Source organism: Emergencia sp. 1XD21-10, assembly GCF_009936045.1.
Classification (GTDB): Bacteria; Bacillota; Clostridia; order Peptostreptococcales; family Anaerovoracaceae; genus Senimuribacter; species Senimuribacter intestinalis.
Genome location: NZ_QWEQ01000011.1, coordinates 1 through 57,671, shown reverse-complemented (window position 1 = coordinate 57,671; position 57,671 = coordinate 1). Strand labels below are relative to the sequence as shown.

General features: G+C 44.9%; 58 protein-coding genes, 1 tRNA gene and 1 pseudogene (1 of these 60 running past the window's edge). 53 read left to right on the top strand and 7 right to left on the bottom strand.

The features are described 5' to 3' along the window. From D1151_RS08210 to D1151_RS08140, 15 genes are all read left to right on the top strand, one after another. Positions 1-270, top strand: the end of a protein-coding gene (locus D1151_RS08210; RefSeq protein WP_243151011.1) for a sodium:alanine symporter family protein. 1,137 nt of this gene lie to the left of the window's left edge; the window shows 270 of its 1,407 coding nt (coding positions 1,138-1,407); its start codon lies off the left edge, out of view; the stop codon is at positions 268-270. A 125-nt stretch (positions 271-395) separates the two neighbouring features. Then, on the top strand, positions 396-1,379 hold the full coding sequence (locus D1151_RS08205) for a DMT family transporter (RefSeq protein WP_161908569.1): 984 nt from the start codon (positions 396-398) through the stop codon (positions 1,377-1,379). Next, positions 1,363-1,926: a cysteine hydrolase family protein gene (locus D1151_RS08200; RefSeq protein ID WP_160202505.1), complete on the top strand. Its 564-nt coding sequence runs from the start codon at positions 1,363-1,365 to the stop codon at positions 1,924-1,926. Before D1151_RS08205 ends, D1151_RS08200 begins: the two co-directional genes overlap by 17 nt. Positions 1,927-2,047: 121 nt before the next feature. Then, a complete protein-coding gene (gene thiE / locus D1151_RS08195) occupies positions 2,048-2,692 on the top strand; it encodes a thiamine phosphate synthase (RefSeq protein WP_161908568.1) in 645 nt (214 codons plus the stop codon). Then, positions 2,689-3,363, top strand: a complete 675-nt coding sequence (locus D1151_RS08190) for an HAD family phosphatase (protein ID WP_161908567.1) — start codon at positions 2,689-2,691, stop codon at positions 3,361-3,363. Before thiE ends, D1151_RS08190 begins: the two co-directional genes overlap by 4 nt. A gap of 3 nt (positions 3,364-3,366) precedes the next feature. Further along, positions 3,367-4,152, top strand: a complete 786-nt coding sequence (gene thiD, locus D1151_RS08185) for a bifunctional hydroxymethylpyrimidine kinase/phosphomethylpyrimidine kinase (RefSeq protein WP_161908566.1) — start codon at positions 3,367-3,369, stop codon at positions 4,150-4,152. Between the two features lie 16 nt (positions 4,153-4,168). Then, positions 4,169-5,386, top strand: coding sequence for an MFS transporter (locus D1151_RS08180; protein ID WP_161908565.1), 1,218 nt, complete (start codon positions 4,169-4,171; stop codon positions 5,384-5,386). 13 nt (positions 5,387-5,399) lie between these two features. Further along, entirely contained in the window at positions 5,400-6,005 is a 606-nt protein-coding gene (locus tag D1151_RS08175; protein ID WP_161908564.1) for a lactate utilization protein, read from the top strand. A gap of 15 nt (positions 6,006-6,020) precedes the next feature. Continuing rightward, positions 6,021-6,980: a signal peptide peptidase SppA gene (gene sppA / locus D1151_RS08170; RefSeq protein ID WP_161908563.1), complete on the top strand. Its 960-nt coding sequence runs from the start codon at positions 6,021-6,023 to the stop codon at positions 6,978-6,980. Continuing rightward, on the top strand, positions 6,970-7,632 hold the full coding sequence (locus D1151_RS08165; RefSeq protein ID WP_161908562.1) for an RDD family protein: 663 nt from the start codon (positions 6,970-6,972) through the stop codon (positions 7,630-7,632). The genes sppA and D1151_RS08165 overlap by 11 nt, the downstream gene beginning before the upstream one ends. 568 nt (positions 7,633-8,200) lie before the next feature. After that, positions 8,201-8,572: a GntR family transcriptional regulator gene (locus D1151_RS08160; RefSeq protein WP_161908561.1), complete on the top strand. Its 372-nt coding sequence runs from the start codon at positions 8,201-8,203 to the stop codon at positions 8,570-8,572. Between the two features lie 4 nt (positions 8,573-8,576). Beyond that, positions 8,577-9,440, top strand: a complete 864-nt coding sequence (locus D1151_RS08155) for an ABC transporter ATP-binding protein (protein ID WP_161908560.1) — start codon at positions 8,577-8,579, stop codon at positions 9,438-9,440. Then, on the top strand, positions 9,434-10,042 hold the full coding sequence (locus tag D1151_RS08150) for an ABC-2 transporter permease (RefSeq protein ID WP_161908559.1): 609 nt from the start codon (positions 9,434-9,436) through the stop codon (positions 10,040-10,042). Before D1151_RS08155 ends, D1151_RS08150 begins: the two co-directional genes overlap by 7 nt. Before the next feature lie 139 nt (positions 10,043-10,181). Further along, positions 10,182-10,880: a response regulator transcription factor gene (locus D1151_RS08145; RefSeq protein ID WP_160202516.1), complete on the top strand. Its 699-nt coding sequence runs from the start codon at positions 10,182-10,184 to the stop codon at positions 10,878-10,880. After that, the gene (locus D1151_RS08140; protein WP_161908558.1) at positions 10,873-12,342 is read left to right on the top strand and encodes a HAMP domain-containing sensor histidine kinase; all 1,470 of its coding nucleotides are present in this window, start codon (positions 10,873-10,875) and stop codon (positions 12,340-12,342) included. Before D1151_RS08145 ends, D1151_RS08140 begins: the two co-directional genes overlap by 8 nt. Positions 12,343-12,427: 85 nt before the next feature. Here the strand turns inward: D1151_RS08140 and D1151_RS08135 are convergent, their stop codons facing one another. Together D1151_RS08135 and D1151_RS08130 are read right to left on the bottom strand one after the other, a co-directional pair. Then, the gene (locus D1151_RS08135; RefSeq protein WP_161908557.1) at positions 12,428-13,603 is read right to left on the bottom strand and encodes a cation diffusion facilitator family transporter; all 1,176 of its coding nucleotides are present in this window, start codon (positions 13,601-13,603) and stop codon (positions 12,428-12,430) included. Between the two features lie 2 nt (positions 13,604-13,605). Beyond that, the gene (locus D1151_RS08130; RefSeq protein WP_161908556.1) at positions 13,606-13,866 is read right to left on the bottom strand and encodes a TIGR03905 family TSCPD domain-containing protein; all 261 of its coding nucleotides are present in this window, start codon (positions 13,864-13,866) and stop codon (positions 13,606-13,608) included. A 139-nt stretch (positions 13,867-14,005) separates the two neighbouring features. Between D1151_RS08130 and D1151_RS08125 the strand changes: the two genes are divergently transcribed. The 7 genes from D1151_RS08125 (at position 14,006) to D1151_RS08095 (ending at position 19,595) form a co-directional block, all read left to right on the top strand. After that, positions 14,006-14,743: a hydrolase gene (locus D1151_RS08125; protein WP_243151183.1), complete on the top strand. Its 738-nt coding sequence runs from the start codon at positions 14,006-14,008 to the stop codon at positions 14,741-14,743. A 415-nt stretch (positions 14,744-15,158) separates the two neighbouring features. Continuing rightward, positions 15,159-15,234 (top strand) — tRNA-Lys (locus D1151_RS08120). A gap of 423 nt (positions 15,235-15,657) precedes the next feature. After that, on the top strand, positions 15,658-15,897 hold the full coding sequence (locus D1151_RS08115; protein WP_161908555.1) for a hypothetical protein: 240 nt from the start codon (positions 15,658-15,660) through the stop codon (positions 15,895-15,897). 16 nt (positions 15,898-15,913) lie between these two features. Beyond that, positions 15,914-16,261 (top strand): hypothetical protein, encoded by a 348-nt coding sequence (locus tag D1151_RS08110; protein WP_160202530.1) that lies wholly within the window; start codon positions 15,914-15,916, stop codon positions 16,259-16,261. 511 nt (positions 16,262-16,772) lie between these two features. Beyond that, positions 16,773-17,756, top strand: a complete 984-nt coding sequence (locus D1151_RS08105; RefSeq protein ID WP_161908554.1) for an aminotransferase class V-fold PLP-dependent enzyme — start codon at positions 16,773-16,775, stop codon at positions 17,754-17,756. A 40-nt stretch (positions 17,757-17,796) separates the two neighbouring features. Further along, the gene (rihC, locus tag D1151_RS08100) at positions 17,797-18,714 is read left to right on the top strand and encodes a ribonucleoside hydrolase RihC (protein WP_201759590.1); all 918 of its coding nucleotides are present in this window, start codon (positions 17,797-17,799) and stop codon (positions 18,712-18,714) included. Further along, a complete protein-coding gene (locus D1151_RS08095) occupies positions 18,711-19,595 on the top strand; it encodes a ribokinase (protein ID WP_160202533.1) in 885 nt (294 codons plus the stop codon). Before rihC ends, D1151_RS08095 begins: the two co-directional genes overlap by 4 nt. On the opposite strand, the gene D1151_RS08090 is transcribed toward D1151_RS08095, so the two are convergent. Then, positions 19,590-20,537 (bottom strand): AEC family transporter, encoded by a 948-nt coding sequence (locus D1151_RS08090; protein ID WP_330588317.1) that lies wholly within the window; start codon positions 20,535-20,537, stop codon positions 19,590-19,592. The two genes, D1151_RS08095 and D1151_RS08090, sit on opposite strands and share 6 nt — an antisense overlap. A gap of 407 nt (positions 20,538-20,944) precedes the next feature. Here D1151_RS08090 and D1151_RS08085 point away from each other — a divergent pair, with 407 nt between their 5' ends. The 8 genes from D1151_RS08085 (at position 20,945) to D1151_RS08050 (ending at position 33,388) form a co-directional block, all read left to right on the top strand. After that, positions 20,945-21,400 carry a hypothetical protein gene (locus D1151_RS08085; protein ID WP_161908553.1) on the top strand — a complete coding sequence of 152 codons (456 nt, stop codon included), beginning with the start codon at positions 20,945-20,947 and terminating at the stop codon, positions 21,398-21,400. 26 nt (positions 21,401-21,426) lie between these two features. Further along, positions 21,427-23,265, top strand: coding sequence for a zinc ribbon domain-containing protein (locus D1151_RS08080; RefSeq protein ID WP_161908552.1), 1,839 nt, complete (start codon positions 21,427-21,429; stop codon positions 23,263-23,265). 11 nt (positions 23,266-23,276) lie between these two features. Continuing rightward, positions 23,277-26,162, top strand: coding sequence for a UPF0182 family protein (locus D1151_RS08075; protein WP_243151182.1), 2,886 nt, complete (start codon positions 23,277-23,279; stop codon positions 26,160-26,162). 102 nt (positions 26,163-26,264) lie between these two features. Beyond that, positions 26,265-28,184, top strand: coding sequence for a glutamine synthetase (locus D1151_RS08070; protein WP_160202536.1), 1,920 nt, complete (start codon positions 26,265-26,267; stop codon positions 28,182-28,184). Positions 28,185-28,207: 23 nt separating this feature from the next. Further along, positions 28,208-29,482, top strand: a complete 1,275-nt coding sequence (gene serS, locus D1151_RS08065) for a serine--tRNA ligase (protein WP_160202537.1) — start codon at positions 28,208-28,210, stop codon at positions 29,480-29,482. Between the two features lie 18 nt (positions 29,483-29,500). Continuing rightward, the gene (locus tag D1151_RS08060) at positions 29,501-30,592 is read left to right on the top strand and encodes a hypothetical protein (RefSeq protein ID WP_161908551.1); all 1,092 of its coding nucleotides are present in this window, start codon (positions 29,501-29,503) and stop codon (positions 30,590-30,592) included. A 96-nt stretch (positions 30,593-30,688) separates the two neighbouring features. Then, complete coding sequence (gene cls, locus D1151_RS08055) at positions 30,689-32,224, top strand: cardiolipin synthase (protein WP_161908550.1); 1,536 nt, start codon at positions 30,689-30,691, stop codon at positions 32,222-32,224. Between the two features lie 297 nt (positions 32,225-32,521). Then, entirely contained in the window at positions 32,522-33,388 is an 867-nt protein-coding gene (locus D1151_RS08050) for a methyltransferase domain-containing protein (RefSeq protein ID WP_160202540.1), read from the top strand. 54 nt (positions 33,389-33,442) lie between these two features. On the opposite strand, the gene D1151_RS08045 is transcribed toward D1151_RS08050, so the two are convergent. Further along, positions 33,443-34,336: a radical SAM protein gene (locus D1151_RS08045; RefSeq protein WP_161908549.1), complete on the bottom strand. Its 894-nt coding sequence runs from the start codon at positions 34,334-34,336 to the stop codon at positions 33,443-33,445. Positions 34,337-34,858: 522 nt separating this feature from the next. Between D1151_RS08045 and D1151_RS08040 the strand changes: the two genes are divergently transcribed. From D1151_RS08040 to D1151_RS08025, 4 genes are all read left to right on the top strand, one after another. Then, complete coding sequence (locus D1151_RS08040; protein WP_161908548.1) at positions 34,859-36,292, top strand: aminotransferase class I/II-fold pyridoxal phosphate-dependent enzyme; 1,434 nt, start codon at positions 34,859-34,861, stop codon at positions 36,290-36,292. A gap of 79 nt (positions 36,293-36,371) precedes the next feature. Then, on the top strand, positions 36,372-37,730 hold the full coding sequence (locus D1151_RS08035) for a sigma-54-dependent Fis family transcriptional regulator (RefSeq protein WP_161908547.1): 1,359 nt from the start codon (positions 36,372-36,374) through the stop codon (positions 37,728-37,730). 137 nt (positions 37,731-37,867) lie between these two features. Beyond that, complete coding sequence (gene speB, locus D1151_RS08030) at positions 37,868-38,800, top strand: agmatinase (protein ID WP_160202545.1); 933 nt, start codon at positions 37,868-37,870, stop codon at positions 38,798-38,800. A 627-nt stretch (positions 38,801-39,427) separates the two neighbouring features. Next, a complete protein-coding gene (locus tag D1151_RS08025) occupies positions 39,428-39,817 on the top strand; it encodes a DUF2500 domain-containing protein (RefSeq protein ID WP_160202546.1) in 390 nt (129 codons plus the stop codon). A gap of 226 nt (positions 39,818-40,043) precedes the next feature. Here the strand turns inward: D1151_RS08025 and D1151_RS17330 are convergent, their stop codons facing one another. Beyond that, the gene (locus D1151_RS17330) at positions 40,044-40,340 is read right to left on the bottom strand and encodes an ATP-binding protein (protein ID WP_160202567.1); all 297 of its coding nucleotides are present in this window, start codon (positions 40,338-40,340) and stop codon (positions 40,044-40,046) included. A gap of 227 nt (positions 40,341-40,567) precedes the next feature. On the opposite strand from D1151_RS17330, the gene D1151_RS08015 reads away from it, so the two are divergent. The 12 genes from D1151_RS08015 to D1151_RS07960 all read left to right on the top strand — a co-directional run bounded on the left by D1151_RS08015 (position 40,568) and on the right by D1151_RS07960 (position 49,292). After that, positions 40,568-41,269: a DUF3990 domain-containing protein gene (locus D1151_RS08015; RefSeq protein ID WP_201759591.1), complete on the top strand. Its 702-nt coding sequence runs from the start codon at positions 40,568-40,570 to the stop codon at positions 41,267-41,269. Next, positions 41,232-41,864 (top strand): helix-turn-helix domain-containing protein, encoded by a 633-nt coding sequence (locus D1151_RS08010; protein WP_207708620.1) that lies wholly within the window; start codon positions 41,232-41,234, stop codon positions 41,862-41,864. Before D1151_RS08015 ends, D1151_RS08010 begins: the two co-directional genes overlap by 38 nt. A 154-nt stretch (positions 41,865-42,018) precedes the next feature. Further along, positions 42,019-42,336 carry a LytTR family DNA-binding domain-containing protein gene (locus D1151_RS08005; protein WP_160202548.1) on the top strand — a complete coding sequence of 106 codons (318 nt, stop codon included), beginning with the start codon at positions 42,019-42,021 and terminating at the stop codon, positions 42,334-42,336. 131 nt (positions 42,337-42,467) lie between these two features. Then, entirely contained in the window at positions 42,468-42,728 is a 261-nt protein-coding gene (locus D1151_RS08000) for a type II toxin-antitoxin system RelE/ParE family toxin (protein WP_161908545.1), read from the top strand. A gap of 11 nt (positions 42,729-42,739) precedes the next feature. Next, positions 42,740-42,952, top strand: a complete 213-nt coding sequence (locus D1151_RS07995) for a hypothetical protein (RefSeq protein ID WP_160202549.1) — start codon at positions 42,740-42,742, stop codon at positions 42,950-42,952. A 339-nt stretch (positions 42,953-43,291) separates the two neighbouring features. Continuing rightward, entirely contained in the window at positions 43,292-44,608 is a 1,317-nt protein-coding gene (rsxC, locus tag D1151_RS07990) for an electron transport complex subunit RsxC (protein WP_160202550.1), read from the top strand. After that, on the top strand, positions 44,608-45,597 hold the full coding sequence (locus tag D1151_RS07985) for an RnfABCDGE type electron transport complex subunit D (protein ID WP_161908544.1): 990 nt from the start codon (positions 44,608-44,610) through the stop codon (positions 45,595-45,597). Before rsxC ends, D1151_RS07985 begins: the two co-directional genes overlap by 1 nt. Then, entirely contained in the window at positions 45,587-46,168 is a 582-nt protein-coding gene (locus D1151_RS07980) for an FMN-binding protein (protein WP_161908543.1), read from the top strand. The genes D1151_RS07985 and D1151_RS07980 overlap by 11 nt, the downstream gene beginning before the upstream one ends. After that, positions 46,168-46,875, top strand: coding sequence for an electron transport complex subunit RsxE (gene rsxE, locus D1151_RS07975; RefSeq protein ID WP_160202553.1), 708 nt, complete (start codon positions 46,168-46,170; stop codon positions 46,873-46,875). The genes D1151_RS07980 and rsxE overlap by 1 nt, the downstream gene beginning before the upstream one ends. Further along, entirely contained in the window at positions 46,869-47,447 is a 579-nt protein-coding gene (locus tag D1151_RS07970; RefSeq protein WP_160202554.1) for an electron transport complex protein RnfA, read from the top strand. The genes rsxE and D1151_RS07970 overlap by 7 nt, the downstream gene beginning before the upstream one ends. Positions 47,448-47,464: 17 nt before the next feature. Next, a complete protein-coding gene (locus tag D1151_RS07965; protein WP_160202555.1) occupies positions 47,465-48,304 on the top strand; it encodes an RnfABCDGE type electron transport complex subunit B in 840 nt (279 codons plus the stop codon). Between the two features lie 205 nt (positions 48,305-48,509). Continuing rightward, the gene (locus D1151_RS07960; RefSeq protein WP_160202556.1) at positions 48,510-49,292 is read left to right on the top strand and encodes a hypothetical protein; all 783 of its coding nucleotides are present in this window, start codon (positions 48,510-48,512) and stop codon (positions 49,290-49,292) included. A gap of 296 nt (positions 49,293-49,588) precedes the next feature. On the opposite strand, the gene D1151_RS07955 is transcribed toward D1151_RS07960, so the two are convergent. Next, positions 49,589-50,389, bottom strand: coding sequence for an IclR family transcriptional regulator (locus D1151_RS07955; RefSeq protein ID WP_161908542.1), 801 nt, complete (start codon positions 50,387-50,389; stop codon positions 49,589-49,591). 203 nt (positions 50,390-50,592) lie between these two features. Here D1151_RS07955 and D1151_RS07950 point away from each other — a divergent pair, with 203 nt between their 5' ends. The 7 genes from D1151_RS07950 (at position 50,593) to D1151_RS07920 (ending at position 57,246) form a co-directional block, all read left to right on the top strand. Beyond that, positions 50,593-51,012, top strand: a complete 420-nt coding sequence (locus D1151_RS07950; protein WP_161908541.1) for an ABC transporter substrate-binding protein — start codon at positions 50,593-50,595, stop codon at positions 51,010-51,012. Then, the gene (locus D1151_RS07945; RefSeq protein ID WP_161908629.1) at positions 50,993-52,126 is read left to right on the top strand and encodes an ABC transporter substrate-binding protein; all 1,134 of its coding nucleotides are present in this window, start codon (positions 50,993-50,995) and stop codon (positions 52,124-52,126) included. Before D1151_RS07950 ends, D1151_RS07945 begins: the two co-directional genes overlap by 20 nt. A gap of 101 nt (positions 52,127-52,227) precedes the next feature. After that, entirely contained in the window at positions 52,228-53,160 is a 933-nt protein-coding gene (locus D1151_RS07940; RefSeq protein WP_161908540.1) for an ABC transporter permease, read from the top strand. Between the two features lie 5 nt (positions 53,161-53,165). Beyond that, a complete protein-coding gene (locus D1151_RS07935) occupies positions 53,166-54,041 on the top strand; it encodes an ABC transporter permease (protein ID WP_330588316.1) in 876 nt (291 codons plus the stop codon). Between the two features lie 3 nt (positions 54,042-54,044). Continuing rightward, a complete protein-coding gene (locus D1151_RS07930; protein WP_334296738.1) occupies positions 54,045-55,043 on the top strand; it encodes an ABC transporter ATP-binding protein in 999 nt (332 codons plus the stop codon). Beyond that, on the top strand, positions 55,036-56,007 hold the full coding sequence (locus D1151_RS07925) for an ABC transporter ATP-binding protein (RefSeq protein ID WP_161908538.1): 972 nt from the start codon (positions 55,036-55,038) through the stop codon (positions 56,005-56,007). Before D1151_RS07930 ends, D1151_RS07925 begins: the two co-directional genes overlap by 8 nt. Continuing rightward, entirely contained in the window at positions 56,008-57,246 is a 1,239-nt protein-coding gene (locus D1151_RS07920; RefSeq protein WP_161908537.1) for an aminopeptidase, read from the top strand. It abuts the gene before it with no gap. Positions 57,247-57,450: 204 nt separating this feature from the next. Here the strand turns inward: D1151_RS07920 and D1151_RS07915 are convergent. After that, positions 57,451-57,671, bottom strand: a pseudogene (locus D1151_RS07915) (transposase); the annotation flags it as partial.

The following is a 57,671-nucleotide window of genomic DNA, read 5'->3' as shown; positions in this document are numbered from 1 at the left end:
ATCAGCGAAAGCAAGGCTTTTATGACCATCTTCCGGCTGCTGGCAGTAGTCATGGTATTTATCGGTGCCAACTCCAATCTGCAGCTGGCGTGGAATCTGGCGGATATCATCATGGGCGGTATGGCTATTGTGAACATTATTGCCATGTTCTGCTTAGGCGGTATCGCAATCCGTGCGCTGAATAATTATGTTAAACAGAGAGAAGAAGGGATAAACCCTGTATTTAAGGCGAAAGATATCGGACTGGACAATACAGACCTTTGGAAATAAACAGAAAGAATCTAAGGAGCTGCTGAGACAGCTCCTTATTTTTGCATCTGCATTCTATTGATTTTCACGCTTCGCAGGACTATAATGGTTCGGGAAGAACATTTTTGCAGGTGAGGGAGGAACCCATGGATAAGAAAAAAGGATATATTTGCATTTTTATAGCGACGATTCTATTCAGCTCTATGGAAATTGTGCTGAAAATGTCAGCGGGAGAGTTTCATCCCATTCAGATTACGATGGGAAGATTTTTTGTCGGCGGCATTGTGCTGCTGCCTTTTGCCATATCAGGACTTCGCAAGAGAAATCAGCGCATTACGGGAGCTGATATCAAATGGTTTGCAGTGCTGGGACTCATCGGTGTGCTAATCAGTATGACATGCTATCAGTTGTCGATTTTACATATTGAAGCCTCAAAGGTAGCGGTGCTGTTTAGCAGCAATCCACTTTTTGTTACTATTTTTGCAGTGATTATTTTAAAAGAAGCATTGCCAGGGCATAAGCTGATTTCAGTCATCGGGGACTTGCTGGGCGTCATCTGTATCGTGCAGCCGTGGCACCCGGGACTCAATGTGGCAGGAGTAATATTTGTTCTGCTTTCTGGGATGACCTTTGCACTTTACGGTGTGCTGGGAAAGAGTGAAAGCAGAAAGCTGGGCGGTATCGCTCTGACCTGCGGCAGTTTTTTCTTTGGAAGCATTGAGATGATGACATTTGCGGCGCTCAGTCATATTGGAGGTGTCGGCGCATTTTTGGAAGGTCACGGACTTGGCAGCTTTGTCAATATTCCATTTCTGGAAGGATATAACATGGGAAACCTGCCGTATTTTCTGTACGTGGCGCTCTTTGTTACCGGCATGGGTTACGCCTCCTATTTCATGGCAATGGAATACGTGTCTGCCCAGGAAGCATCTATGGTATTTTTCTTTAAACCGGTGCTGGCGGCTGCGGCTGCGGCTGTAGTGCTGGGAGATGAAATCCCTCCTACTATGATGGCTGGTATTGGACTAATTCTGGCAAGCTCACTGGTTTCCATGTACGGGGATCACAAAATGCAGCAGAGACAGGAACGTGAAAAATTGGAGGACGAAGGTCATGAGTATATTTCATAAAAAAGCGGCGCTGATTGTCATCGACATGCAGAAGGCATTTGTAGAGCCGGGTGCGGCGCATTGTATTGCCGGCGCAAAAGCAACAGTGCCAGCGTGCGCAAAAGTTATCGCAGAAGCAAGAGCGGCGGGCTCGCCGGTATTTTGGGTGAGACGGCAGTATCGCCCTGACGGAAGCGATGTGGAATTTACCAGAAAAGCAGCGTGGAAAGCCGGCGGCGGTACCATGGCACCAGGCTCAACGGGCATAAATAGTGAAGAATTGGCGGAAGGGCTTATGGCAGAGCCTTCGGATTATCAGATTATTAAACCACGATGGAGCGGATTTTTTCAGACAGAGCTGGATTTAATTCTGCGTCGTCTGCAGATAGAAACAGTGGTGCTCATTGGAACCACCACGCCAAACTGCGTCAGAACCACCTGCTACGACGCTATCGCGCTAGACTACGAAACTATCATTATAGAACAATGCTGTTCTTCCCAGACGGAAGAAATTCAGAGAGCAAATATGGAAGATATGGAGCACATTGGCGCAAAGATTATTTGGTAGTATGGATAATCACATTGACCGGTTTGCTAAAATTGACAAAATCCTGAGAATTTGTCAATGTCCGCCGTGGATTGACTTAGTTATTTGCGAAACACTATACTAGCAAAGAAAGGAACAGATTATGAAACTGACCCGTGAGAACCTGCTGCTGTATGCAGTGACAGACAGATCCTGGCTAGGGGAAGAAAGCCTGTATGAGCAGGTAGAGAAAGCGTTGAAGGGCGGCTCCACTTTTATTCAGCTGCGAGAGAAGAATTTGGAGAGAGATGTTCTCGTCAGTGAGGCGAAAGAAATACAGACCCTTTGCAGAATTTACGGCGTGCCCTTTGTCATCAACGATTATGCGGACATTGCAGCTGAGATTGACGCTGACGGTGTTCACGTAGGTCAGAAGGATTTGGAAGGACAGAATGTGAGAGAAATCATCGGACCTGACAAAATCCTCGGCGTTTCTGCAAAGACAGTGGAACAGGCGAAAGCGGCAGAGGCGATGGGCGCAGATTATTTGGGTGTCGGGGCGGTCTTTCAGACTGGATCAAAAGAAGACGCTGCGGAAATCAGCCACGAAACGGTGGCAGAAATCTGCAAGGCGGTGAATATTCCGGTCATTGGAATCGGCGGCATTACCCGGGAAAATGTAGGAAAGCTTTCCGGCAGGGGTCTTTGCGGGGTGGCAGTCATCAGCGCCATTTTTGGGCAGAAAAATATCGAGGAAGCAGCTAGGGACTTGAAAGAAGAAGTGAAAGTGATGGTGGAAGGAAGATGAGTCTAAAAGGTGTCATTTTTGATGTGGACGGCGTACTTCTTGATACTATGCACGTGTGGACCGACGCAGGGGCAAGGTATTTGCAGTCTTTGGGCGTGAAAGCGGAAGCAGGTCTTGGTGACAAACTGTTTACGATGACCGTGGATATGGGTGCAGTCTACGTAAAGGAGCGGTATGCACTGGCGCAGTCTACGGAGGAAATTACGAGAGGCATTAACGGCGTAGTAGCGGGATATTATGCAGATGAAGCGGCATTTAAGCCGGGCGCGAGGCAGCTTTTGGAGAGGCTGAAGACAGAGGGAATACCCATGACGATTGCCAGCTCTACTACAGAAGAGTATATCCGCACGGCATTTGACAGACTGGGCTATACGGGTTACTTTGCAGAAATTCTCAGCTGCGTCCAGTGGAAAACCAGCAAAGCGGAGCCGAAGATTTTCTTTGAAGCCATGAAAATTATGGGCACAAAGCCATCTGAAACATGGCTTTTCGAAGATGGGCTGTACTCCGTAAAAACCGCTAAAACGGCAGGGCTGAAAACCGTCGGTGTTTATGACCCGGTAAGCGAAAAAGAGCAGGCGGAGCTGTCGCAGAAGGTGGATATTTATGTAAGAACTTTGGAAGAACTTGACTTTGATAGACTTTTGGGAGTGCCTTCCCTAGAGAGGTAGCAGATGAAGAAATTTACAGCATTAACGATTGCAGGAAGCGACTGCAGCGGCGGTGCAGGCATTCAGGCAGACATTAAAACCATGACCATGAACGGGGTTTATGCCATGAGCGCTGTTACCGCGCTGACAGCACAAAATACCACCGGTGTGAGGGATGTCATGGACATAACGCCGGCGTTTTTGGCAGCGCAGCTTGACGCCATTTTCACCGATATTTATCCCGATGGGATAAAAATCGGCATGGTTTCATCAGCCGCGCTGGTGGATGTTATCGCTGAGAAGCTAACCTTATACAAGGCAAAGCATATTGTTTTGGATCCGGTGATGGTTGCGTCCAGTGGTGCAAAACTATTGTCAGACGAGGGGATTAAAGCTCTTTGCGAACAGCTGATGCCCTTGGCGGAACTGGTTACACCCAATATTCCGGAAGCAGAGTTTTTGTGCGGAAGAAAGATCAAGACGCAGAAAGATATGGAAGCAGCAGCTCAGACAATAAAGGAAAAGTTTGGATGCAGCGTTTTATTAAAGGGTGGACATCAGACGGGCGAACCCAATGATTTTCTTTTAGATAAAGATGGCAGCAGGTGGTTTTACGGGGAGCGGATAGACAACCCCAACACCCATGGTACAGGCTGCACTCTGTCCAGCGCCATTGCGGCGGGGCTGGCAAAAGGGCTGGAACTTGAAGTCGCAGTTGAACAGGCAAAAAAATACATTTCCGAAGCGCTTTCCGCTATGCTGGATTTAGGGGCAGGAAGCGGACCGATGGATCACGCCTATTGGGTTTGACAAGGAGCATTAGAAAATGAAATTTAGATTGAATTTTAGTTACGGGTGCATACACGGCACTTACTGGATGATTTACGGAATCGTCAGCAGCTTTGCGTCTGTGTTTTTGCTGGGAAGAGGCTATCTAAACACAGAAATCGGTATTATTTTAGCGGTCGCCAATGTGGTAGCGGTGGTGATTCAGCCACTGGTTGCAGATTTAGCGGATCGATCAAAGAAAATTTCAACCATCGGAATCAGCCAGATCATGACTATTATGATGATGGTGATGACGGTAGGTCTCTTTGCGCTGCAGGGAAAATCCGTGGCGCTTTCTGTGGTCTTCGTCTTGCTCATCGCCTGGCATACGGCGGTGCAGCCTTTGATTAATTCGCTTAGCTTTAAGCTTTCAGAAAGCGGTATCCACATCAATTTCGGAATTGCAAGAAGCGTAGGTTCGCTGTCTTACTCGCTATTGTGTGCAGTGCTGGGGGTGCTGGTTGCGCGCTTTGGTATTGAGGTGCTGCCTATCAGTGCGGAAATTGTCATGGCAATGATGGCGATCAGCCTTCTTATGACCAAGAGGCAGTATGACAAAGCAAAGGCCTGCGGCAAACGGGAGACGGCTGAAGAGACAGCTGCAGAAAACCTAACAGAAATGGTAGAAGTTGCAGAAGACATCAATCTACTGGAATTTATTAGAAGAAATAAGATTTTTTTCATTGCCAATATCGGTGTCATCGGGCTGTATTTCAGTAACTCGGTTATGAACAATTATCTCATGCAGATTGTGACGGAAGTTGGGGGAAACAGTGCGGATATGGGAAGAATTTTGTCGTTGATGGCGTTTTTGGAAATCCCGACTCTGGTATTCTTTGATAAGCTTCGGGCAAAATTTACTTGTCAATTCATGTTGAAAGTTGCGGCAATTGGATTTACAATAAAGATACTGATGTGCCACATCGCTGCATCGGTATCCATGATATTAGCGGCGCAAGTTTTCCAGCTTATTGCCTTTGGATTATTCCTGCCTGCCATGGTGCACTTTATCGATGAAATTATGAGCAAGGGAGAGGCAGTCAAAGGACAGTCGGTTTTTACCATGATGGTGACCATTACTACCATGCTTTCCAGCCTTGCCGGCGGTGCGATTTTGGATATCAGTGGTGCGAAAATGCTGACGCTGGTGTCTTTGATTATTACAGCAGCAGGTGCGGTCATTATTTTAGCGACAGTTGATCGAATTAAAAAATAAAGGAGTTATAGAGATGAACCTCGAAAAAACAGCGGCTTCATTTAAAGAGAAAGGCTATAAGGCGGTCATATTTTCTACAAAGGAAGACGCAGCAGATTATCTGAACAGGGAAATTGACGGGACTTCCGTAGGAATTGGCGGTTCTATGACGATCGAAGAGATGGGGCTTTACGAAATTTTATCCTCCCATAACGATGTTTATTGGCATTGGCGGCCGGCAGGAGGGATGTCCATAGAGGAATTGACTACCCATGCGGCTGGTGCAAAAATCTATCTGACTTCCGCCAATGGAGTCAGTGAAACGGGAGAAATGGTAAATATTGACGGAAAGGGCAATCGTCTTTCAGAAAGTCTTTATGGACATAAAAAAGTATATTTTATTGTCGGCGCCAACAAGATTATGCCGGACCTGCAGCAGGCCATAGACAGAGCCAGAAATATCGCTGCGCCGAAAAATGCCAAACGTCTTTCTTGTAATACGCCATGTGCATTAAAGAGTGACAAGTGCTATGATTGCAGCAGTCCGGAGCGAATCTGCAACGGCATGGTGATTTATTTTGGAAAAATGTTCTCCTGCGAGATGGAGATCATTCTAATAAATGAAGAATTGGGATATTAATAGAAGGGAGAAAGTATGAAAACCAAACAGACGATTGGACTGGTAGTTGCAGTGATTTTGTTCATTGTAACCGGTGTTGCCAGTGTTATGACGAATACGGTTTCAGATAGGATTTTTGACCGTGCAACAGAAAAAATTTTAAACGGTGATGTGGAATTTGTGCCGCCGGCAGGAGAGTATATCGCTATTGTAGATATTGTGGGAACTATTCAGGCGCAAAGCGATGATTTGTACGGCACGGAGGGCTATCGCCATTCTACCAACCTTAATTACATTGACAGTTTAATCGACGATTCCAATAACGAAGGAATCCTGCTCTATGTGGATTCCCCAGGAGGTACTGTCTATGAATCTCAGGAAATGTATGACAAGCTGATGGGGTATAAGAAAGAGACGGGAAGACCAGTCTATGCCTACATGGCGCATACCGGGGCATCCGGTGCCTATATGATTTCCATGGCAGCGGACACTATTTATGCCAACCAGAATACAGTGACCGGCTCTATCGGTGTTATTATGAGCGGCTATGATTTGAGCGGCCTTTACAAAAAGCTGGGTATCAAAAACATCGCCATCACAAGCGGTGCTAATAAGGCGGCAACCTTTAACGATGAGCAGATGAAGATTTATCAGTCCCAGGTGGACGAATATTTCAGCGAATTTGTAAAAATCGTAGCTGATGGAAGAAATATGACAGAAAAAGAAGTGCGCAAGCTGGCTGACGGCAGAACCTATACTGCAAAACAGGCGGCCCAAAATGGTTTGATTGATAAAATCGCCAGCTATGAAGAGGCAAAGGAAATGGTTTCCAATACGCTGGGTGTAGATCAGTACTACCGTCTGGATTCAGCAACAGATTTCTGGACTGCACTCTTTGCAAAGGTTGAAAACCTGCTGCCGAAATCGGACAGTCAGGTACTGAAAGAAACCGCTGAAGAATTTGAAAGCGGGGTGTTTATGTATTATGTGCAGTAATACCAACTGTCAGGTGCAGGTGTACGCAGGATTCTGGGCGCGCCTTGCAGCCTACCTCATTGATATGGTGCTGGTATGGCTGGGTCAGCTGGTGGTGCGTCTGGTACTGTTTCTCAGCTTCGGCATGCTTTTGGAAAACAATCCGCTGGACAGCAGCTTCCTGTTCCAGTACTCCTTTAGAGATGGTATTTTGTACGCAGCAGGCGCTGTCTATTTTGTACTGTGCACCTACTATGCAGGAGCAACCCTTGGAAAAAAAGCGCTGAACTTAAAGGTGGTAAGTGCAGATGCGGAAAAGCTGAGTTTTGTAGATGTACTTTACAGAGAAACTATCGGCAGATTTCTGTCCTCCTTTATTCTCGGTATCGGATATATTCTGGTGGGAATTACTAACGAGAAAAAGGGACTCCACGATATTCTCTGCGACACCAGAGTGGTCTATGAGAAGAAGATACCGACCTATATTAACGGAGATATCAATAAGCGGTATCGGCAGGTTGACTCAGTGGATGTGCCAACGCCGTCTGTGCCTCCGGCATCTTCGATACCGCCGCGCGTGCCGCCAACGCCTCCGACAGGCGACATCTACGAGCGCTACATGCACGTAGATTCGAATCAGGGGCCGAAGGAGCGTAAAGAAGACGAAAAATAAGAAATTTAAAGAGGGCAGCTGTATTGACGGGTAATCACCGTTCATGCAGCGCCCTTTTTTGTTGTGGAAGGATTGGTGTGAGGACCCGCGGCCAATGTCCACTACCCAATAACTAGGGCTGTGCGCCGACAATCCTTGTTTTTTCTGTGTATATGGCGCACTACCTCAGTAAAACGCCATCTTTGGAATATTTTCCTGTATACATGGCGTGCCCCCCCTTTGTGGCACGCCATGTTTTATGGTTATTTAGAGTGGTGATGGCGCGCTACCTCAATAAAACGCCATCTTTGACCTAAATTTAAAAAGAACCGGCGGATTTAGCAGTAGCTGCCCTTAGCTATCGTTCAAATCTTTAGAGTGCGCGCCATTTCGCCCTCTAAAAAGCAAGGAAGATGGCGGATTTCTTCAGGTGTACGCCATGTATACAAAAAAATCCGCCAAAGATGGCGCGCAGTCGGACGAATCTGCTGTCCTCTCATTAAAATTATAAAAAAGCCTTGACAAACTGTTATAACTGTATATACTGTATATATACGGTTAATCATACACCGAATCAAAGGAGGCCACCTTGGATATTATTATTAGCAATGCAAGTCAGCAGCCGATTTATGAACAAATCTATCTGCAGATTAAGAATCAGATTATTGCCGGTATGCTCGCAGAGGGAGACGCACTGCCGTCCATTCGCTCTCTGGCGAAGGATCTTAGAATCAGCGTGATTACTACAAAAAGAGCTTATGATGAGCTGGAGCAGGAGGGGTTTATCTATACCGTAGCGGGTAAGGGCTGTTTTGTAGCAGAGCAGAACACCCAGCTGATTCGAGAAAATCATCTAAAGCAGATTGAAGCCAGGATGATGGAGATTTTAGAACTGGGAAAGGTTTGCGGTCTGACTTGTGGGCAGCTTGCTGAAATGTTGATGTTGCTGGAGGAGGAGTAAAGAGATGAGCTATGAGAATGCCATTGAACTGAAATCTGTGAGCAGAAAGCTGGACGGATTTGCCCTGGAGGATATCACTTTTAATTTGCCAAAGGGCTGTATTCTGGGTCTGATTGGGGAAAATGGCGCAGGAAAAACTACTACCATCAGGCTGATTATGAATACTTTGAAGAGAGACAGCGGAATGGTGCAGGTGCTGGGGATGAGTAACGAGGATGCCGGCTTTGACAGGCTGAAGGAAGAGATTGGCGTAGTTCTGGATGAGGCGACCTTTCCGGGTGTGCTCAATGCCAGTGATGTAAATAGGATTATGAAAGCTACTTATCGAAAGTGGGATGAGGAAACTTATTTTGGATATCTTACCAGACTGGGTCTGCCAAAAGAGAAAGCCTTCAAGGATTTTTCCAGAGGCATGAAGATGAAGCTTTCTATTGCGGCTGCGCTTTCTCACGACCCGAAGCTTTTGGTTTTGGATGAGGCAACCAGCGGATTAGACCCAATCGTGCGAGATGAAATTCTGGAGATTTTCTATGATTTTACCAGAGAGCCGGATCACTCTATTCTGATTTCTTCGCATATATTAAGCGACCTTGAGAAACTTTGCGACTATATTGGGTTTATCCATCAGGGAAAGCTTTTGTTCTGTAAGGAAAAGGATTTGCTTTTGGAGGAATACGGGATTTTGAAGTGCAGCAAAGAACAGTTTGCCGATGTGCCGGCTGAAGCCGTGGCAGGCATGCGCACCGGTCAGTATGGGATTACGTGTCTGGTGAAAAGAGAACTGGTCAGCGATGTTTTTATGCTGGAGAAGGCTACCATCGAGGATATTATGCTGTATATGACGAAAGGAGTGCGGGGGAAATGTTAAGGGGACTTTTAATTAAGGACAGTATGGTGCTTTTTAGACAGTTAAAGCTGTTTTTCATTTTAATGATTGGATTTGCAATAATTCAAAATGAGGCAACCAATGGGTTTGCGCTGATGTATATGACTATGCTACCGATTACGGCACTGGCTTTTGATGAACAGTCGAGATGGGGCACTTATGCGCAGATGATGCCTTATAAGATTAGGGATATCGTAATTTCCAAGTATCTAATCGGCATGATCGGCGCAGCATTAGTTGCTGTCATCGAAATCGTTTCCTCGGCTGTATTCATGCTGGTAAGGGAAGGCAATCTGGAACTCCTCACGGAAAAACTTTTAGTTTTGCTGCTGGTATTCTGCTGCAGTTTGGTTCTAATGTCAATCAACCTGCCGATTATTTTTAAGATGGGTGCTGAAAGGGGAAGAATTTTATATATTTTAATTACGGTGGGGCTGGCATTTTTAACTGTGCACAGCATTGACCTGGAATTCTGGAATTTTAACCCGAGAATCTATCTTGTTGCTGGTGTGTGCATCTCAGCTTTAGCAGTGATTGTTTCCATGGGGATTTCCATGAAGGTGTACAAAAGGAAATATCAATAGGTGGTTACTTACAGGGACTTGCGCTTGCGAGTCTCTTTTCCTTTTCTTAAAAATTCTTAAATTCTATGGGTTTTACTATATTTTTTTGTAATATCGGTATAAAATAGGAGGTGCAGAAGGGGAAGAGAAAGGACAGTTTATGATGCAATATAAGATTTTAGTTGTGGACGATGACCCGAATATCAGAGAGGTTTTAACCGTGCTGCTTGGCAGTGAAGGATACGTTGTCGACCAGGCCGAAAATGGAGAAATTGCACTGGAAAAGATAAAAGAACATAAGCAGGTAGACCTGGTAATATTAGACATCATGATGCCGGGTATGTCCGGTGTGGAAGTATGTGCCAAAATCAGAGAAACCTCATCGGTGCCGGTTCTATTCTTGACGGCAAAGTCTCAGGAGCAGGACAAGGTGGAGGCTTATTCTGAGGGTGGTGACGACTATCTGGTGAAACCGTTCTCTCAGACGGAGCTTTTGATGAAAGTAAAATCCCTGCTTCGCAGATATAAGGAGTATTACAGCAGGTTTCCTCTTACAACGGAAGAAACCCTCGTCGGTGGAATTTCCATTGACAGCAAATCGAGAGCGGCGGTTCGAGGCGACAAAAAGATTCCGCTAACAGATAAAGAATATGATATTTTGCGCTATTTCATAGAGCACCGTGGCGAAATCGTAGAGAACAAAGACCTTTACGAAGGTGTATGGGGAGAAAAGTATCTGCCGTCTGCGGGCAATACTATTATGGTGCATGTTTTGAATCTGCGTAAAAAACTGGAAGAAGACGTAAATAAACCGAAAATCATCAAGACAGTGTGGGGAAAGGGGTACAAGGTTGAGTAAACAGAAAAAATTTGTTTCCCTTAACCTGAAAATGGCAATCGTCACTCTGATGGGGATTTTTCTGGCAATATGTATGTATTTGGTCAGCACTTGGTTTTCAAACTATATGATAAGTGTCAACTTTACCAGCGAACCGGCAATTGAGCGTAATGTCAATGCTGCTTTTGAGGATTTAGAGCAGTATATTGAGGAGCACCACGTGAAGGCGACGGATACGGATGTGCTCCGGGAGTGGGTATCTGATCAGGATTACACCTATCTTTACATATGGGACAACGAAAATGTAATGCTAGATGCAGGCTGGGCAGTGACGTCTAACGAGGATACGGTAGACGAAGGAATTACAGAGGACAGCAATACACAGCTTGAGAATTATCTGCCGCAGCAGAAGGTGGCGCGAATTGAGCCGGAGTCTTTTCAGGAAGATGTAAGAAATCGAATTATTCAGTACGCAGATAAAAAGTATTATACCTATATCGATATATACAAAGAAGAAGGCTGGAGACAAATTACCGAGACTGTCAGTCTGGTTTTGAGTTTTTTGACTTTATTTCTGGTGCTGCTTTTATACCACGGGTATATAGCAAAGCGTATTATGACTCTGGCAACGGAGGTAAATATTGTCAGTGATGGAAAACTGGATCATGAAATCAAAGGTACGCGTAATGATGAAATCGGCATGCTGGCTGACGGTGTGAATGTCATGAGGGACTCCATTTTACAAAAACATCAGAGTGAAAAAGATGCGTGGGAGGCTAATAATCAGCTGATTACTTCCATGTCTCACGATATCAGAACGCCGCTGACATCCATGATAGGATATCTGGATATCATTGAAGGAAGAAAATACGAAAGCCAGGAGGACTTGGAACGATATATTGCTTCTTGCAGGGATAAGGCTTTCCAATTAAAGGATTTATCTGACAAGCTGTTTCAGTATTTTCTGGTCTTCGGAAATAAGGGAACTGACAGGGAATTGGAAGTATTCGATGCGAGTATTTTGTTTCAGCAGCTTTTATCTGAGCACAGTGCGGAGATTATCAGCTATGGATATCAGGTAGAATTCTACTTTAATATACCGGAAGTGCAGATTAGAGCGGATATTTCTGGTTTACGCAGACTATTTGATAATATTTTTTCTAACATTATGAAGTATGCAGACAAGAATGAAGTAGTCTGCATTTATGCAGAGACGGAAGCTGAGAATGTCAAGATTTTGGCGATTAACGGCATGCCTGAGGAAGCGAAGAAAGTGGAAAGCACGCGAATCGGGCTGAAGACCTGCGAAAAAATCTGCAGCGACCTTGGCGGCGATTTTTCTTACGATGAACAGGAACGTATCTTTACGGTGAGAATTCTGATTCCGACTTTGCCGGCAGAAGAGCTGGAGCAGGAAGAAAATACGCAGGCAGACATGGAAAAAGAACAGCAACCTTCAAAAGAAGTGCTGATTGGAGAGTAAAACTGTAACGAAAAAGAGACTGAACTCAGGTACATATCAGGGCGCATGCCTTGTGAGTCAGTCTCTTTTATTGTACTTTATATTGCTACACTTGATTTACATAGTTCTTATCAAAGTTGATGACGACAAAATAGTTTTCGTCGATGGCTTTGATCGCATCTGTAAATGCCTGGTGTATTTCTTTGTTGGAAAGCTTGCAGCTTGGATTTACAACGATATCAAAGATGATGTTGGTGTGAGTCGGTCCAGGAACTACGCGCAGGTCGTGGACGTTGGATACGCCGTCCAGGCTGGCTGTTACTTTTGTTGTCACTTCGTGCATCAAGGTTACGATCGGATCATCGACTTTGATTGGATCCATGTGGGCAGTAAGTACGATGTGAAGCTTTTTAGATAGCTGCCGCTCGATATTGTCCACCATGTCATGGCTTTCCATCAAATCGCCGTTTGCGTCCACCTCAATATGGATGGAGGCAAAAACTTTACCGGGACCGTAATTGTGAACGACCAAATCGTGAATGCCCAGTACGCCGTCAAAGTCTGAAGCCATTTCGCTGATAGCGGCAACCAGATCTGGGTCAGGGGCTTCCCCTAAGAGCGGGCTGGATGTTTCTTTTATGAGTCCAATACCGGACCAGATGATGAACAACGCCACAAGGACGCCCATGTATCCATCAATTTGGATATTTGCCATCTTGCCGATGATGATGCTGAAAAGCACTGCAGTGGTCGAAATTACATCGTTGCGGCTGTCTGTTCCGGTAGCAGTTAAAGCGACAGAATTGATTTTCTTACCGATTTTGATGTTGAACATTGCCTGCCAGACCTTCAAAAGAATTGCAAGGAGCAGCACGATGACCATAGACCAGCTGAACTCCAGCGGCTCCGGGTGCAGAATTTTATCTATGGAGGATTTAATCAGTTCCACACCGACTACAACGATGAGAACTGAAACAATCATACCGGTGATATATTCAATGCGGGCATGACCATAAGGATGTTCCTCATCCTCGGGCAAAGCAGAGAGTTTGAACCCCGCCAAAGTGATGACGGAGGAAGAGGCATCTGCCAGATTGTTGATACCGTCTGCGATGATGGCGATACTTCCGGAAATCAGCCCTACCAGAATTTTTGCAATGCAGAGGATGGCATTGGAAATAATGCCGACTACGCTGGCAAGCTTGCCATACCCTTCTCGAACTTGCGGCTCTTTCGTATTTTCGTGATTTTTCACGAAACGTTTGCACATAAAATCGGTCATATTTAGTTGGCTTCCTCCTGGGCAATAGCGGCTTCCACTGCTTTTACCAGCTGGTCAGGACAGGACGTTGCTTTAAATCCGCAGCGAATGCCAGAAAGTGTTTCTTTCAGTTGGTCGACGGACATGCCGGAAACCAGCTTGCTGATTCCCTGTAGATTACCGTTACAGCCGCCGTGAAAAACGGCCTGTTTCAGAACTCCGTTTTCGACCTCCACATCGATATAACCGGCGCAGGTGCCTTGAGTTTTGTATCTGTAAACCATAGTAAAAAATCTCCTTTCTATATTTTATCGCAAGTATCACCAGTATAACACAATTAGGAAAAAATATGAAGAAAAAATAATTGAACATTGACGTCCTGCTGGTGTATAATTGACGTATCATTCAAGGAGGAGGTTCAGCATGGGAGAAAAAGAAATACCTAGAATTAGTGGAACGCTTAGAGCAAAATATTTACAGATACCGGAAGTCATCTGGCAGGCCAAGGGCATTGTAATCATGGGGAGAAGACTCAAATCGGTTCTGTTTTCTACAGACATAGCTATTATCAGAAACTGTAATGCGGATGCGATTCTTGCCGTTTATCCTTTTACGCCGCAGCAGATTATCTCTGATGCAATTATCAATGCATCATCGGTGCCGGTTCTTGCCGGAATCGGCGGAGGCACAACGCAGGGCTTTCGTGCTGCTATTATGGCAAAGGACGCTGAAGCGCAGGGGGCATATGGCGTAGTTGTCAATGCACCTATGACTAATGATAATGTAGCAATGATAAAAAAAGTAATTGATATTCCAATTGTAGCAACAGTAGTCAGTGATTCAACCGACATTGATGCCAGGCTAAAAGCTGGAGTGGATATTCTCAACGTATCTGCTGCAGCGAAGACGCCGCAGCTGGTGCGCCACATTCGCAAGGATTTTCCGAAGGTGCCGATTATCGCAACAGGCGGACCGACGGATGAAACGATTCTGGAAACCATTCAGGCAGGGGCAAATACAATCAGCTATACGCCGCCGACTTCAGCGGAGATTTTTGCTGAAATGATGGTGAAATATCGCAAAATGGCAGAGGAACATCCCGAAGAGCATAAGTGCCCGGAAGGAGATTTAGAATTTTCTGAGCTGCTGGAACTGCTGTAACTGTTGCAACTGCTGCAGCTTTTGGGGGGCGAACTCGTGGGCTGTCCGGACGGGCGTTGGCTGGACGTGCGTTGGCTGGACGTGCCGGGGCTTGCTGTGCATAGAATCTGTGTTTTTCTCGAAAATATGCAGTTTTTTCCGACAGGTTGTGCATATTTTTGAAGAAAGTAAGAAATATATGCAGATTTATAGGTGGACCGCCGGAAAGTTGACCGGATATTGACTATGAATCTGCATATTTTAAATGGTTTTCACAAATATATGCACGTGCATGTACATATATTTGGAGCTTTTGGTGAATATATGCACTGGGGGAACTACGACAGCCTGAGAAAAAAGAAAAAAAGTCATTGACAAGCTATTGCAAAAGTGTTATTATATCAAATGTGCCAATGAGCACTGAACTGAATAATGTGCATCCATAGCTCAGCTGGTAGAGCACCTGACTCTTAATCAGGGTGTCCAGGGTTCGAGCCCCTGTGGGTGTACCAATACAGAAAAACAGATACCATTTGGTGTCTGTTTTTCTTTGCCTGTAATCAAATCGCAGGGGCTCGAGATGCAAAGGATTACTACAGAGGAAGGAAAAGTCAGGAAGGTATGGCATGCGTATAAATAAAAAAATGATGATTTGGCAGTGATTGTCTAGTATAATGGAAACAAAACGGCAGAATTTTGTCGGGGTATGTGCCGCCCGATATTGTGGACAAAGCGTCTAAATTGGCGTATTTTACAATAAAAGGCCCCGGGAGTATAGATGGCGGTCACTTGAAAGTAAAAGATATGTTACCACTTAAGTCAGATTTGTACTCCAAAATTCTTTGCCGAGCAAGCCGATAGGAAATTCCAGCGCATCATCGCAAGGCGTTAGACAAGATTTGCTAATTCAAAGTAAAATAACAGGAGAAATTTGCATGTTAAAAAAAGTAAACCAAATTACAACCATAGTAATTTATTCATTTCTCGGAGTCTTTGCCGGAAAGACAATCTTTACCTTTTGGCACTACAAAACCCGCCCGGAGCTTTATACTATGCGGTCAGCTCCATGGTACACAGAAATTTTACTTCACGGCGGACTTGTGGGCGTTGTGGTGATTATCGCTGTTTTGACGAAGATTTTTGTCCGATGGAAGATGAAACAGGATAGAAGTTAAGAAAAGGAGGCATACCATGTCATTTACAGAAATTTGCATTTATCAGGTGAAGCCGCAAAAGGTTGAGGAGTTTGAGGAACTCATGGCGAAGGCAGAGGACTTTCTGAAGAAGCAGGAGGGACTGCTTTTTCTTAGATTTGTAAAAAGAAATCATCGTATAGATATGGAACAAATCAGAGAAGGTTTGCCGCCCCTTGAAATCAAACGGGTTGTAAAAAGTGTAAAGTATATGCTTTACTGGGAATTTGACACCAGGGAGAACTATGGAACAGCACAGAAAAAGCTCTACGAGAGCTATTGGAAATCTATTGAGAAATGCCTGATTGCACCTCATGATAAATATTTGGGCGAGACCGTATTTTGATGTTCGGAAGGAAATGGTTACTATAGCGGTATGTATCGGACCAAGCTGAGGCGCTTGAAAAAGACGCAGGGTTTATACGGGAATAATGATTTAACGATTCTTGCACCATTTTGCGAAAAAAATAAGCAAATGGTGCAGTTTTTTCTTTGGAATTAGCTAAATCTGCACCATTTGTGTCAGAATCAAGGGCAATGGTGCGGGACAAGGGGATTGCAGAATTGATTATTTCCAGCATATTACAGGGACTTCCAAAAATGTGATTGGATAGACAGTGAACCTCAGCCGTATAGACGTGAAATTGCTTAACTATGGAGTACGGCAAGTGATTTTCGCACCATGAGAGCGGATTTTTTGAAAAATGGTGCAGCTACGACCGTTTGGCCCTGAAAAAGTGCACCAAGAGAGAAGTTTTGAGGGGAAATGATGCAGAGGCGACGGTGGACGTGACAACAGCGGCAAAATCATATATAATAGTGCTAATAGAAACTGCGCGAACAGAGAGGAAGGCTATATGATTTATTTGAACAACATCGAAAAGACGATTCACAAACCGGCGGCGAGGGATTTGGACCCAGTCAGCGACCAGCGGGCGAAGGAGCTGACGGCAAAGCTGCTTCACTGCAAAAGACCAGAAAATATATATTTGACAAACGACGGAAGTGCTGCCATGGAAACGGTTTTGCGCGCCTTTGTTCCAAGAGGTGGACATGTGATTGTCGGCGCTTTTGAGAAGGCGGATACATTGCAGGTGCTTTCCGATTTGGAGTGCAGAATCAGCAGACTGGAGGCAGACCATTGCGGCAGACTGCAGTATAGTACTCTAGGAGATTTGATTGAAGAGGATACCTGTGCGGTGGTTTGTGCCCATGGATGCAGCCTGACGGGGAATGTGGCTGACCTGGAAAAGATTTCTTCTATTGCAAGAGGGCACAAAGTCCTTGTCATTTCAGATGGCAGACTGACGGCAGGCGCAATCGATGTAAACCTTGAAAATCTAGGCGTAGATGTTTACTGCATTACCAGTGAGAAAATGCTTATGGGACCTTCTGGTGTCGGCGGAATCTGTCTTAGAGACGGAGTGGATGAAACAGCGTTGCAGGCGCTGGCGAGCCAAATAGAAGGTCCACAGCAAAGAGCGCTGAAAACCTTTGCTGAATCAATAGAATTTATTTTGGAAACGGGCATTTACGGCATCGCAATGCTGCCGCATAGACTGGCGAAGAGATTTTTTGAATCTGCTAAAGCTATGAACTCTGTCAAAGTCCACGGTGACTACGGTCCGGGAGATAGACTGCCGACTATTTGCATTACGGCAGAGGGATTCACGGCGGAGGAAATTCGTGACTATATGAAAGAAAAAGATATTTTAATCGGCGTGGAAAACGGCGTGGCGCAGTTTTCTTTCGGCTATTTCAACACGCGGCCGCAGGTCAAAGAAACTGTGCTGCGGCTTTTGGAAATGCTGGAGATTGACGATCCATACCTGCTGCCGTAAATTACGCGGAATACAACTAAAATCCAGAAAGGAGAACCTTATGATGAACCCAAGACCGATTATTTTTGATACTGATCCGGGCATTGATGATGCAGCAGCAATTGTCATTGCCATCAGAAATCCAAGTTTAGATGTACGACTTTTGAGCACTGTAGGCGCTAATGTGGAAGTCGAGAAAACTACTGCCAACGCCCTGAAACTGACCGAGTTTTTAGATGTGGATATTCCTGTTGCCAAGGGCTGCGGGCAGCCTTTAATGCGGACGCTGGAACCGTGTCCGGAAATTCATGGGCTCACCGGAATGGACGGTTTTGATTTTCCACCGTTACAGAGAAAACCGTTGGAAAAGCACGCAGTAGAAGCTATGCGCGAGATGATTATGGCAAGCGAGGAAAAGGTTACGCTGGTGGTAATCGGCACCCACACCAATATCGCCATTTTGTTCAGACTGTATCCGGAGGTAAAAACAAAGATTGCCGAAATTGTCACCATGGGCGGAGGTCTTAGCGGAGGAAATACCAATTCTACGGCTGAATTTAATATTTATAATGATCCCCATGCGGCAGCTATTGTTTTTGAATCTGGTGTGCCTATTACCATGCTGGGGCTTAATGTGACAAGACTTGCCCTGCTTCATAGACCGGCGGCAGAGCGCATTGATAAAAGCGGTCCTGCGGGGCACATGTTGTTTTCCCTCTTTGAACATTATAGAGGTGGTAGCCTTGACACGGGACTGATTGTTCACGACGCCTGCACCATTGCATATCTTTTGCACCCGGAGTTTTTCAAAACAGAAATGATGTCTATTGAAGTTGCCACAGAAGGGGTGGCGGCAGGTACGACGGTTTCTGATTTTCGTGCCGTGCGCAATGGAGAAAAAGCAGCAAATATCAACGTCTGCACTGAGGTGGACGCAGAAAAATTTGAAAACTGGTTTGTAGAGGAGTTTTGTAGATGAAAATATTGAATTTTGGCTCTTTGAATCTGGACTATGTTTATCATGTAGAACACATGGTGACTCCTGGTGAAACTCTGGCGTCTACAAGACTTGAAACCTTTTGCGGTGGCAAGGGTCTAAATCAGTCCATCGCTCTTGCAAAAGCAGGGGCAGAGGTTTATCATGCAGGGTGCATTGGAGAGGATGGGGCTATGCTCTTGCAGGCGTTGGAGGAAGCCGGTGTGGAGACTTCATATATCAAAACCCTGCCGGGCAAAACTGGTCATGCCATCATTCAGGTGGACAAAAGCGGTCAGAACTGTATTCTACTCTATGGCGGAGCAAACCGGTTATTGACCGAGCATTACATAAACCAGGTTTTGGAATCTTTTGGAGAGGGAGACGTTTTATTGCTACAAAACGAGGTCAATCTCCTACATGTTATCATTGACAAAGCCTATGAGCGGGGCATGAAAATCATACTCAATCCGTCGCCTTTCGATGATAACTTAAAGTTTTGTGATTTCAGCAAAATTTCCATGTTTTTGCTCAACGAAGTGGAGGGAGAACAGATTACAGGAAAAAAAGAGCCTGCAGCAATTTTGCAGGAACTGGCGCGGCTGTATTCACAGGCAAAGGTGGTTTTGACCTTGGGCGGAGATGGAGCATGCTATCGCGATGAAAGTGTAGAGTGTAGACAGCCTATTTATCCGGTGGAAGTGGTGGATACGACTGCAGCAGGAGATACTTTTACGGGATATTTTATTGCGGCAATGATGGAGGGCAAAAGGGTTTCAGAATGCCTCGACCTTGCATCAAAGGCGGCTTCTATTGCCGTGGGCAGAGAGGGCGCAGCGCCTTCGATTCCCCTAAGAGATGAGGTGTCAGCGCAGCTTTTATAGCAGACCTAAAGTTTTCAGGACGAAAAGCCAGCCTGTTAGGGTAAATGCAAGGAAAAAAGTAGTCAGCATAATGGTGCTGCTGGTTAGGGTACCTTCGTGACCCATGTTTTTTGCCATGATGTAGCTGCTGACCGTGGTAGAAGAACAGCACATGATGAGGATGGAAACTAGTTTATTCCCCGTAAATCCCATGAAGACGGCAATGGGCACGAAGATAAGACCTAGTCCGATTAATTTGATAAATGCGGCGAGACCCGCAGATTTAGCGCTTTTCAGCGCTTTTTTTATGTCAAAGGCGGCGCCCATGGAAAGTAGTCCCAGTGGCGTAGCAAGACGACCAATATTTTCCAGTGTTCTGTCTAAAATTTGCGGCATCGGCAGATTTAAAAGTGCCCAGAATAAACCTAGCAGCACGCCCCAAAGGATGGGATTTTTCAGAATACCGATTCCGGCGGATGCCAGCCGTTTTTTGTCTAGTGTACCGTGAGCTGGTTGGAAGAAAGACAAAAACACCACTGCCATGATATTGTAAAGGGGAACTGAGCCGATAATCATCAGCGGAGCCATGCCGCTGCTTCCGTACAGATTTTGAATGAGTGCGATGCCGAGAATTGCCGCACTGCTGCGATAGGCGGCTTGAATGAATTCGCCGCGCGTGGATTTGTCTGGCAGAAGAAAGGCAATTGCGGCGGTCAACGCGATGGAAAGAGCTGTTGCGGTAAAGCAAAAAAGCACAAACCTGCCGTCCCACAGGCTGTAAAAATCTTCCCTGCATAAATCATAGAAGACCAGCACCGGCAAAGCAATTTGAAAGACGAAGCTGTTCAGCTTTGCAACAAATACTTCATCGAATATCTTAAATTTTGTAAAAACCATGCCCAGCACCAGCAGTAGAAACAGAGGAATAGTCGCATTGAGACAAAAAAGTAAATTCGCCAGCATAGCAGTTGTCCTTTCTAAAAAGATTACTCCTCATTTTACGCCACTTATCAGCAAAGTGCAAGATTTTCCAATTATAATTTTTTTATGGGTGCGCACACTAAGCCTGACAAATAAAAGGAGGGTGAAAACCATGGAAAAGAATAACCAGAAAAACAACAAGCAGAACAACAAGAATAACCAGAAGAACCAGAAGAATTCTGATCAGAGAAACAACGCAGAAAAGAACGAATATTAATCTCTGTGCAAGCGGAAAGAGTCGGATTGATCATCTCTCAAATGAAAGAGCCTGTGAATCCGGCTCTTTTTGTATGGTTTTGTGGGGAAAAAGTTGAAAAAATCGCCTATATCGTTTGCTATCGCTGGAATTTTAGTGTATAATATTATGAAGTCTATCAGGAGGAGAAGCGATGAATGCAATCGGAAAATTCGGGAATTTTATGATGAATCATCAAGTGACAATCGAGATTTTGATGGTGCTGGGTTTGGCCGTGCTTGCCGCAGTGCTGCTGATGCGGGCGACGCTGCATGCAAAGAAGAAACGACAGCTGCTTTCCGAACTCAATGATACGGTCAGCGAGATCAGCGCGGCGGTCAGCAGTCTGAAAGAAAAGAAATCCGAAGTCATATACATAGATAACAGAACAGCAGACAAAGGCACCTGCGAGGCAATCTCTCTGACAGAGAAAGCACCTTCGACAGAGCAGATTTTGACCAGGGCAGCGGAAGCAGCAGAGATGGCTGAGACGGCTGCAACTTTTGACGAGCAACAGGCACCTAAGAAGTATTTTAGTAGAGATTGCTGTGTTTCAAAAAAAGGAAAAACGTACACCATAGAAGAATTAGAAGAACAAATCAAAGAATAAAGAATAGAGTTTGGTAGGAGGCAGCGATGTATTGTAAAGAATGTGGAAAACTGCTGGGCACTGACGACAAGTTCTGCAGCAAGTGCGGCACCAGAGTCGAAGAAGGCGAAGATGCGTTCGTGCCTGCCTTTAAGCAGACCGATGCACAGGCAGCGAAAACAGAAGAAGTGATGATCAGGAGAAGTGTTGCACCAGAACGCTTTGACTGGGATCTGGATGGGTACCCGACAGACAATAAAAAGACCGAGGATATCGACTTCAATTGGGATTCAGTATTAGAAGAAAAACAGCGTAATCTTTTTGCTAGAGAACTTGCGCAGAGTGAGCAGCGGGCGGAAGCAGCAGAGGAAGCGGCAGAAGCGCCAGAAAAAGAGACTGAAGAGACAGCAGAGCCGGAATCTGTCAAAACCACAGGTGATGAAGCCGTTGAACCGGAGCGGCTGTTTGCGGAGATGGGCACCTTTGAAGCACAGGAGCCGACCCGTGTAATGGACAGAGGCGCGGGCAAGGCAGACGGAATAGATAAGTTCTATACTTTCAATCAAAAGAATGCAGCTTTTCAAGCGCTTTTAGATCAGGAATATGAGCGGATTCAGAGTGGGCAGGATTTTGTTCCCAGCTTTATCGCAGAGCAGGAGGCAGAGACGGTACGTGAAGAGCAGCCGATAACTACCAAGGAAAGCAGACATGAGGAATTTGACTGGACACTGCCTGGCGACAAAGCGTTTACCGAAGCAGTTACCGAAAAAATAGAAGAATCAAAAGAGGAATTGTGGTGGGAGAGCGATTCTGCGGAACCGGAAGCCGAGACTGAGCAGGAGGGAACGGAAGTCTTCCCTATAGAGGATCAGTCTCAGGAGGATTCCTACATTGGAGTTGAGCTGGCGAGAACGCCGGAAGGATATCTTGAACTTGATCAGCCGCAGGTAGTACCGCAGCCGGCGGTTGAGACGGGCTTTGCAGAGGCAGAGACATTTCACACCGATGAAGTGCCGACCCTGGAAGAACTTGCGCAGGAAGAAGGTGACGCTGCATCGCAGCTTCCCCCCAGCAGGACTGCGGAAAAGAAAGCAGAAGAAGACCGATCAAGGCTTACTTTTTACGATGTCTTTGGCGCTGATGACGACGATGATGCTGCTGCGGAAGCGCCAAAAAAGAAAGGAAAGGTCCTAAAAGTAATTGGAATTTTCCTTTGCATTTTTATCGTACTGGATTTGATAGCGATAGGAGTTCTGCATTTTGCACCGGACTCGGCAGCTGGCAAGATGATTGACAACGGCTATCACCAGATTCTTGGTATTTTTGCGGGAGAAACCCAAGAAGAGGAGCCACCGCAAGAACCGGTACCAACGGCTAGTGAAATTGCACAGCTTATCGAAGCGAAGAAAGGGCTGGGGACTAATATTGCAGTTTGCGAAGAGGACCAGAATTTGTTGTTTGAAGATGGGAACGACTATGGTTTTGAGGGCTTCAGCAATGCGTATACCTTTGCCGATAAGCCATGGTACACAGATGATGAAGGAAATTCTGTAACCTATGGAGGTGAAATCATAGGCACAGTGATCCAGTTCTACTCCGCTTGGGTAGACAAAATAAATGGAAAGAACGAAGACGTTTTGGATTTTGTAGATGAGACTTCTGCACTTTATTCTGAGATACAGGAGATGAACGAAAGCGAAGATGTTTCATACGGAATCAATAAGCTGGCTATTGGAGATATCCGTGCCGGTGGAGCGGGATTTTACGTTTATGTTTCTGTAGTCAAAGTTGACAGCAGTACAAGCGAAGAATTTACAGAAAAGCAGATTGTCTACATGGAGCCGGTCAATAAGACTATGCAGATTGTAGAAATCAAAACAATTTAGGAGGACTAATTTTGAACAAGAAAAACGCAAAAGGGCAGCGACGGCTTAGCGTAATCATCATGTTTATCGTAATTATTTTAGCCTTATTCTTATTACTGATAAACTTTATTACGGACTGGCTGTGGTTTAAAGAAATGGGATATGTGAGTGTATTCCTGAAACAACTGACGACCGAACTCGAAGTGGGTATTCCGATTTTTGTGATTTTAACACTAATCATGAATTTCTATCTGAGAATGCTGAAAAAAGGCTATTTTAATAAGATTGCATCTCACGAAGCAACTGATATGAAGAAGCTGGGACGTTATACGACACTGATCTCGGCGGCGTTCGGGCTGTTCTCCGCATTCTATGCAGTAAGCAGTTTGTGGTTTGAGATTTTGCAGTTTGCTAACGCAACGGGGTTCGATATCAAAGACCCGTTATTCCATATTGACATTTCGTTCTATATTTTCCAGCTGAATTTCTTAAAACAGCTCAACGAAATGTTTATCGGCATGGTGCTTCTGATTATTGTAGTTACCGTGATTTACTACTCTATCCTGCTGTCCGTGCATACGCCGGATATGTTTAAGGAAGAGGAGACTCCGCAACAGGAGCCTGAATTTGACAGTGAAGAACGCTATGACGGCGGAGACAACCCGTTCTCCGGCATGGGCGGTAACAGTCCGTTTGACAAAATTTTTGAAGCTTTTACCGGAAAGAAGGCACAGCCGAGAGCGGCAAAACCAAAGAAACAGTTTGACGACAACAATTTTAAGCAGCTTCTGCACATTGCCTCCGGTCAGCTGACCTTCTTGGGCGTAGTATTCTTCCTGATGGTTGGAATCAACTTCTTCCTGAAGCAGTTTGACTTGCTCCACACCCATACAGGTGCAGTATACGGCGCTGGATTTACCGATGTAAATATTACCCTTTGGGTCTACAGAGCTCTTTGCGTACTGGCGGTGCTGGGTGCAATTACTGTAATCATTCACATCAAAAAGAAGCAGTTCAGAAAAATTTTCACGATTCCAGTGATTATGATTCTGATTGGTGCGCTGGGAACCGGAGCAAGCTATCTGGTGCAGAACTTCATTGTGTCGCCGGACGAGATTAACAAGGAATCCAAATATCTGGAAAGAAATATTGAGTATACTCAGTATGCTTACCAGCTTGACAATGTTTCCGTAAAATCATTCGATGCAGACAATTCTCTGACCAGCGAGGATATTGCAGGAAACTCTGAAACTATTGAAAATATTCGTATTAACGACTATGAACCTGTAAACACTTTCTATAATCAGACGCAGAGTATCAGACAGTACTACAAATTCAACGATGTTGACGTAGACAGATATATGGTAAACGGGGAATATACCCAGACCTATCTGTCCACTAGAGAAATTGACAAAGAAAAGATTCAGGATACTTGGCTCAACAGACACTTGAAATACACCCACGGTTACGGTATCGCGCTGTCCAGAGTAGACGCAGTAACCCAGAGCGGTCAGCCCGACGTTCTGATTAAGAACATTCCGCCGCAGTCCTCCATCGAGGAAATCTCTGTGGAGCGCCCTGAAATTTACTTCGGCGAAATGACCAACGACTACATTTTGGTCAACACCAGCGAAGAAGAATTTGACTATCCTGACGGAAGCGCCAACCAGTACAACAAGTACGAGGGAGAAGCCGGCATCAAGCTGAATATGCTCAACCGTGTTATGTTTGCCATCAAAGAGCAGAGCATGAAACTTTTGGTTTCTTCCAATATTAAGAGTGATTCCAGAATCATCATCAACAGAAACGTGATGGATCGCGTACGGAAAATCATGCCGTATCTGAGTTACGAGGAAGATCCGTATGCAGTGATTGCGGACGGCAAGGTTTACTGGATGCTGGATGCTTACACTACCAGCTCCTACTATCCGTATTCTGAGCCATATTCTGGTAAGAATGGAGATATCAACTATATCAGAAATTCTGTAAAAGTAGTCATCGACGCATATAACGGCGATGTAAACTTCTACATTGTAGATGACACCGATCCGATTGCAAAGACGTTCCAGAAGATTTATCCGGCGCTGTTTAAGGATTTGAATGAAATGCCGGAAAGCCTGGTAGCTCATATCAGATATCCGAACACCCTCTTTGCAATTCAGGCAGGCGTATACAGCCGTTACCACATGGAAGACGTAAAGGTATTCTACCAGAACGAAGACGTTTGGGATATCGCTGATGAAATCTATGGACAGGATCAGCAGAAGATGTCGCCGAATTACTATATCGCAAAACTGCCGGGCGAGAACAGCGCTGAGTTCTTTAACTCTCTGCCATTCACACCGAAGTCAAAGCAGAACATGACTGCTTTGATGGTGGCAAGAAACGATGGCGAACATTACGGTGAACTGGTGCTGTACAGCTTCCCGAAGAGCAAGACTGTATACGGTCCGATGCAGATTGAAGCGCAGATTAACCAGAATCCTGAAATTTCCAGTGACTTTACGCTGTGGAGTTCCAGAGGCACGACATATAAGAGAGGAAACCTCTTCGTCATTCCGATTGAGTCTTCACTGCTTTATCTGGAGCCGGTTTATCTGGAGGCTGAAAACTCCGCAATTCCGGAAGTAAAACGTGTTATTGTTGCTTATGATGACAAGATTGCTTACGAGGAAACCTTAGCGGAAGCTTTGGAAGCATTGTTTGGAGAGGGAACCGGTACAAAGGCACCTGTGGATAACAATGGCGATGACAACCAGAATGGAGGTCAGAGCAGCTCCGAAAAAACTACAGCTGACTGGATTAAACAGGCATCTGAAAGCTATGATAAAGCGCAGGATGCGCTGAAAAATGGAGACTGGGCAAAGTATGGGGAGTATATGAAGTCTCTGGAAGAAGCTTTGAACAAGTTAGCATAATTAAGAGTGAATTTGGGAGATTGGGGCATTCGCGCGCGGATGTCCCATAACCCGTTATTCTATATAATTTTTTAGATAATCTGGCTTATAAAGGAGGACGATATGCTGGACTACGATTTAGATAAAATGTTGTTTACGATTCCTGCAGCAAACCATTCAGCGCAGGAGATTACAAAGATATTAAAGGAACATCCAGAAGTCCAATTCGTTTCCCTGGTGGGAATTGATATCGGCGGTCACGATACCGACGAAAAGATTCCCGTAAATTTGTTCCTTGAAGACATAGATAAGATGCTGGCAGGCGGTGTGCAGACTGATGGATCCAGTGTAGCACTTCCGGGTATTGCAGTACTCAATAATGCAAAGATTGATATCATTCCGGATCTTTCTGTGAACTGGTATGTGGATTATAATTTCAGTCACTTAGGATACCGCACAGGACTCCCTATCGGAACTCTTAGAATTCCATCCTTTTTGGTACACAACGACAATTTTGAGGTTGGATCCAGAGTTGTGCTTCGCGATGCGCTCAATCACTTTAAGAAAAAGCTGATGGAAGAACTTGCGGCATATCCTTACGTATTTGAGTATATCAATGGCATTGACAGTGTAGATGACATTGAAGATTTGGTGCTGACCAGTGCCACTGAACTGGAATTTTGGGTAAAAACCCCAGATGACAAAGGGGATAGAGAGCAGCTGTTTACAGCGCAGGTTTTGAAAGAACAGTATTGGAAGCGTACTTACGGAGAGGTGAGAACCGCCCTGGAAGAGACGCTGATGCTATTAGATAAATATGGCTTTGAAGTAGAGATGGGACACAAGGAAGTCGGCGGCGTCAAGGCAAAAATGGGTCACAGCGGGCATTACGACCACGTCATGGAGCAGCTTGAAATCGACTGGAAGTATGCAGATGCAATGCAGGCTGCAGACAATGAGAATCAGGTGAAGTACGTGGTGAGAGACATCTTTACTAAACACGGTCTTGATGTAACCTTTATGGCGAAGCCTTTTGAGGGCGTTGCGGGAAGTGGTGAGCATACCCATCTGGGTCTTGCAGCCAAGCTGAAAAATGGTAAGATGGTCAGCATGTTTGCGCCGGCAGATTTCAGTAAGGATTTTATGAATCCACTGGGTTACGGCGCGCTGATGGGAATTTTGAAGAACTATGAGGTAATCAATCCTTTCGTAAGTTCATCAAATGACTCCCTTAACCGTCTGAAGCCAGGCTACGAAGCGCCGGTTTGTATCGTTACCTCCCTGGGCAGAGCTGTGACAGAGCCATCCAGAAACAGAACCGTTTTGGTGGGTTTAATCAGAGACCCGAAAAATCCGATGGCAACTCGATTTGAGCTTCGTGCGCCAAATCCGAAGAGCAACACCTATCTGGTGATTGCAGCTTCCTATATGGCAATCTTAGATGGTGTGCATGCGGTTCTTGCTGCAGGAAAAACGCCAAAAGAGCTGGAGGCTTCCATCTCCAAAAAACACGGGCAGGATGATTTTTATCTGGAAACAGAGCGGGAATATCGCAGTGAGTATAACGTGTTTGAAGATTTTACAGAGGAAGAACGTGACCACCTCTTTGGTCATGCGCCTGCAACGGTTTGGGAAAACCTTCGTGCATTTGATGAACACCCGGAAAGACTGGCAGTGTTTAAGGAAGGAAATGTCATGCCAGACATTGTTCTGGAGTCTTACCGTGAGCAGACCTTGTCACAGTGGAAAACAGAGCTGCATGACCGAATTATTCCGGATACGATGAATTTTATCAGGAGCTGCAAGCAGGTACATAATCTTGACGATTTTTCCGATTATGATATCAAAAACTGGATTGAAATTGATCGAATCAGACATGAGATTGCCAAGGACACTATCACAGAAAAGTGTCTGCTGACAAGAGCAAAGAATGCGCTGGACGAGGGTGACTACGATCTGGCATCAGATTTACAGCTGGAAATTCAGCAGAAAGTAAACCTGCTGAGCAGCCTGTATATTAGATATAAGAAAAATTTGCTATAGTAAATGGTAAAAGGAGTGTAACCATGTTAGATATTAAACGAATCAGAGAAGATTTTGAAGGCGTAAAAGCCAGAGTAGAGTTTAGAGGCAAAGGCGACTTCGGTATTGATAACGTAAAGAAACTCGATGAGCAGAGAAGAGAGCTTTTAGCAGAAGTGGAAGCGATGAAAAATAAGCAGAATACCGTTTCCAGAGAAATTCCAAAGCTGAAAAAAGCAGGAGAAGATACTACTGCGATCATGGCAGAGATGAAGGAACTGTCCGGTAAGATCAAGGAACTGGACGGACAGCTTTCTGTCTTGGAAGAAGAACTGAAAAATGCGCTGCTCAGCATTCCGAATACACCGTACAAAGATGTACAGTTTGGCGAAGACGACAGTGATAATGTAGAGGTTAGAAAGTTTGGCGAGCCGACAACCTTCGATTTTGAACCAAAAGCCCACTGGGATGTAGGTGAAGATCTGGACATTCTGGACTTTGAGAGAGCTGCAAAAATTTCCGGCGCTAGATTTACAGTATATAAGGGACTTGGGGCAAGACTGGAGCGAGCAGTGATCAATTTTATGTTGGATCTGCACACCATCGACCAAGATTACACCGAAATTCTGCCGCCGTTTATGGTGAACAGAGCTGCAATGACTGGAACAGGTCAGCTGCCGAAATTTGAAGAAGATATGTTCTACATTCCGCAGAAAGACTTTTTCTTGATTCCAACTGCTGAGGTTCCTGTAACCAATCTCCGGGGCGGCGAAATCATGGACGAAAAGGAACTGCCGGTCTACTATACTGCGTATACTCCTTGTTTTAGAGCAGAAGCAGGCTCTGCGGGAAGAGATACCAGAGGTCTTATCAGACAGCACCAGTTTAACAAGGTGGAGCTGGTAAAATTCGTAGACCCGGAAACTTCCTATGATGAACTGGAAAAACTCACTGCTGATGCAGAGGAGGTGCTGAAAATCCTTAACATTCCATATAGAGTGGTGAGACTCAGCTCCGGTGATTTGGGCTTCTCCAGCGCCATGACTTACGATATTGAAGTCTGGATGCCAAGCTACGGTAGATATGTAGAGATTTCTTCCTGTAGTAACTTTGAAGATTTCCAGGCTAGAAGAGCAGGCATTCGTTTCAGAAGAGAAAAAGGAAAGCCTGAGTTTGTCCACACTCTCAACGGCTCCGGTCTTGCAGTCGGCAGAACTGTAGCTGCGATTTTGGAAAACTATCAGCAGGCTGACGGCAGCGTAGTGATTCCGGAAGCGCTCAGAAAGTATATGGGCGGTGCAGAGAAAATCACAAAATAAGGAAGAAAAGAGATAAAGATGTTTAAATTACCAAAATATATTGAACCGGATTTTTCCCAGGAAAAGTTCGTAAACGCACCTAATGCCAAACTGGTGGCAGCGCCTGTGGATAAAGCTGCACCGGCGGGATTTCATGCTACATCTATTTACCCGGAATATTTTAAGGTCGGTGGTAAATGGTATTTGGCAGAGGACAGCCGTATGGACAGCGTGCCGGTCTTTGAAAATGGCAAAATTTTTGTAAGAGAATTTAGAAATCTGAAGCAGGGAGACCAGGTTGTTGTTGGGCGCAGTGAGGATTGTGAAGAGGGAATTTATGTTCACGCTGACTGTTTTGAAAGAGAAGAGGCGGGCAGAGCCCAGACCTTTGCATTCCGCCAGAGCAGAAGCAGGGAGACGGGTTTCAGCTATGACTATGAACAGCTTGTGGAACTTTTAAAATATGAAAAAGCACATAATGGCTATATCGTTTGGGTGCTGGGTCCTGCCTGCTCCTTTGATGCGAAAGCCAGAGAGTGCTATGAAAAACTCATCGAGTCTGGCTATGTGCAGGCGATTCTGGCAGGAAATGCACTGGCAACTCACGACCTTGAAGGTGCTTACCTTGGAACTGCTCTGGGTACTGATATTAAAACCCAGGCGCCGTATGTCAATGGACATTATAATCACCTGGATACAATCAACTGTATCAACACCCACGGTTCTATCCCGGCTTTTATTGAAAAAGAAGGCATTAAAAACGGAATTATTTATTCCTGTGTAAAGAACGATGTTCCGTTTGTTTTGAACGGTTCTATCCGTGATGACGGACCGCTGCCGGAAGTATATGAACATACTTATGTAGGGCAGGATACGATTCGATCCCATGTCAGAAAAGCGACTACAGTAATCGGCATGGCGACAGTTCTGCACACCATTGCTACAGGTAACATGACGCCTACCTACAGAGTGCTTGCAGATGGAACGATCAGACCAGTATATTTTTATATGGTAGATACTTCTGAATTTGCAGCAAATAAGCTGGGAGATCGAGGAAGTCTTGCAGCAAAGGGCATTGTAACCAACGTGCAGGATTTTCTGAACAATGTTTGTCAGGGTCTGAACCTGTAAAAGTGAAACGAGCTTAGAGATAAAGCGATTTTGGCGGGCGGTTATCGCCCGCTTTTTCTAGGAAATGATGTAGTAATTGGGAAAGGGAATTTAGCAATGAAAACGACTGCCGGAAAGATTTTTGGCAAAATAGTGAATCGAATGACGATTACCGGATTTTTGATTCTGATACAGCTAGTCTGGTTTGGCATAGCGCTGATGGCGCTGACGGAGTACAGCACCTGGGTTTCTTTGGGATTTAGTGTTGCTTCGATTTTGATGGCACTGTTCATTACCTGGAGAGATGATAATCCAGCATATAAGACGGCATGGATTCTCCTAATATGTCTGCTGCCTGTGCTGGGTGCGGCGATGTATGCGTTTTTTGGAAATAAGCGACCTGCCAGATGGCTAAAATGGAGAATTAATCCGCAGGAGGAGCTGCACAGAAAGGATTTGCAGCCAGAGGACGATTTGACGGATCTGGCACCCGGCAGACTTTTGGATACAGTGGATTACATAGCTGCAAAAGGCGGCTTTCCGGCATGGAAAGGAACGCAGAGCAAATATTATGCCTTAGGTGATGACGTTTACGAGGATATGCTTTTCGACCTGCGCAGTGCACAGAAGTTTATCTTTATGGAATATTTTATCATTTCACGAGGCGAAATGTGGGATGGCATTTTTGAAATCCTTAAAGAAAAAGCTGCTGCCGGGATAGACGTGCGCCTGATTTACGATGATGTAGGCAGCATGAATTTGCTCCCGAAGGGTTTTGAGAAAAAATTGCGCCTGGCAGGAATTAAGGTACTTAGTTTCAATACAATGAGACCGTTCCTGTCGCTGGTATACAACAACCGAGACCACCGAAAGATTACCGTCATTGACGGGCAGGTGGCTTATTCCGGCGGCTACAATATTGCTGATGAATATATCAATAAAATTGAGCGTTTTGGACACTGGAAAGATTCCGGAATTCGGCTTGCGGGACATGCTGTATGGAATTTTACAGTGATGTTCCTCAACATGTGGAACGCATTTTTGCCTACGGAAGAGGATTATAGCAGGTTCAGACCTCACGCCGGGCATCCGGCACCTTTTGGCGGGGAGGGTATCGTGCAGCCTTACGGCGACTCGCCGCTGGATGACGAACCAGTAGGGGAAAATGTCTACCTGGAAATTCTCAATCAAGCGGAAGATTATGTGTATATTTTCACGCCATATTTGATTATCGACAATGAAATGAAGACAGCGCTGGTGCTTGCGGCAAAGCGGGGTATCGATGTGAGGATTGTAACGCCAGCTATTCCTGACAAGAAAATTGTATTCCGGCTGACTCGATCTTACTATGAGCCGCTCATCAAAGCAGGTGTCAAAATTTATCAGTACACGCCGGGCTTTATCCATGCGAAGAGCTTTGTCAGTGATGATAAAGTCGCTGTGGTGGGAACGATTAATATGGATTACCGAAGCCTGTTTCTTCATTTTGAGTGCGGCATTTTGCTGTCAGGCTGTCAGGCCGTGCTGGACGTGAAGAGGGACTGTTTGGAGACCTTTAGGGTGTCACGCGAGATTCATCATGAGGATTGCAAGCGCAGCTTTTGGGGACTTCTCTACGACGCAGTACTACGAATGCTGAGCCCACTGATGTAATGACCTGGCAGGTCACTGGCGATGAGAGTGGCTGTATTGGTCGATGTGCATAATTTCTTGATTTTTTTCTAAAATATGCATGATTAAAGTGATAAGTGTGCATATTTTGAGGAGAAGCTTTGAAAATATGCATGTTTATCTGAATTGTAAAGGATTTATGAAGATGTTTTGGCGTCATTTATGCATAAATTCGTTGATTTTAACGAAAATATGCACGATGTTTATAGAAAATGTGCATATTTTTGATGAAAACTCCGGAAATATGCAATTCGTCTGCATGACAAAGGGAGTGTCACAATGGAAAAGATTGATAAGTTTTACGAAGTGAAAAGCCTATTCCAGTGTCCCAGATGCGGAAAGAAAATCCGCTTTCATGGGGGTGGTTTGGTATGCAAGAAAGAGCACCGTTTTGATATTTCGGCAAAGGGCTATGTGAACCTTTTGCAGGAAAATAAAGTGTTAAAAGGCTATGATAAGGAGTTTTTTGCCAGTCGCTATCGGTTTTTACAAGCAGGATATTACAGCCATATTATGGAAGAAGTTGTGGGAACAGTGGAACGCCTGGTGCAGGAAAGGGCGGCGCAGAAGCAGACGGAGGATGAAAATTTTGTCGTGCTGGATGCTGGCTGCGGAGAAGGATATTATGCCGCGCAGCTTTCTGAAAGGCTAGGGAGCAGTGGGCAGATTCTGGCATTTGATATTTCAACAGAGGCAATCAAGCAGGCGGCAAGAAGTCCGCAGCCTGTCAAATGGATGGTAGCTGATATCACCAATATCCCGATGAAGGACCAGAGTGTGGACTGTATTTTGGATGTTTTTACACCGGCTAACTACAAAGAGTTTGTGCGGATTTTGAAACCGGGCGGTGTGCTGGTGAAGGTCGTGCCAGGTGCTTCTCATATGTCGCAGCTGCGCAAGGCGGCAGCACCGCTTCTTCGAAATAAATCCTATTCCAATGAGGAAGTACTGGATTATTTTGAAAAAAATTTTGCGATGATAGGCAGAACGCTTGTCAGCAAAACTTTGGACATTGGAAAGGAACACCTTGCAGACCTTGTGCGAATGACACCGCTACTCTTCGATGTGGACAAGAGTAGACTGGACGTAAGCGGCATTAGGGAGATTACCGTGGAGGCAGAAGTATTGGTGGGAGAATCGCGTTAAAATTGTAAAGACATTGTAAAGCAAATGATTGATAAGTTGAAGGGTTTGACGTATCTAAAACAGTGACAGCTGCTGGCCGTCATCGACAGGCTGCAGGAGGTTTTGGGGCAAGCGGTGTCCCATGGTCAGATCATACTTTGCATTGATTTTTGAGAGCTTTTGATAAAAGCTCTTTTTGTATGCCTTATCTAAGCCGCCTCTGCCGTAAAAGGTCAAAAATGCGTCCATTTTTTCGGGAAACTCCGTGTGAAAAAATTCGAGGAAATGGTCTCTGGTTTTTCCTTTGAGATTCAAAAGACCAGGCAGGACGTAGTCCACCTTTGCGTCTGCGCCGCCTGCAAAAAGACTTTCCAGATTTTCATCACTGTCGCTAAGGAGCGGAATGATGGGCATGGTATGAAGACCGGTATGAACCTTTGTGGGTGCAAAAGCTTTGAGCATTGCAAAACGGCGGACAGAGGACACACCGCCCGGTTCCAGTTTTTTACGAAGCTGTTCATCAGTCGTGGTGATGGTTGCTGCTACGTTGACATAGGTGATACGGGAAAGCTGCTCGAGAAGGTCAAAGTCCCGCAAAATCAAATCTGATTTAGTGGAGATGATGCAAGGCGTTTTGTGCTGGATTAAGAGTTTCAGGATTTCTGGCATAAGCTGCATATCAGCTTCAATCGGCTGATAGCTGTCAGTAATTCCGCCGATGTTGACTACTTCGCGCTTCCACTGGGGCTTTGCAAGCTCTGCAGCAAGGCGGTCTGCTACATTTTGTTTGATATAAATGGTGTCAAAAAAACGATTGTCCTCCATATAGTCATGGGTGTATAGGGCATAACAGTATCGGCAGCGGTGCGCACATCCGCGGTAAATATTCAGGTCCCAATGAAAGGGCAGATATCTGCTGTTAATCCGGTTCATTGCAGATTTACAGGTAATGGGTTTGTAGTATGCCATGGGATTTCCTTTCTGTCTTGGTGGGCGTGTTGCAGATAAAATAAGTATAGCACAAAAGAGGTGGGTTGAACATGGAGAAGACAAAATTATAGCAGCAACAAAAGTTGGTATGATGACCTTGCGGGAAGAGCCTTGGAGCAGCTGGGAATTGAAAATGACTTGATACCATCGCAGGCACGACAAACCCATGAAAGAACAGGCTATAAGTTGTATACGCCAACTTTACGTCTTTATTTTTCTTTTCTTGCGTTGGCGTTTTTTGAGGGAAGGGCGCAATACTTGCAAAAAAATCCTCTCAAGTTGGCGGATTGAAATATCTGCTTGCATCGGCACGGATATTGTTTGTGCTTGTCGTAGAAAAATGTTTCTTAGAAGACCGCGTCGCTTTAATGGGGATGTTTCATGCCTTTGCTGTGTCTTCGCAGGGGTTGGTTCTTGCCAAGCGGTGCGGGCAATGATAAAATGAAATCAAATAGTGAAAATAAACCAAAATGAAAATAAACCAAACATACGGAGATGAACATGGACAGGAAACAGAGCATCGCAGATTTTTTGCAGGCACATGGGCAGACGGAGCCAGTGTCTTTTCACATGCCGGGGCACAAAGGTGCGGCAATTTATAGGGAAAATGGGTATGGGGAATTTCTTGACCATTTTATGGACTGGGATATTACAGAAATACCAGGGGCAGACAATCTTTTTCAGGCGGAGAGTATTATAGCGGAAACGATGAATCGGTATAAGACGATGTATGCTTCTAAAGAAAGTTATCTGCTTATCAACGGCAGCAGCGCAGGGCTGATTGCGGCTATTATGACTGTGGTACCAAGGGATGGCAAGCTGATCATGGCAAGAAACTGTCATAAATCGGTATTTAACGGTTTGATGATGGCAGGTGGGCAGCCGGTCTATGCGCATCCTGAATTGATAGAAGAATATGAGATTTCCGGAGAGATTACCCCGGAGGAGATCGAAAGGTGTTTGGTACAGCATCCTGACAGCAGCGCAGTGCTTTTGCCGAGTCCTAATTATTATGGGATCTGCAGTGATATAGCTGCCATCGCCGAAGTTGTACATCGTGCGGGAAAGATTCTGATTGTCGATCAGGCACATGGTGCGCATTTGAAGTTCTTCGATGCTTTTGCCGGTACGAAAAAAGCGGGAGAAAATCTGGGGGCAGACATCGTGATTAACAGTACCCATAAGACGCTGACGTCTTTTACCCAGAGTGCTGTGGCAAACCTTTGCTCAGACCGAATTGACAAGTATGATTTTGAGGATAAGCTGCAGCTTATTGAAAGCACCAGCCCGTCCTATCTTTTAATGGCGTCGCTGGATATTAATGCTGACCTTCTCGAAAGGAGAGGTGAAACATTGATTCGTCAGTGGAAAGAGGATTTACAGTATTTTTATGGAAGGGCTGCCGACATTAATGGGCTGCGGATCATGCGGCATCCGCTGCTTGACGATACAAAGATAAATCTGGACATGAGTGCCTACGGAATTTCCGGATTGGAACTTGAGGAACTGCTCATGGAGCAGGGGATTTTTGCAGAACTGGTTACTGGTAATATTGTGATGTGCATGACTGGAATCGGAAATAGGCGATGTGACTATGAGAGACTGCTTGATGCTCTTCGGAAAATTGCTACAGCGCATTCTTTGGTGCCGGAAAGGGCATGTGAACAGGCAGCGCGTGATGTAAACGGAGCGTGGGATTTTCAGAACCTTGCGCAGCGTCCAGTACCCAAGGAGAAGGAGCGAATTGCGCTGGAAATGGCGGCGGGCAGGGTGTGTGCATCGTCAGTGATTCCATATCCGCCGGGGATTCCGATTCTTTGTCCGGGGGAAGTGATGGACAAATCGGTAATAGACTATGTAAAAGCGCTGCGAGAGGCAGGCGAAAAGGTAATCGGTATAGATGATTTGGGCAGAGTCACAGTAGGAAAGGAGTAACGGATGACAAAGGTTACACTGATCGGAAACAGAATGGGAAACTTTGAATTTTTGAAAATTCAGTAGGAGTGGAGCAGCAATGCAGATTAACAGTTTGGAAAAATTTGCCAATCTTTACGGCAGAATTGATGCGATTTTGATTGTAAATAAAGAAAATATCATCGAATACTCTGCGATGGTGACTGAGGACAAAGAGTATCTGCGCACCGATGATATTTTAGGTAAAAATCTTTTTGCGGTATATCCTGAACTGAATGAGGGCAACAGCACCCATGCAAAGGTCATGGCGACGGGACTTCCGGTACTGAATCAGAAACAGACCCTGACGGAGCCGTCCGGCAGACGTCACACTACGATGACCAGCACATTCCCCATAGAAAATAACGGTGAACTGATTGGCAGTATCGATCTTTCTGTAGAGTTGCCTGACGATACGGACGATATTTCAAAGAAAAGGAAACTCTATACGGCGGATGATATCGTGACGCAGAATCCGGATATGGAATATATGAAGGAAAAGCTTTTGAAAATCGCGAAAAACGATTCGCCGGTCATGGTGATTGGAGAGTCAGGAACGGGAAAGGAACTCATTGTCGAGGCAATTCACAGTCATGGAAGGCGGAAAAAGAGACCGTTCATTTCCCTTAACTGCGCGGCTATTCCCGATGCACTCATCGAAAGTACGCTTTTTGGAACGGTAAAGGGTAGCTTTACCGGTGCGGAAAACAAGAAGGGGCTCTTCGAGCTTGCCGATGGCGGTACCTTGTTTCTGGATGAGGTTAATTCCATGAGTCTTGAACTGCAGGCGAAACTTTTGAAGGCGGTAGAAGAGCAGCGATATATGAAAGTGGGTGCGGAATCTTACACGGAGGTAGACACGCGACTGATTTCTGCCATGAACGTTAGTCCGAAGGAGGCAATCGGCAGTGGAAAAATGCGGCAGGATTTATTTTATCGTCTCAGTGTGGTGCAGCTTTTGGTGCCGCCGCTTCGCAAACGAAGGGAAGATATCTCGCTGCTGAGTTCTCATTTTATTGGGCAGTATAATAAGCAGATGGGAAAGTCTGTGAAGGAAGTTAGTCCTTTTGCAGAAAAGGTGCTGCAGGATTACAGCTGGCCGGGCAATGTGCGGGAACTTAGGAATGTGATGGAGTCCGCATTTAATCTGGTCGAAGGCGATGTCATCGGACTGACCGATTTGCCGGATTATTTGATTTCAGGAAGCGGCATGCTGGGCGAAAGCGGCAGTGCGGAGCCTTCCGGCAGTCTGGCAGAAATGATGAACCGTTATGAAAAAGAAATTCTGGAAAAAACTTTAAGGAATGCTTCCTCTTTGAATCAGGCGGCTACAAGCCTGCAGATTACCAGACAGGCACTGAAGTATAAAATTGAAAAGCTACAGATTGATTATCAGACGCTGCTGAACAGGGTGTGGTAAAAAATTTTACCTTTCTGTTGTAAATTTTTTTTCATAGACCGTCGGAGTAGTTGAAAAATAGTTGAAATGAAAAGGTTTCTGTTCTGGCACGGTTATTGCTAAAATTGTATGGCAGTAAATGAAAAGGAGTGAATATAATGCAAGTAAAAAATGAATTTGCAAAGAATAAAAGTTCATGGTGTGGTCTGAACCGCCCAGAGATGAAAGAGGAAAATGCCGATGTGGTAATTTTTGGTATTCCATATGACGGAGGCGTTAGTTATCGTGGCGGCGCAGCAGAGGCGCCGCAGATGCTGCGCGCAAATACCCTTCATTCTACTCCATGCACAGAGCGCCTTGCGTGGTTTGATACTCTGAATGTAGTAGACGGTGGAGACTTTGAGGGCAGCGACAGAGAGGAAGTCTTTGCAGAGGTACAGAAATACGTAGCGGATTTGGTACGTAAAGGCGTTCGCTTTACCATGGTTGGCGGTGACCATTCTGTGACCATTCCGGTGGAGAGAGGCATTAACGATGCAGTCGATGAAGAATTTGGTATTATTCACATAGATGCACATATGGATTTGTGCGAGGCGCTGGAAGGCGACTTGCTCTCTCATGGCAGCACTGAGCGCAGAGCGCTGGAACTTTCTCACGTAAAATCGCTGGAAAATTTGTACTTTATTGGAATCCGTTCTATCGAGCCAGATGAGTTTGAGCTTTACAAGGAAGGTAATATACAGGTGAAAACCGCTTATGATTGCTACCATGAGGGCATTGAAGCGGTGGCTGCTGACTGCATCGAAAAGATGAAAAAGTTCAATCAGGTTTATTTGACTTTCGATATTGATGCACTGGATCCGGCTTATGCTGCGGGTACAGGAACGCCGCAGTTTGGTGGGCTGACTTCCCGTATGGCGCTGACTCTGCTGGAAAAGCTGTTCCGTGGACTGAACATTATGGCTTTTGATGTTGTGGAGATCGCACCGGCGCTGGACCCGTCTCTTGCCGCAATGTTCGCAGGGCGGAAGCTGATTACGGAAGGCTGGGGCTACTGGGCGGAAGGGCTTGGAAAGCTGGAAAGGAAATAGAAAGAGAAACTGCTGCGTGAGGAAATTTGCGCAGCAGTTTTTTTGAGGAGGATATGCTAGTGTTGAATTTGTCAACGTTTCTGAGATTTTTGTGGCTGTACTGTACTGTGCCGTGGGTGCTACGGGGGATTAAGTACTGAACGCCAATTAGGCATGATTTTTTTGAAATTTTTGCGTTAGCACTGGCAAATCCGCCAATTTCAAGGAAAAATTATGGAATTCTTGCGGCGAAGTGAAGTGAGAACGGCTCAACCCTTCAAAATCAACAGGTTTTCGCGCTGGCATTCATTAAAAAATCCCTTGATTTGGCGTTCGCCGCCGCTTTCTTAAAATAACTTCCTTGAGTTGGCGTATTACAAGGAGCGGTCGCAAGAATTTGAAAAAATTTGTGCGAAGTTGGCGGCGCAGACGTTGCAGATAGTGCGTGGAGGGAGGGTGGCAGGCTATAACGAAGGGGAACAAAGCGATAAGCAACAAGAGATTGGCAGACTTCGGGCTAATTCCCATGCTTGACTATTGATGCGAAAGCATCTATTGAGTTTTATATGATGATTATGATATAATAAAAATGATAGAAATTGTTCGTCTGGTGTGAAGATTGCGGAGTAGAGAGGAGCAATATATAAAATGTATTATGGTGATGGATTTAGTGCATTTGGAGTTATGTTTATAGTCGTGTTTGTAATCGTAATTGGAACCTTTATTGTCACGGCAGTAAAGGGTGTCAGTACATGGAATAAGAACAATCAGTCGCCGAGGTTGACGGTGCCTGCGAAAGTGGTTTCGAGGAGGACGGCGATTTCTCGTCATAATCATGCAACAGGCGGTGAAGCCTGTGGGACTGTAACTACTTCATCTACGAGGTATTATGTGACATTTCAGGTCGAAAGCGGAGACCGTATGGAGTTATCCGTAAATGGACCGGAATACGGCATGTTGGCTGAGGGAGACGTAGGGGAACTGACTTTTCAGGGAACCAGATATCTGTCCTTTGAACGATGGAGGGAAGAAAGATAAGAACATGATATTATAGAACTGTTTTTTATTTATACATGTCCTGTAGTGTGACAAGCATAACTTCACCTTGTTTTGCAAAGTCTTGCAGCCCTTGGATGAATCCGCTCTTCGAGAAAATAGGGTAATGATATTTAGACCCTTGGCAAAGACTTTCGCGTAAAGAAAAAGATATTCACGGCACACCGGCTTAAAAATAAGACCCATGTAATCAGAAAATATTTACTGATTACAGAATCGTAAATACGGTCAATATGACCCGCACTGATGGCTGATATGTTTTGCAGTACAACAATACCAAAAACGAAAGAAGTTTCTCATATATTGCTTTCGATAAAGCTTCTAAATTTTCCTGGGAAGAAGCATTGAGAGCGGAGAAAAAGATGGCCGGTTTATCTTTGCAAAATTGGTTAATCAATGCGGTCTTGCCAACACGGCGACGCCCATAAATTATGATACATTCAAAATTGTTTTTACTATATTGTTTATTTAAATTCTGAAGTTCATAATCTCTGCAGTAAAATATGTGAAGTTCTCTTTGCTATTAAACTCTAAAGTTTTAAACTTATAAGTTTGTTCTAAACGGCTGGAAGATGAAAGTCAATAGAGGGTTGGAAAGAAGCTACGCAAGTTTTTGAACGGCGGTTTTTTCTTGTGGGAGTGGAATTAGCGGGGCTGAGGGCTTGACAAACTGATGCCACAGTATTACAATGAAGAAAACTGATACTGTGGTATTATAGATTGGAGAGGTTTATGAGTAAGGATATTACGATTTATCATGGATCACAGCAGATTGTTGAAATTCCTACGTATGGCATTGGAAAGTCATACAATGATTATGGGCAGGGATTTTATTGCACTGAGAATATGGAACTGGCAAAGGAGTGGGCATGCCCTATAAAAAGGGACGGTTATTCTAATCAGTACATCCTTCATACTGATGAGATGCAAGTGATGCATTTGACAAAGGGGAACTTTAACATATTGAATTGGCTGGCAATTCTTTTGAAGAACCGCAAGTTTGATATCAACAGTAATATAGCAAGAAGTGCGAGGGAGTATCTGCTGGAGTATTTTTTGCCCGATACCAAGGGTGTTGATATCATGGTGGGGTATCGAGCAGACGATTCTTATTTTTCTTTTGCGGAAGATTTTATTAACAATACCATTTCGGTACGAGATTTGGGTGTTGCTATGGAACTGGGAACTCTTGGCGAGCAGGTTGTGCTGCTTTCTCCTGCAGCATTTAGCAAAATTGAGTTTGTGCAATATGAAATTGCCGACTATCGGAAATACTATTACAAGCGCGCTCAAAGAGACAGCTTGGCGAGACAGAATTATCAACAGAGAAAGAAAAATCCTGCGATGCTTCGAGAAGATTTGTTTATACTTGATATTATTAGAGAGGATATGAAAAATGATGACCCCCGTTTACAATGCCACATATCTGAGTAAGGCTGCGAAATCAGTCGGAAATATGCTTCATGACGCTGTAATAGAGTTTGGTTACAAAGGAGACGAATTTCTCCATATGTTTATTCAGTCAGGAATTGCGGAAGAGATTGAAAGCGGAAATCCGAAATATATTGCGGGCAAAAGCGGCATAGAACTTTTTTCAGAAGTTATGGAACGGACTGTGGGAAAGCAGATTGACGCAGACGTTATTGAAACCTATGAAAAATCTGATGTGTATTGGATTGGCTGGGCACTGACTCATTATCAGTGGTATTCAGGACGTAGCTTCAAGGATATTTTAGAGACGGTATCCTTCGATGCCCTGCAGGGGCTTTACGACACACTACACGAGACCGATGTACGGAAATTTTATGAAGTACTGGATGCTCATTTTGCACAGACAGGCAGTAAACTGAAGATTGTTCGTAAAGATTGCGGCCTTACGCAAGAAGAACTTTCCGGGTTGTCCGGTGTTTCAATCAATACCATTCGTGCCTATGAGCGGAAAAGCAAGGACATCAATAAGGCTCAGGCGGAAATTGTCGTTCGCCTGTCCGGGGCACTGAAATGCGAGATGATGGATATTTTGGGGTAGGCGGAGCTGATTGTTTTTACTATTAAAGAAATATAGAGTAAAGAACTACAGAAAACTATTGTAGTTCTATTTTTTTTGGAAAATAGCAAAGGTGAGTGTTTGGCGAAGGGAGTACAAGAAAAATTTAGATGATTAACATTACGGATTGTTACATTTGGAAAATAAAAGCGGTCGCTTTGTGATTCCCTACAGCAGAATTTATTACTTTGAAAAACAGAAAAGGCAGGTGCTGGTACGTGGAACCGGCGGACAGGTGCTTTGCAGCTTTTACGGAAAGTTTGAAGAAATGGAAGCGCTACCGCAAAATTTTCTCCGCTGTCATAACAGCATGATTGTCAACATGGGCAGGGTCAGCGCCATAGAAAAAAGTAACTTCCTATTAATAGATGGAAGTTTTGTATCAATCAGTCGTACATATTTGCAGGAGAGCAGACTGGGTTTTGCCAGATATTGCATGCCGGATGTGCGGTGAAGTAAATATCTCGTTTTGAGTCTCAAGAATTTATTTATTACAAAATAAATTCATAAATTTATAGTGATTTTCTTAATAGAGTATTGTATAATGAACTTAAAATAGGGGGATTAGTTGGATGGAGGTAAGAAATGATTGTTAGATATTCTAAGCGTGCAATAAAATTTCTAAATAAGCTAGACAAAAAGTCTGTTCAACGTATTAGAGATGCAATTCATGGACTGACGAAAACACCGCCTGTTGGAGATATTAAGCAGATGCAGGGAAGTCAAGATGAGCAAATGAGACTAAGAGTCGGGACTTGGCGAGTTATTTATAAATATGGAATTAAAGGTGATTTGGAGATATTGTTCATACTTGATATAGGAAATCGAGGAGATATTTACAAGTAAGGAGGTAACTTATGTCTAATATAACAATAGAGGCAGCTCGTTTAATGGAGAGCTTACCTGAAAGCGAACAAAACTTTGTACTTGAGTTCATCAAGAAACTGGTTCTAGCATGGGATCCGGACTATACAAAGCTCACTGCTTCTGAAGCGGAAGCGTTAAAGGAAGCGGAGCAGAGCGGGTTTATTGATGAAACAGATATCGATTGGTCGCAGATTGGAATTTAACGATCATATATTTATTAACGTACATTTAACCCGCCTTGTGCATTTGCAGGCGGGTGTTTTTATGGTGTGTATAGCCTCCTCCATAGATGACTCATAAAGACGGCTGATAAAGTCGGTCCATGAGAATGGTCGCCGCATCACGCCTCCCCCCCATCTGGCGGAATGAACCAATCCCTTGCCGCATATGTTGTTACGTACATAATTTATCCAGAACATGTAGGAAAATTCTGTGAAATGCGGTTTTCTTGTAAAAATGTAATGATTTTTGCGAAACGTTGTAGTATAATGTACCATGTATGATTATAAGGAAGCTATTTTTAGAAAGGAAGGTTTCAAATTATGAGCGCAAATGCAAAGCATTTACACAGCATTGACGCCGGTCACTATAAGAACACTGCCGGCTGTGAAACCGAAGTTATGCCGATTCCTGACATTGTGAAGATTTCAATGTCTCAGCACATCGGCGCACCTTGTAAACCCTTGGTAGCCAAGGGAGATGCAGTCAAGGTGGGACAACTTATCGGTGATACGGATGCTTTCGTAAGTGCACCTATCCATTCCAGCGTGTCCGGAACCGTAGTGGGTATCGAGACCCAGCGTTCGGCCGTTGGCGGGAATGACACGTTAGTTGTAATTGAGACTGACAAAAAACAAGAAATGAGTGAGGACATTAAAGTTCCTGAAGTAGATGATTTGGCAGGATTTGTAAAAGCAGTCAGAGCAAGCGGCCTTGTAGGTCTTGGCGGCGCCTCTTTCCCGACTCACATCAAGTACAATCCAAAGAATATTGACGATGTACATACTTTAATTCTGAATGCGGCAGAGTGCGAACCGTTTATCACTTCTGACCACAGAGGTATGTTAGAAGATACGCAAGATATCATCGACGGTATGAAGCTGATCATGAAGTACCTGAATCTGGACGAAGCTTATGTAGGTATTGAGTCCAACAAGCCTGATGCAATTGCAAAACTCGACCAGATGTTTGCAGAGCAGGGGCTTTCCAACATGCACACCTTCACTCTTCAGGACAGATATCCAAAGGGTGCAGAACGTGTACTGGTATACGAAATTACAGGCAAAGAAATGAAAGCGGGCGTTCTGCCGGCTGACCTTGGAATTATTCTTTCCAATGTTACATCTGTTGCCTTTGTCGGACAGTATTTCAGAACTGGCGTGCCTCTCATCAACAAGAGAATGACTATTGACGGCGATGCAGTAGCGCAGCCGAAAAATATCATCGCGCCAATCGGCACACAGATTCACGATGTAATCGAATTTTGTGGCGGATATAAATCTGAGCCGAAGAAGATTATCATGGGCGGACCGATGATGGGAAGAGCTATTTTCTCCGACGAAATGCCAATCGTGAAGAATAACAATGCAATCTTGGCATTCTCCAAAGAAAAGTCATATATTCCGGAGGAAACCGCTTGTATCAATTGCGGCAGATGCCATAAGGCATGTCCGTTCAATCTTCTGCCAACTGCTTTAGCAGAAGCTTACGAGCGCAGAGATGCACAGAGACTTTCAGATCTTCAGGTAATGCAGTGCATGGAATGCGGAAGTTGTTCCTATGTATGTCCTGCGAGAAGACCTCTGGGCTTCATGAATAAGCTTGGAAAAGGCGTTGTAAAGGAGGCTGGAATTAAATAATGGATAAGACATACTATAATAATCTGGCAGTATCCTCCGCACCGCATTTAGTGAGCAAGATGGATACAAGCAAAACCATGCTGATGGTAATCCTTGCTTTAGTGCCTTCGTTTTTGGTAAGTATCTACGTATTTGGCATGCGTGTAATCCTGTTAACTCTGGTTTGCGTAGTTGCCAGCGTAGGCTTTGAATGGCTCTACAACAAAGCCATGAAAAAGAGACAGACTGCGGGAGACTTATCTGCCGCTCTGACGGGCGTTCTGATTGCATTCAACGTGCCTTCAAACTTCCCGTACTGGATGGAAATCATTGGATGCTTTGTTGCAATTATCATCGTAAAACAGCTTTACGGCGGTATTGGCAGAAACATCGTAAACCCTGCTATCACAGCAAGAATTGTGCTGTTCATTTCCTTTGCAACAGAAATGACCACATGGCCGACTCCAAGAATGGCGGAAGCAGATGCAGTAACTAGTGCAACGCCGCTTGGCGTGCTTGCGGAAGGCAGTGCTGCCGATCTTCCGTCCAACGCTGAAATGTTCCTCGGATTCATCGGTGGTTCTATGGGCGAAGTTTCCGCATTGGCGCTGCTGGCTGGCGGGCTGTTCCTGATTTGGAAAAAAGTCATCAGTCCAATTATTCCGGCATGCTTTATCGGTACTGTATTTGTTATCGCATTCCTGTACTACAGCTTTTCAGGGGATGTGGATGCAAGTGCCCTGGACATGGCAATTTTCCATGTTTGCGCAGGCGGCGTAATGCTGGGTGCGTTCTTCATGGCAACTGATTATGTGACTTCCCCGATTATGTCTCTGGGTAAAGTCATCATGGGCGTTGGCTGCGGTATCATCACCATGGTTGTAAGACTTTGGGGTGCATATCCGGAAGGCGTATCCTTCTCCATCTTACTGATGAATATTATGACGCCGCTGATTGATCAGCTGTGCATCAAATTAACATATGGAGGTGCAAAGAAAAATGAAAAATAACAATACTTTCAAAGAATATGTTGCACCTATCGTTGTTTTAGTAGCGATTTGTTTAGTAATCACTGCAGCTCTTGCTGCAACTTACGGTGTTGCGAAGCCAATCATCGATAAGAATGCAATTGAATCTGCAAACGAGGCAAGAGCAGAGCTTCTGCCGGCAGCAGATTCTTTCACTGCCTATGACGGCGAGTTGGCTGTTGCGGATCCTGACAAGGTATATGCAACGGAGTGCTACATCGCAGACAATGGAAGTGGTATGGTGATTACTGTAAATACTAAGTCCTTCGGCGGCGTGCTGACTGAGATGATTGGCATTGATGCGGACGGCAGGATTACCGGCGTTAAGGTAACTGCCCACGCGGATACACCGGGTCTTGGAACCAAAGCCCACGATCACGATGGACATCTGTATCAGTATGAAGGAAAATCTTCTGATGAGATTACTTCCACATCTGCAAAAGATGAAGCTGCCATCAATCACATTTCCGGCGCGACTATTTCTTCTAATGCGGTACACTATGGCGTATACTGCGCATTAGAACAGTATAAGATTGTAGGAGGTGCTAAATAATGGAAAAGAAACCAAGCAAGTTAAGCATCCTTACCAAAGGTATCATTAAGGAAAACCCTGTACTTGTATTGCTGCTGGGTACTTGTCCGACACTGGCAACTACTTCTTCTGCAATTAACGGTATCGGAATGGGCGTATCTGCTATGGCGGTACTGATTTGTTCCAATATCGTAATCTCTATTCTTCGAAATATCATTCCTGACAAAGTTCGTATCCCGTGCTACATTGTAGTAATTGCAGGATTTGTAACGGTTGTTCAGTTATTGCTGCAGGCATTTGTACCTTCCCTGTACGCTTCACTGGGTCTGTTTATTCCATTGATTGTAGTAAACTGTATCATTTTGGGAAGAGCAGAAATGTTTGCAAGCAAAAATAATCCGTTTGACTCCGCACTGGACGGTATCGGTATGGGTATTGGATTTACCCTGGCGCTGGGCGTTATGGGTCTGATTAGAGAATTCTTCGGTTCAGGTACACTGTTCGGACAGGAAGTTCTGACGAATATCGTTCCAGGCATGGGAATTTTCAATCTGGCTCCGGGCGGATTCTTCGTATTCGGTGTGCTCATTGCCGCTGTAAACTACTTTACAAAGGGCAAGGCGCTGAAGAAGAAAGAATTTGGCTGTGAAGGTTGCGCTATGGCTGCAATGTGCGGCGGCGCAAGAAAAGAAAAAGATTGTCAGAAAGGAGCTGAAGAAGTATGTTAGAAGCAATTACTATCATCATGAGTATGATTCTTGTAAACAACTATGTATTGGCGCAGTTCCTTGGTATTTGTCCATTCCTGGGCGTATCCAAAAAACTGGATTCCGCGGTAGGTATGGGTATCGCCGTTATCTTTGTAATGGTGCTTGCGACAATCGCGACCTGGCCAATTCAGCAGGTTTTAAACAAATTTGATATTGGATATTTGCAGACTGTAGTCTTCATCCTGGTTATCGCTGCGCTGGTACAGCTGGTTGAAATGATGCTGAAGAAATTCATCCCATCCCTGCACAAGGCGCTGGGCGTATTCCTTCCGTTAATTACCACCAACTGCGCGGTACTGGGTGTCTGCATCAACAATATCGATTCCGGTTACGGATACTTACTGTCCATCTGCAACGCATTCGGCGCCGGCGTAGGTTTCTTATTGGCAATGATTCTCTTTGCCGGTGTCAGAAGCAAGCTGGAAAACGAAGATGGCGTGCCGATGGCATTCAGAGGTGTTCCTCTTACATTAATTACTGCTGCTATGCTGTCCCTGGGCTTCATGGGCTTCAGCGGACTGTTCCAGTAAGATAGGAGGCGAATGAAATGTTAACACCAGTTTTAATTGTAGTTGCGATTGGTCTTGTCTGCGCAGTCATTCTGACCATCGCTTCCAAAGTGTTCTTCGTACCTGTTGATGAAACGTTTGCACTGCTTCGTGCGGAACTTCCGGGCGCCAACTGCGGTGCCTGCGGATATAACGGTTGCGACGATTATGCCAATGCTCTGGCTGAGGATCATTCACTCAGCTGTTCCATGTGCCCTGTAGGCGGCGCAGATGTTGCCGCAAAGCTTGCGGAAGTGTTGGGCGTTGAAGCAGGTTCTGCTGACAAACAGGTGGCAGTTGTGATGTGCAACGGTACTAAGGATGCAGCAAAGACCATCATGGAATATACAGGTGTACAGACCTGTTCTGCTGCAAAGCAGTTTTTCGGCGGACTTTCCGCTTGCCCTTATGGCTGTATCGGTCTTGGGGACTGTGCTGCAGCATGCGACTTTGACGCGATTCACGTGTGCGACGGCGTAGCGGTTGTCAACAGAGATAACTGCGTAGCTTGCGGCGCATGTGCAAAGGTTTGCCCGAACTCCGTTATCAAAATTCAGAGCGCTAAGAACCTGGTTGTGGTTCAGTGCAAATCTGAAGCAAAAGGCGCAGATACCAGAAAGGCCTGCACTAACGGATGTATCGGCTGCAAGAAGTGCGAAAAGACTTGTAAGTTCGAGGCAATCACAGTGGAAAACAACGTGGCAAGAATCGACCCTGACAAGTGCAAGAACTGCGGACTTTGCGCAAAAGAATGTCCGACAGGCGCAATCAACAATATGCGCGTAAAGAAAGCGCCGGCAAAATCAGCTGAACCGAAAGCAGAAAAGCCGGAGGCTTAAAAAAGATTTTAATTTGCGACCTCGCCCTGTGGCGAGGTCGTTTTTCAAAAGAGATGAGATGCTTAGGGACATCAGCATTCAGGATTTCAGGTGCGTTTTCATCAAGCGTCAGCGATGAAATAATGGTTGGCTTTTTGAAATAATTGTGTATAATTTATTTACAAATATGGAATTAAATGTAACTAATAGGATCGAAAGGGGACCGATGAAAAGCAGTAAAGACTATGTCCAGTGGGAATTAGAAAATCAGAAGAAATTGTGTAGTGAATACCGAAAGGCATTAAAAGGTCTGCCTGAGGGCAGAATGTTTATGTCAAATCGTGGTGATAAACAGTACTATTATGATGCCGAGAGCCATGACTATATCGGTAGAGTTGACAATAAAGAAGTAGCTGGCAAGCAGCAGCGTTATTTTCTGGAGAAATCTATTTCGATTATGGAGAATAACATCAAAGCCGCCGATAAATATCTGAAAAATTTTAAGGACTACATGCCGGAAGCTGTGATGGACAGCCTTCCAGGAGCATATAAGTTTTCCACTTTAGAAGGACTTCCTAAAATAGTAGCTTTTGCAGATGGGGAAAACTGGGGCAATCAGCATTATGATAGAAGTATGAAATATCCGGAACACTTGATTCATAAAACGATGAAAGGCGATATGGTTCGCTCGAAATCAGAACTGATTGTGGCGGATATTCTATATCAAAGAAGAATTCCATACCACTACGAGGAGCCGATGCTCCTTGGAGGTAAGGAAATCGTTCCTGATTTTAAAATTGCAGTACGAAGCGAGAATCGTTTTAAATATTTGGAGCATTGCGGCATGTTGGGTGATCCGGGTTATTGTAATAGTTTGGTCTGGAAAATGCAGCAGTATATGCGCTATGGATATGTGCCATGGAAAGACGTGATATTTACCTTTGATAACATGGACGGCAGTATAGACACCATGACAATTAACAGAATCATTGATTTCTTTTTCGTTTAGATGGCGGGGAAACAGTGGGTTATGCATATCTCCAGAAAAACAACATAAAATATGCACAAATCTTCTAGAGACTGTGCATATTTTTTATGGTTTTTCTTCTCATATGCATTTTCAACGATAAAAAAGCGTGAAATGGCGTGATAACTGATGGGTTGCAGTGCGATGCGTGCATAAATAATACAATAATCCCGAAAATATGCAGACTGGTGTGCATATTTTCGGGATTTTCTTTAAAAATATGTATTTTGTTGCGGCAACAGCCTCCATGTAAGGGTCGGCGCTAAGCTGCCTGCACCTTAATACGGACACACACACTTAGTTTTTATCAGAACATCGCTAATTTCACGGGCGGTATCTTTTAGCTGAAGGATAATCGCATCGACATTCTTTGTGAAAAGACGAGATTTTGGTGCAGTAATGCCAATATTGGCATTGATTTGTCCAGTATGATTGAAGAGAGGCACGCTGAGACAGAATAGACCGTATTCGTTTTCCTCGTCATCACAAGAAAAGCCGTTTTTTAAGATTTTAGCCTGCTCTTTTTTAAAGTCGTCGTAAGTGATAATGGTGTTATGTGTCAGTTTTTTCAAATGTGCATTTGAAAAGTACTCTGTTAGCTGTTCATCGCTCCAGGATGACAGAAACAGTTTTCCGGCAGAACAACAGTTTAGCGTAGGAAATGGAAGAAGATTGGAAGTCAGTGCTGATTCTTCTCCCCGGCAGGAAGCCAGCGACAGGCAATGCTCCTGAAAGAGCACAGTTAGACCTGCACTCTCACCGATAGAAGCGGAGAGTGATTGCAAAAAGGGCTGTGCGATAGAGGGGATAGAAAGCCGGGTCTTTACTGCTTCACTGTAATAAATAAACTTCAGTCCAAGACGGTAGTGGTCTGTCGGAGCTACCTTTTCAATCAGTCTATACTTCTCCAAAGATTGTAGGATTCTATGTAAAGTTGCTTTCGGAAGATTGAGTTTCTTTTGGATATCGATAAAAGTACCTTCTTCCTCAAAAATACAATCGATGACACTGAGCGTTTTATCAATGGAGTTAGAGAATTCCTTGTTCTTTGTGTCAGACGTAATAAGTGGTTGTTTCAAGTCCTTCACCTCAATTAATTTCTAATGGTTATACAGTGTTCATTGTAACAAGGAAACCGAGAGATGTCAAATCTGTCACGAACAAAATAAATATACGAAAATATAAATAAAAATTCACAAAAAGATATTGACAAATTTCTGAAAATGGTTTACTATTATAAAAAAGAAAAATGGAACCGAGTTCCAAAACAGGAGGAACAACTATGAAAGCAAGAACAAAAAAAGGAATTGCTCTTCTGCTGATTGCTGTGTTAGCATTGGCTTCTCTGACCGGCTGCGGCGGTGGCGGAGACGATGCTGAAGCAAGAACCGATTTAAACTGGGCATTATCAGCAGAACCGAACTCTTTGGATCCTATGGCAATCGCTATGATGAGCACATTTACCGTTACATATGCAATCTATGATAATTTGGTAGAGGCAAACGAAAACGGTGAATACGTGGAATCTCTGGCAGAGAGCTACGAGATTTCCGACGATGAGATGGAATACACTTTCAAACTCCGTCAGGGTGTAAAGTTCCACAACGGAACAGAAATGACTGCTGACGATGTAGTATATATACTCCATCAACAGAACCATCGAAAAAGGCTGGGCGGCAGACATGACCGCGGCAATCGATAAGGTTGAAAAAGTAGATGACTACACCGTTAAGTTAATCTTAAAAGAGCCTTTCGGCGCTATGATCGGAAGCCTTGCTTCCCCTTACTTCTCCATCATGAGCAAAGCTTATGCTGAAGAAAACGGCGAAGATGCAGTAGAAAGAGCTCCGATGGGAACCGGCGCTTACAAATTCGTTGAATGGGTAAACGGCGACCACATCACTGTAGAAGCAAATGAAGAATACTTCGGCGGCGCACCTGTAATTAAGACAGTAACTTTCAAACCGATCACTGATAAGAACACTGGCCTTGTTGCTCTGCAGGCAGGTGAAACTGACGCATTCTTAAACGTGAACAACTCCGATATCTCCGTAGTACAGGATGATGAAAATCTGGCATTCTACAGCACTGACCTTGCTGCTGTGCTGTCTTTGAACATGAATATCGAAGCAAAACCGCTGGACGATGTAAAAGTAAGACAGGCTATCAACTATGCAATTAACAGAGAAAACATCATTAAAGGTGCTCTGGAAGGAAACGGAACCGTTGCAAACAGTTCCATTTCTCCAACTTGTGATGGATACTCCGATAAAGTAGCAGGCTACACTTATGATTTGGACAAGGCTAAAGCACTTCTGAAGGAAGCAGGTCAGGAAAATCTGAAGCTGACTATCAAGATTAAAGAAGACGCTAAGATTCAGAAGGTTGCGCAGGTAATTCAGGCAGACCTGAAAGAAGCCGGCGTTGAAGTAGAAATCGACATCATGGAAGCCGGCGCGTATACCACTGACGTATACTCCGAAGGCGACTACGAAATGACAATTTCTTCATGGTGTGCAATGTTCACTGACGCGTACTCCCTGCTGTACAGCCAGTTCCACAAAGACTGCTACGGCGGAACCGGCAACATCACCCACGTTGTCAGCGATGAACTTTCCGGTAAACTGGAAAATGCAGCAAGACTGACAGGCGATGAAAAGCAGGCAGCTTACGAAGATGTTGCACAGGATATCAGCGATCAGGCATACGTTGCTTCTCTGGTATTCGAACCAACCACAATCACCACAAATGCAAATCTGAAGGGCGTTGCAGCAGACGCACTGGGCATTTACAAGATTAAGAGAATGTCCTGGTAATCAAAGCAGACTTTGCAGTTAGCAAGACTGCTATAATGACAAAGAGAGGGTATTCACAGTGAAATGGGGATACCCTCATATTTTCGAAGAGAGGACAGATTATGGGAAAGTACATTTTACAACGTCTGGGCATGATGGTGGTTGTTGTGCTGGGAATCTCCTTTATCGTATTTACCATCATGAATTTGACACCGGGAAATCCGGCGCAACTGATTCTGGGACAGAGTGCTTCACCGGAGCAGGTTGCGAAACTGGAAGCGGAACTGGGCTTAAACGAGCCGTTTTTCGTGCGTTATTTTGACTATATTACAGATATGTTTCAGGGAGAATTCGGAAACTCCTATCAGACGAAACTTCCAGTATTTGAAGAAATTTTGAGTCGTTTTCCGACCACGCTGACCTTGGCTGCTGTTGCAATGTTTTTTGCTACGCTGATCGGGGTGCCGGTAGGCGTTATTTCCGCAGTGCGTCAGTATTCCTTCGTGGATGCAGTCAGCACAGTGGCAGCACTCATCTTCGCATCGATTCCTTCTTTTGTATTGGGACTGGTATTGATGCTGGTATTTGCATTGAATTTACACTGGCTTCCAGCTACAGGCCTTCAGGATATTTCCGGCTACATTTTGCCGGCGGTCACCCTTTCTACAGGAACCATGGCAACCCTTGTGCGAATGACTCGTTCGACTATGCTGGAAGTGCTGAAACAGGACTATATCCGTACTGCAAGAGCAAAGGGTGCAGAGGAAAAGAGCGTTATTTTAAAGCACTCCCTGCGCAACGCGCTTCTTCCGATTATCACCGTAATCGGTGTAGACTTCGGGTACTTGCTGGCAGGTACTGTAGTAATTGAATCCGTATTTGCAATTTCTGGAATCGGATCCCTTCTGATTACCAGTATTCGTATGAAAGATACGCCGGTCGTTATGGCGGCAATCATGTTTGTTACCATCGCATACAGCCTGGTAAACTTACTTGTAGATATCATCTACGCTTATATCGACCCTCGTATCAAATCGCAGTATGAAAGGGCGTGATTACCGTGAAGAAACAAGAAAATGAAATGAAAGCACGCAGTCAGTTTACGGCAATCATGATGAGACTGCGCAAAAATAAACTTGCCATGCTGGGACTTGCAATTCTGCTTTTCATGGCGGCGCTGGCGCTTTGCGCAGACTTTATCGCTGACTATGACACCCAGGTAGTTGGGCAGGATATGGACGCAAGACTGGAAGGACCGTCGGCTGACCACTGGTTCGGTACAGACCAGTTCGGCAGAGACGTTTTCGCCCGTATTATTCACGGCGCGAGAATTTCCCTGACCTTAAGTATTATCGCTATGGCTATTGCAGTTGCAATCGGCGCTATTATCGGTGCAATCGCCGGTTATTTCGGCGGCTTCCGTGATAATATTCTCATGCGTCTGATGGATATTCTGCTGGCAATCCCGCCGATGCTGATGTCCATTTCCATCGTTGCGGCGTTGGGGCAGAGCATGTCTAACCTTTTGATCGCCCTGTCCATCGCATACATACCGGTATTTGCCAGAGTTATTCGTTCTTCGATTCTGTCCATCAAGGATCAGGAATTTATTGAAGCTTCACGTTGCTGCGGCAGTAACGACTGGCATATTATCATAAAGCATATCATTCCAAACGCAATCGGCCCGATTATCGTACAGGCAACCCTAGCAATGGGCGCAACCATTCTGATTATCGCGTCCTTGAGCTTTATGGGTCTGGGCGTAAAACCGCCTGCGTCGGAATGGGGTACAATGCTTTATGAAGGCAGAGATTTCCTGCGTCAGGCTCCGTATCTAGTACTGATTCCGGGTACTGCAATCACCCTTGCGGTAATTTCCCTGAATCTTTTAGGCGACGGACTTCGTGACGCATTGGATCCGAGAATGAAAAACTAGGAGGTGGCTGTTTTGAGCGAAAAAATATTGAGCATTGATCATATCTCGGCGGAATATCGCACAGACGACGGCGTATCCTCCGTATTAAACGATATCAGTTTTTCCCTGAACAAAGGGGAAACTCTAGGTCTTGTTGGTGAAACCGGTGCGGGAAAAACCACGACAGCTCTGGCAACCATGAGACTTTTGCCGAAGCACACAGGCTTTATCACCGGCGGAGAAATTCAGTTTGAGGGAAGCGGCAACCTGCTGGAACGCACAGAAGCAGAAATGCGTGCCATCAGAGGACACCGCATCTCCATGATTTTCCAGGATCCGATGACTAGTCTGAACCCGGTACTTCGTATCGGTGATCAGATTAAAGAATCCTTTAAGATTCATATGCCGGAGCTTTCCGACGAAGAGATGGAAAAGAAAGTGGATAACATGCTGGAAATGGTTGGTATTCCTGCCAGCAGAAAGAGAGAGTATCCGCATCAGTTTTCCGGTGGTATGAAGCAGCGTGTAGTAATCGCAATCGCCCTGTCTTTGGAACCGGAGCTGCTTATTGCCGATGAGCCAACTACTGCCCTTGATGTTACCATTCAGGCGCAGGTGCTGCATATGATGCGTCAACTGAAGAAAAACCTGGGAACTTCCATGATTCTCATCACCCACGATCTTGGTATCGTATCTCAAAACTGCGACAAGGTTGCAGTGATGTATGCGGGAACTATCGTAGAGTCGGGAACGGCAGAGGAAATTTTCCTGAGCGAGTCACACCATCCGTACACCGTTGGACTTTTCGGTTCCATCCCTGATATGAAAAAACAGACGAAGCGACTTTCACCGATTGATGGTCTGATGCCTGATCCGATGGAACTGCCGACAGGCTGTGTATTTCATCCGAGATGCCCAAAGTGCATGGAAAAGTGTAGAACTGAAGTGCCAAAGGCAGTAAATGTGGATGGCGAGCATGTCATCAGATGTCATTTGTTCGAGGAGGTGGAAAGCCATGAGTAATACACCGAAGATTGAGGTAAAACACTTAAAGAAATATTTCAAAACGCCTTCCGGCTTGCTTCACGCAGTAGATGATGTGAGCTTTTCCATCGAAAAAGGACATACCCTTGGCGTTGTAGGCGAATCCGGCTGTGGAAAAACCACTTTGGGAAGAACTGTACTTCGTCTCGTAGAACCGACTGACGGCGAAATTTACTTCGACGGAGAGAAGATTACGGACTTTAATAAAGCGAAGATGAAACAGCTGAGAAAGAAGATGCAGCTGATTTTCCAGGATCCGTATGCGTCATTGAATCCGAGACTTTCCGTGTCGGAAATCATCCGAGAACCGATGGAAGTGGGGAAAATGTTCAAAACGAAAGCGGAAGTACACCGCAGAGTAAAAGAACTGATGGATGTAGTAGGTCTGGCACCGCGTCTGATTAACGCTTATCCTCACGAGCTGGACGGCGGAAGAAGACAAAGAATCGGTATCGCAAGAGCGCTGGCGACAGATCCTGAATTTATCGTCTGCGACGAGCCGGTATCTGCACTGGACGTATCTATTCAGGCGCAGATTTTGAACCTGATGATGGATTTGCAGGAAGAGCGAGAACTTGCTTATATGTTCATCACCCATGACATGAGTGTAGTAAAGCATATTTCCACGGAAATTGCGGTTATGTATCTGGGGCAGTGCGTTGAGCTGGCAGAGACAGGGGAACTTTTCAGAAACCCGAAGCATCCGTACACGCAGGCGCTGCTTTCGGCAATACCTGAAATTGACATTACAAAGAAAGACACAGAACCGGAACTTTTGCGCGGTGAGGTTACATCGCCGATTAACCCGGCAGAGTACTGCAGATTCTATCCAAGATGCAAATATGCTTGTGAGGCTTGTAAAAACGAGAACTATAAACTGGTGGAAATATCCGATAACCATTATAGTGCTTGTATCATGAACCAAAAGGAGCACATAGATTAGATGGAAAATAAAGAACGATTATTAGAAAATTATGCGGAGCTGATTTTGAAGAGGGGAGTAGGTCTTCGTGCGGGGCAGATTCTGGTGGTAGAAGAAACATCAGTAACTGCCATTGAATTTCTTCGCATTTTAGCGAAGAAAGCGTACGAGCTGGGCGCAAAAGATGTGGTAATTCATTTTACCGACCAGCAGCTGACCAAAATTCGTCTGGAGCATGCGAAAATGGAGACCCTGTCCGAAGTACCGGACTGGTGGGTCGAAGCAAGAACGTCTTATGCTGAAAAGGACGCATGCTTTTTACGCCTGAACAACGACGCGCCGGACGGACTGCGCGACGTAGAAGATGTAAGACTCGCAACATGGAAGAATGCTACATCGGCGACTTTGAAGGATTTGAGCTTCCTGAAAAAGGACAACCGTGTGAAGTGGAGTGCTTCCGCAATCCCGGGAGAAGAATGGGCAATGAAAGTTTTCCCGGATAAAACAAAAGAAGATGCAATGGATGCTTTATGGGAAGCGATTCTCAAATGCTGTTATGTGACAGAGGAAAGCGGTGTTGATGGTTGGGATAAGCACATCAATGAAATGCTTGAGAACGTGAAAAAAATCAATAATCTGGGGGTTCGCGGGCTTCACCTGCGCAATGGTCTTGGCACAGATCTTACGATAGAATTGTGTGATGACACAGTGTTCGTAGGCGGTATCTGCCACTGTCCGGAACCGGATGGAGAGCTGTTCGCACCGAATATTCCGTCGGAGGAAATTCTTTCCACGCCTCATAAATATAAGGTTAACGGCGTAGTGTACAGTTCCATGCCGTTTGTCCATGCGGGCAATATCATCGACGGCATGCGTCTTGTATTTAAGGATGGCAAGGTTGTAGAGTACAGTGCAGAGGTGGGAGAAGACGTTTTAGCCGGCATTTTAGAAGATGAAAGTGCGCGTTATCTGGGCGAAATCGCCCTGGTTCCATTTGATTCACCGATTAACCAGATGGGGATTTTGTTCTATAATACCCTTTTTGATGAAAATGCTTCCTGTCATTTGGCGCTGGGAGCAGGTTATTCAGATATGATTTTAGGCGAAGACCGCAGCATGGAGGCACTGGAGAGGAAAGGTCTGAATATTTCAGCTCTCCACGTGGATTTTATGTTCGGCACAGAGGATCTGGCGTGCATCGCAACTTGTGAAGACGGCAGCCAGGCTGAAATTTTCCGAGATGGGAAATTCTGTATCTAAATGGAAATCTGTTCATAAGGCAAGACTGAAGAGCCCAGGTTTATAGATGCCAATGGCATTAAGTTAAGGGATTTAAAGATAAGTTAGTATTGTTCGCGATATTAACTTCTCTTTTCTTTCCCTTTGATTCAAGCTGATAAATTGTTTTTTGTAGATTTAAAAACACAACAAATAGACAAGAGCGTTCCCTTGTCAAAAAAATACTGTATATTTCAAATCTCTAAATGAAGTTTCAATTCCCCATCGCATGCCATACAGTTGTTTCAGAGTATCCGCAGGGAATTCCTCAGTATCCGGCAGCTCCAAGCCATGCAGAATACCGGATGAATATTGATTAAAATCTTTCACCCGTATTAGATAAAACCATCCTTTTTCTTGGATATGAGCCATGTTGTTATATGCCTCATATCCTCTGTCTGCAATCA

Bases quoted from the DNA above. Each gene is read 5' to 3' on its own strand.
- D1151_RS08205 (WP_161908569.1), top strand. From the start codon at position 396: ATGGATAAGAAAAAAGGATATATTTGCATTTTTATAGCGACGATTCTA.
- D1151_RS08200 (WP_160202505.1), top strand. From the start codon at position 1,363: ATGAGTATATTTCATAAAAAAGCGGCGCTGATTGTCATCGACATGCAG.
- thiE (WP_161908568.1), top strand. From the start codon at position 2,048: ATGAAACTGACCCGTGAGAACCTGCTGCTGTATGCAGTGACAGACAGA.
- D1151_RS08190 (WP_161908567.1), top strand. From the start codon at position 2,689: ATGAGTCTAAAAGGTGTCATTTTTGATGTGGACGGCGTACTTCTTGAT.
- thiD (WP_161908566.1), top strand. From the start codon at position 3,367: ATGAAGAAATTTACAGCATTAACGATTGCAGGAAGCGACTGCAGCGGC.
- D1151_RS08180 (WP_161908565.1), top strand. From the start codon at position 4,169: ATGAAATTTAGATTGAATTTTAGTTACGGGTGCATACACGGCACTTAC.
- D1151_RS08175 (WP_161908564.1), top strand. From the start codon at position 5,400: ATGAACCTCGAAAAAACAGCGGCTTCATTTAAAGAGAAAGGCTATAAG.
- sppA (WP_161908563.1), top strand. From the start codon at position 6,021: ATGAAAACCAAACAGACGATTGGACTGGTAGTTGCAGTGATTTTGTTC.
- D1151_RS08165 (WP_161908562.1), top strand. From the start codon at position 6,970: ATGTGCAGTAATACCAACTGTCAGGTGCAGGTGTACGCAGGATTCTGG.
- D1151_RS08155 (WP_161908560.1), top strand. From the start codon at position 8,577: ATGAGCTATGAGAATGCCATTGAACTGAAATCTGTGAGCAGAAAGCTG.
- D1151_RS08150 (WP_161908559.1), top strand. From the start codon at position 9,434: ATGTTAAGGGGACTTTTAATTAAGGACAGTATGGTGCTTTTTAGACAG.
- D1151_RS08145 (WP_160202516.1), top strand. From the start codon at position 10,182: ATGATGCAATATAAGATTTTAGTTGTGGACGATGACCCGAATATCAGA.
- D1151_RS08135 (WP_161908557.1), bottom strand. From the start codon at position 13,603: ATGACCGATTTTATGTGCAAACGTTTCGTGAAAAATCACGAAAATACG.
- D1151_RS08130 (WP_161908556.1), bottom strand. From the start codon at position 13,866: ATGGTTTACAGATACAAAACTCAAGGCACCTGCGCCGGTTATATCGAT.
- D1151_RS08125 (WP_243151183.1), top strand. From the start codon at position 14,006: ATGGGAGAAAAAGAAATACCTAGAATTAGTGGAACGCTTAGAGCAAAA.
- D1151_RS08115 (WP_161908555.1), top strand. From the start codon at position 15,658: ATGTTAAAAAAAGTAAACCAAATTACAACCATAGTAATTTATTCATTT.
- D1151_RS08110 (WP_160202530.1), top strand. From the start codon at position 15,914: ATGTCATTTACAGAAATTTGCATTTATCAGGTGAAGCCGCAAAAGGTT.
- D1151_RS08105 (WP_161908554.1), top strand. From the start codon at position 16,773: ATGATTTATTTGAACAACATCGAAAAGACGATTCACAAACCGGCGGCG.
- rihC (WP_201759590.1), top strand. From the start codon at position 17,797: ATGATGAACCCAAGACCGATTATTTTTGATACTGATCCGGGCATTGAT.
- D1151_RS08095 (WP_160202533.1), top strand. From the start codon at position 18,711: ATGAAAATATTGAATTTTGGCTCTTTGAATCTGGACTATGTTTATCAT.
- D1151_RS08090 (WP_330588317.1), bottom strand. From the start codon at position 20,537: ATGCTGGCGAATTTACTTTTTTGTCTCAATGCGACTATTCCTCTGTTT.
- D1151_RS08085 (WP_161908553.1), top strand. From the start codon at position 20,945: ATGAATGCAATCGGAAAATTCGGGAATTTTATGATGAATCATCAAGTG.
- D1151_RS08080 (WP_161908552.1), top strand. From the start codon at position 21,427: ATGTATTGTAAAGAATGTGGAAAACTGCTGGGCACTGACGACAAGTTC.
- D1151_RS08070 (WP_160202536.1), top strand. From the start codon at position 26,265: ATGCTGGACTACGATTTAGATAAAATGTTGTTTACGATTCCTGCAGCA.
- serS (WP_160202537.1), top strand. From the start codon at position 28,208: ATGTTAGATATTAAACGAATCAGAGAAGATTTTGAAGGCGTAAAAGCC.
- D1151_RS08060 (WP_161908551.1), top strand. From the start codon at position 29,501: ATGTTTAAATTACCAAAATATATTGAACCGGATTTTTCCCAGGAAAAG.
- cls (WP_161908550.1), top strand. From the start codon at position 30,689: ATGAAAACGACTGCCGGAAAGATTTTTGGCAAAATAGTGAATCGAATG.
- D1151_RS08050 (WP_160202540.1), top strand. From the start codon at position 32,522: ATGGAAAAGATTGATAAGTTTTACGAAGTGAAAAGCCTATTCCAGTGT.
- D1151_RS08045 (WP_161908549.1), bottom strand. From the start codon at position 34,336: ATGGCATACTACAAACCCATTACCTGTAAATCTGCAATGAACCGGATT.
- D1151_RS08040 (WP_161908548.1), top strand. From the start codon at position 34,859: ATGGACAGGAAACAGAGCATCGCAGATTTTTTGCAGGCACATGGGCAG.
- D1151_RS08035 (WP_161908547.1), top strand. From the start codon at position 36,372: ATGCAGATTAACAGTTTGGAAAAATTTGCCAATCTTTACGGCAGAATT.
- speB (WP_160202545.1), top strand. From the start codon at position 37,868: ATGCAAGTAAAAAATGAATTTGCAAAGAATAAAAGTTCATGGTGTGGT.
- D1151_RS08025 (WP_160202546.1), top strand. From the start codon at position 39,428: ATGTATTATGGTGATGGATTTAGTGCATTTGGAGTTATGTTTATAGTC.
- D1151_RS08015 (WP_201759591.1), top strand. From the start codon at position 40,568: ATGAGTAAGGATATTACGATTTATCATGGATCACAGCAGATTGTTGAA.
- D1151_RS08010 (WP_207708620.1), top strand. From the start codon at position 41,232: ATGATGACCCCCGTTTACAATGCCACATATCTGAGTAAGGCTGCGAAA.
- D1151_RS08000 (WP_161908545.1), top strand. From the start codon at position 42,468: ATGATTGTTAGATATTCTAAGCGTGCAATAAAATTTCTAAATAAGCTA.
- D1151_RS07995 (WP_160202549.1), top strand. From the start codon at position 42,740: ATGTCTAATATAACAATAGAGGCAGCTCGTTTAATGGAGAGCTTACCT.
- rsxC (WP_160202550.1), top strand. From the start codon at position 43,292: ATGAGCGCAAATGCAAAGCATTTACACAGCATTGACGCCGGTCACTAT.
- D1151_RS07985 (WP_161908544.1), top strand. From the start codon at position 44,608: ATGGATAAGACATACTATAATAATCTGGCAGTATCCTCCGCACCGCAT.
- D1151_RS07980 (WP_161908543.1), top strand. From the start codon at position 45,587: ATGAAAAATAACAATACTTTCAAAGAATATGTTGCACCTATCGTTGTT.
- rsxE (WP_160202553.1), top strand. From the start codon at position 46,168: ATGGAAAAGAAACCAAGCAAGTTAAGCATCCTTACCAAAGGTATCATT.
- D1151_RS07970 (WP_160202554.1), top strand. From the start codon at position 46,869: ATGTTAGAAGCAATTACTATCATCATGAGTATGATTCTTGTAAACAAC.
- D1151_RS07965 (WP_160202555.1), top strand. From the start codon at position 47,465: ATGTTAACACCAGTTTTAATTGTAGTTGCGATTGGTCTTGTCTGCGCA.
- D1151_RS07960 (WP_160202556.1), top strand. From the start codon at position 48,510: ATGAAAAGCAGTAAAGACTATGTCCAGTGGGAATTAGAAAATCAGAAG.
- D1151_RS07950 (WP_161908541.1), top strand. From the start codon at position 50,593: ATGAAAGCAAGAACAAAAAAAGGAATTGCTCTTCTGCTGATTGCTGTG.
- D1151_RS07945 (WP_161908629.1), top strand. From the start codon at position 50,993: ATGACCGCGGCAATCGATAAGGTTGAAAAAGTAGATGACTACACCGTT.
- D1151_RS07940 (WP_161908540.1), top strand. From the start codon at position 52,228: ATGGGAAAGTACATTTTACAACGTCTGGGCATGATGGTGGTTGTTGTG.
- D1151_RS07925 (WP_161908538.1), top strand. From the start codon at position 55,036: ATGAGTAATACACCGAAGATTGAGGTAAAACACTTAAAGAAATATTTC.
- D1151_RS07920 (WP_161908537.1), top strand. From the start codon at position 56,008: ATGGAAAATAAAGAACGATTATTAGAAAATTATGCGGAGCTGATTTTG.